Source organism: Streptomyces glomeratus (genome assembly GCF_021462825.1).
Taxonomy (GTDB): Bacteria; Actinomycetota; Actinomycetes; order Streptomycetales; family Streptomycetaceae; genus Streptomyces; species Streptomyces glomeratus.
The window spans coordinates 57,672-114,404 of record NZ_JAKEEB010000017.1; the positions used below are offsets into that span (position 1 = coordinate 57,672).

Here is a 56,733-nt window from a genome sequence, read left to right on the forward strand (position 1 = left end):
ACTCCTCCCGCTTCCGTCTCCGTGGACCCGTCGTCACCGAGGGAGCCCGGCACGGCGACTCCATCGCCGTCAACGGCGTCTGTCTCACCGTCGTGGAGCACGAGGGCGACGAATTCACCGCCGACGTCATGGCGGAGACCCTCGAGCGCTCCAGCCTCGGCGCCCTCACGGTCGGCTCCCGGGTCAACCTCGAACGGCCCACCGCCGTCGGCGCCCGCCTGGGCGGCCACATCGTGCAGGGCCACGTGGACGGCACCGGAACGGTGCTGGAGCGCAAGCCCTCCGAGAACTGGGAGATCGTCAAGGTCTCACTGCCCGAGGACCTTTCGCGCTACGTCGTGGAGAAGGGCTCCATCACCGTCGACGGCATCAGCCTCACGGTCGTCGAGGCGGGCCCGGACTACTTCACCGTCAGCCTCATCCCCACCACTCTCGCCCTGACCACGCTCGGCCTCAAGCAGCCCGGCGACCCGGTCAACCTCGAGGTCGACGTCGTCGCCAAGTACGTCGAGCGGCTGCTGGCGAACCAGGGGGCCACCCGGTGAACTGGCTCAACTCCGAGGCGTTCGTCGTCTTCGGCCAGCACATCAAGTGGTCGGACATGATCGGCAATGTCATCGGCCTGGTCGCCCTGGCGTTCGGCTGGCGGCGCTCCATATGGAGTTGGCCCACCCAGTTCCTGTCCGGACTCATCCTCTTCGCGGCCTTCGCCACCGCCCATCTGTCCGGCAGCGCCGGCAAGCAGATCGTGGTCATGGTCGTCGCCGTCTACGGCTGGTGGCAGTGGAACCGCGGCAAGGGCCAGGCGGAGGACGGCCACATCGCCGTGCGGTTCGCCACCTGGCGCGAGCGCGGCGTGCTGGCCGGCGCCGCGGCCGCGGGCACGCTCGCCGTGGCGGGCCTGTTCACCGCCTTCCCGTCGCTGTCCTGGGACCCCTGGCCCGACGCCTACATCTTCGTCGGCACCATCGTCGCCATGTACGCCCAGGCGCGCGGCATGGTCGAGTTCTGGATCGCCTGGCTGCTGGTGGACGCCGTCGGCGTCCCGCTCAACTTCGCCAACGGATTCGCCTTCTCCGGATTCGTCTACGTCATCTACGGCGCGCTCGTCCTGTGGGGCATGCGCGACTGGTGGCTGCGCTCCCGCAGGGCCGCGCGGCCCGTACTGGAAGGAGCCCACGCATGACCACCGCGCCGGTCCTGTACAGCATGGACGACGTCGAGGACTTCGCGCTCGACCCGGTCGAGCAGGCCATCGCCGACATCGCGGCCGGCCGCCCGGTCGTGGTCGTCGACGACGAGGACCGCGAGAACGAGGGCGATCTCGTCATCGCCGCCGAGAAGGCCACCCCCGAGATCGTCGCCTTCATGATGAGCGAGTGCCGCGGCCTGATCTGCGCCCCCATGGAGGGCGCGGAACTCGACCGCCTCCAGCTCCCCCAGATGGTCGACCACAACACCGAGTCGATGCGCACCGCGTTCACCGTGTCCGTCGACGCGAGCGGCGCCCACGGCGTGACCACCGGTATCTCCGCCTCCGACCGTGCCACCACCCTGCGGCTGCTCGCCGGCGGCGAGGCGGGCCCCGGCGACTTCGTCCGCCCCGGCCATGTCTTCCCGCTGCGCGCCAAGCCCGGCGGCGTCCTCGTCCGCAACGGCCACACCGAGGCCGCCGTCGACCTCGCACGGCTCGCGGGGCTGCGCCCGGCCGGCGCGATCGTGGAGATCGCCGGCGAGGACGGCCACATGCTGCGCCTGCCGGAACTGATCCCGTTCGCCCGCAGGCACGGCCTGACGATCATCTCGATCGAGGACCTGATCGCCTACCGCCGTACCTCCGAGCCCACCGTCCGCCGCGAGGCCCAGGTCCACCTGCCGACGGCCTTCGGCACCTTCACGGCGTACGGCTACCGGTCGACCGTCGACGGCGTCGAGCACGTCGCCCTCGTCCACGGTGAGATCGGCGACGGCGAGGACGTCCTGGTCCGTATGCACTCGGAGTGCCTCACCGGCGATGTCTTCCACTCCCTGCGCTGCGACTGCGGCCCCCAGCTGGAGGCATCCCTGGAGCGCATCCAGGCCGAGGGCCGGGGCGTGGTGGTCTATCTGCGCGGCCACGAGGGACGCGGCATCGGGCTGCTGTCCAAGCTGCGCGCCTACGAACTCCAGGAACGCGGCCGCGACACCCTGGACGCCAACCTGGAGCTGGGCCTGCCCGCCGACGCCCGTGACTACGCCGCCGGCGCCCAGATCCTGGAGGACCTCGGCGTCCGCAGCCTGCGTCTGATGACCAACAACCCCGACAAGACCGAGGCGTTGGTCCGCCACGGCCTCAAGGTCACCGAGCGGGAGCCGATGCCCGTACAGGCGGGCGAACACAACCTCCGTTACCTGCGCACCAAGCGGGACCGGATGGGGCACGACCTGCCGGGGCTGGACACGACCGCCGTGTCCGCCTGCGGCAACCAGTAAGAGAGCACGGAGGAGAGACGTGAGCGGCAAGGGTGCACCGGAGCTGTCCGTACGCAACGCGAGCGACCTGCGGGTCGCCGTCATCGCGGCACAGTGGCACGACAAGGTGATGGACGGTCTGGTCGAGGGCGCCCTGCGCGCCCTGCGAGAGCTGGGGATCGACGAGCCGACACTGCTGCGGGTTCCCGGGAGCTTCGAGCTGCCGGTGGCCGCCAAGGTGCTCGCGGGCCGCGGCTACGACGCCATCGTCGCCCTCGGGGTCGTCATCCGAGGCGGAACCCCTCACTTCGACTATGTGTGCCAGGGCGTCACCCAGGGCCTCACCCAGGTGTCGGTCGAGACCGGCGTACCCGTCGGCTTCGGCGTGCTGACCTGTGACACCGAGGAACAGGCGCTGGACCGCGCCGGCCTGGAGGGCTCCAGCGAGGACAAGGGCCACGAAGCCGTCACGGCGGCGGTGGCGACCGCGGCGACGCTGCGCTCGGTATCCGAGCCCTGGCACTGAGGCAGCGCCCGGAGCGCTAGGGTTAGCACCACCATGTCCAAGAAGACGTTCGAGGAGCTCTTCACCGAGCTCCAGCACAAGGCCGCCCACGGCGATCCCGCCACCTCCCGCACCGCCGAACTGGTGGGCAAGGGGGTCCATGCCATCGGCAAGAAGATCGTCGAGGAGGCCGCCGAGGTCTGGATGGCCGCCGAGTACGAGGGCAAGGAGGCGGCCGCCGAGGAGATCTCGCAGTTGCTGTACCACGTCCAGGTGATGATGGTGGCGCGGGGAGTCTCCCTGAACGACGTCTACGCCCACCTCTGAGCCAGCCCCCACACAGTTCCGTACGAACGAGCAAAGGAAGCCGACCTCATGCTGCGCATCGCCGTCCCCAACAAGGGTTCACTGTCCGGCCCTGCGGCGGAGATGCTGCATGAGGCCGGCTACCAGCAGCGGCGGGAGTCCAAGGAGCTCAGGATCGTCGACCCGGAGAACGAGGTCGAGTTCTTCTACCTCCGCCCCCGCGACATCGCGATCTACGTCTCCTCCGGCCGCCTCGACATCGGCATCACCGGGCGGGACCTGCTCATCGACTCCGGCGCCAACGCCGAGGAGATCCTTCCGCTCGGCTTCGCCCGCTCGACCTTCCGCTTCGCCACCAAGCCCGGCACCGCGAGGAGCGTCGAGGACCTCACGGGCATGACGGTCGCCACCTCCTACGAGGGCATCGTCGCCAAGCACCTCGCGGACAAGGGCATCGACGCCTCCGTCGTGCACCTGGACGGCGCCGTCGAGACCGCCATCGAACTCGGTGTCGCCGAGGTCATCGCGGACGTCGTCGAGACCGGCACCTCGCTGCGCAACGCGGGCCTGGAGGTCATCGGCGAGCCCATCATGAAGTCCGAGGCGATCGTCGTCCGCCGCACCGGCGCCGACGCCGGGGAGCCCAAGGTCCAGCAGTTCCTGCGCCGCCTCCAGGGCGTACTGGTGGCCCGGACGTACGTGATGATGGACTACGACTGCCGTGTCGAGCAGCTCGAGAAGGCCGTCGCCCTCACCCCGGGCCTGGAGTCCCCCACCGTCTCCCCGCTGCACAACGAGGGCTGGGTCGCCGTCCGCGCCATGGTCCCGGCCAAGGAGGCCCAGCGGATCATGGACGACCTGTATGCCATCGGCGCCCGGGCCATCCTGACCACGGCGATCCACGCCTGCCGTCTGTGAGGGATCGCACACCGATGCCGGACCTGCCCGCCCTCCCCGTGACCTTCAGGCCCGCCCGCACCCGAGTGGTGCTGGTCACCGCGGGGATCGCCATATTCGCCGTGATCACCACGGTCGGCCTGCTGCTGGAGCCGCTCACCGCCGGCGAACGGCTCAGCTTCATCGTCACGGCGACCCTTCTGTGCGGAGTGCTGCTGCTGCTCTCCCGGCCCAAGGTCGTCGCCGACGAGTCCGGGGTCACCGTCGTCAATATTGCCAGCTCACGCCGCCTCGAGTGGGCGGAGATCCTGCGGGTCAACCTGCGTCCGGGTGATCCCTGGGTGTTCCTCGATCTGAGCGACGGCACCAGCCTGCCCGCCCTCGGCATCCAGCCGGGCATCGCCAGACAGCGGGCGATCCAGGACGCGCGCACGCTGCGCGCGCTCGCCGAGGCCCGCTCCACGGCCGATCCCGAGCGACATCGGGGCTGACTTCGGGGCGCCCGCCCTGACGCGCAAGACGGAATCTTGATTAATCTGGTGTGCAGAGGCGTTTCCGTTGCGCCTTCGCCCCTGAGGTTCCGCCCGGTGCTCAGGGGTTCCTGCTACCCGAGGAGTGACTCCCTCCGGCGATGGACGGATCGTCCTGTAGTACCTGCGCCGCCCCCTGCCGACATAGCGCGGACCGTACCCCCGAGGTCCGCGCCGACGCGGAGGCGGCGGCATCATGACCATCACCCTGCTGCTCCTCGGAGCGGCCTTCCTGCTCATCCTGGCCAACGGATTCTTCGTCGCGGCCGAATTCGGACTGGTCACGGTCGAACGGCCCGACGCCGAGAAGGCCGCGGCCGACGGCGACCGACGGGCCGGTACGGTCGTCGAGTCGCTCAAGGAGCTGTCCTTCCAGCTCTCCGGAACCCAGCTCGGTATCACCATCACCTCGCTCGTCGTGGGCATGCTCGCCGAACCGGCGCTCAGCCGGGTGCTGCGCGGCCCCGTCGGCCTGACCGGCATCCCCGAGGGCGCGGCGGACGGCATCGCCGTCGTCGTCGCCATGCTGCTGGCGTCCGCCGCCCAGATGGTGATCGGCGAGCTCGTACCCAAGAACTGGGCGGTCTCCCGGCCGCTCCAGGTCGCACGCTTCGTCGCGGGCCCGCAGCACCTGTTCTCCCGGCTGTTCCGGCCCGTCATCGCGGCCCTCAACGCGGTCGCCAACCGGCTGGTGCGCGCGCTCGGTGTCGAGCCCGCCGAGGAGCTGGCCTCCGCGCGCACACCCGGGGAGCTGGTGTCCCTGGCCCGGCACTCGGCGCGGGCCGGGGCGCTGGAACAGGACACGGCCGATCTGTTCGTCCGCACGCTCTCGCTGGGCGAGCTGACCGCGCAGCACGTGATGACCCCGCGGGTCAAGGTCAGCGCACTGCAGTCGTCCGCCACGGCGGAGGATGTGGTCAATCTGACCCGGGCCACCGGCCTGTCCCGCTTCCCCGTCTACCGAGAGAAGATCGACGAGGTCGTCGGCATGGCGCACCTCAAGGACGCGCTCGCGGTGCCGGTACACGAACGGCTGCGCACACCCGTGGTCCGCATCGCCCAGACGCCGCTGCTCGTGCCCGAGACACTGCCCGTGCAGCCCCTCCTGGAGCTGCTGCGCAGCCAGCAGCCCATCGCGGTCGTCGTCGACGAGTACGGCGGCACTGCGGGTGTCGTCACCCTCGAGGACATCGTCGAGGAACTCGTCGGCGAGGTACGCGACGAGCACGACCAACACGACCTGCCCGAACTGGCCGTCGCGCCGCCCGAGGACGGGCGCCCCGCCTGGGAGGCCGACGGCAGCTGCCGGGTGGACACCCTCAAGCGGATAGGACTGGAAGTCCCCGAGGGGCCGTACGAGACGGTCGCGGGACTCGTCGCCGATCTGCTCGGGCGGATCCCGGCGCCCGGGGACCGGGCCGAACTGCCCGGATGGCGGCTCACGGTGCGCCAGGTGGGGCACTACCGCGCCGAGCGGGTCAGACTGGTCAGGCTCGCGGACGTCCCCGCGCCGGCCGCGGAGGCGGTGCGATGAGCCTGCTCCAACTCGTGTTCGCGGCGCTGCTGGTGCTGGCGAACGGGTTCTTCGTCGGCGCCGAGTTCGCGCTCGTGTCGGTGCGGCGCAGCCAGATCGAGCCGCTCGGGACCGCACGGGCCCGGCAGGTGCTCTACGGCCTCGAGCGGCTTCCGCAGATGATGGCCGCGGCCCAGTTCGGCATCACCGTCTGCTCACTGACGCTGGGCGCGGTCGCCGAGCCGACGATGGCACATCTGCTTGAACCGGTGTTCGAGGCGGCACATCTCCCGGACGGGATGGTCCATCCGCTCGGGTATGTGATCGCGCTCGCCGCCGTCGTCTTCTTCCACCTGGTGATCGGCGAGATGGTGCCGAAGAACCTGGCGATGGCGGCGCCGGAGAAGGCCGCGCTGTGGCTGAGCCCGGGGCTGGTGGCGTTCGCGCGCCTGTGCCGGCCGGTGACGGTCGCGCTGAGCGCCTGCGCCCGGGTGATCCTCACGCTTTTCCGGGTGGAGCCGAAGGACGAGGTCGAGGCCGTCTTCACCAGCGAGCAGCTCAACCAGCTGGTGGAGGACTCCGGCCAGGCGGGACTGCTCGACCCCGAGGAGCAGGAGCGCCTGGAGGATGCGCTGGAGCTGGGCTCACGCCCGGTGACCGATGTGCTCCTCGATCCGGCCCTGCTGGTCACCGTGGAGCCCACGGTGACCCCCGGACAGGTGGTGGCGCTCACCGCGCGCACCGGGTACTCCCGTTTCCCGGTGGTCGCACAGAACGGCGGCTTCATGGGGTACCTCCACGTCAAGGACGTCCTCGACCTGGAGGACTCCGAGCGGGCGGTGCCGCAGCGGCTCTGGCGCCCGATGACCACGCTCGCCGCGGAGCTGCCGCTCGACGACGCCCTCACGGTGATGCGCCGGGCCGCCACCCACCTTGCCCAGGTGGCCGACGGATCCGGCCGGGTGCTCGGCCTGGTCGCCCTGGAGGATGTGCTGGAACTGCTGGTGGGCGAGGTCAGGGACCCGGCCCACCGCGAGGTCCCGCCCCAGCCGCGCATGCCGGAGGAGAGGGAAGCGGTGCCGAGCTGACCGAAGAGGGGTTCCACCCGCGCCCCCGCGGGCGCGGGTGGAACGCCCGATCAAGGTCAGAGGCCCGAGGGATCCTGAGGCCCCCGGCCCGACAGGACCTCGCCGTAAGCCTGCATCAGGTCCGGCAGCCGCAAAGTCGACAAATCGTCTCGGTTCGGTGTCCCCGGATACCCGATCAGCCGCAGATCCCGGTACGCACAGCTCTTCTCGTACAGCGTCCGCAGGAACCGCCCGTTGCCGAGCTCGTCGATCCACCCCTGGTCCACCACATGACCGGCGATGGAGCGCAGCTCCTCGAGTGCCTCCTCGTCCCAGACGTCGCCGTTCTCGGCGGCCAGGACCTCGCCGATCGCCGTCAGCTCCAGGGGGCGGTACGAGGGGAAGTCGACCCGTGTCGTGAAGCGGGAGGACAGGCCGGGATTGGCGGCCAGGAGGCGGTCCATGCCCTCGGGGTAGCCGGCGAGGATCACCACCAGGTGATCGCGGTTGTCCTCGGCGCGCTTCAGCAGCACCTGCAGGGCCTCGTCGCCGTACGCGTCGCCCTTGCCGTAGCCCGAGTTGGACAGCGAGTACGCCTCGTCCACGAACAGTACGCCGCCGATCGCCGAGTCGATCAGTTCATTGGCCTTCACCGCGGTCTGGCCCAGGTACTCGCCGACCAGGTCCGCCCGCTGGGCCTCCACGAGGTGGTCGCCGCCGAGCAGGCCGAGCGCGTAGAAGACCCGGCCCAGGATGCGCGCCACCGTGGTCTTGCCGGTGCCCGACGGACCCGAGAAGACGAAGTGGCGTTTGGGGGGCTGCACGGGTAAGCCCTGGCCGGCCCGTAGCCGCGCCATGTTCAACTGCGCCGACAGGGCCTTGACCTGGCGCTTGACCGGCTCCAGGCCGACCATCCGCTCCAGCTCGGCCAGTGCCTCCTCCAGCAGCGCCGGATCGGTCGGGCCCGTCGGCAGCGGCGGCGCGGGGACCGTGGCCTTCTCCCGTACGAGATCGCTCTGCGCCGGCAGCGGGCCCGTGGGCGGGAGGTCCGGTTCGGACAGCTTCACTTCCCGGCTCTCGGTGCCGAAGAGCGGATCGAGACCGTCCGGCCCATCCAGCAGGTCGCCGCCCCCGCCGAGGGCCACCGCGGTGAGGTCGGCCGACTCGTCGTAGCCGTCGCCCTCGGCGATCGCGGCGAGCCGCGCGGAGGTGTCCATGAACGCGGGGTCGATCCGGTGGACCGCCCGGTACAGGGGCAGGGCGGCCGCCGAACGCCCCGTGCCCTCGTGGGCCCGGGCCAGCCAGTACCGCAGCTCCTTGCGCTGCGGCTGCTCGCTGCGGCAGCGCATCAGCGCGGCGGACAGCAGCGGCTCGGCCTGTCCGTACATCTCCAGGCGGACCCGGGCCATCCCGCCGAACAGTCCGGCCTCGATGCCCAGCATGGGGTCGTCGATCAGCGGATCGGTGTGCCGGACGAGCTGCTCCCAGTCCTTGACGAGGTAGGCACGACAGGCGTGCAGAAAGCGGACCTGGGGGTCGGTGTCGACGGGCGGCAGCCCCGCGAGCGCCCGGTCCAGCTCGGGGACGTGGCGGCCGTCCAGCCAGTGCGAGGCGTGCGCGAGCAGCAGGTCTCGCGGGCTCTCCAGCACCGGCTGCACCCACCAGCCCAGCCAGTACCAGGAGTTCAGGGTCCGCCGATGCCGTGCGCGCTGCTCCCCGAAGCGGTCGCGGTGGCGGAACATCCGCAGCAGCGCGGTCGTGGTGTCGACGCGCAGCGCGTGCAGCCCGAGCCAGCCGTCGGCCATTCCGGGGTCCATCCGGACCGCCGCGCGGAACTCCTCCTCCGCCTGCGGATAGGCGCCCATGGTGTAGGCGTCGACGCCTCGCAGCCAGGCGAGGTCGGCCGGGGCCTCGGGGCCCCGCGTGCCGAAATCCATCACGTCCCCCACATACCGTGCCCCCGTGGTTCACCGCCGGGCCCGTGCCCGCCGGCCGCCTTGCTGGAACTGCTGTGCCGCGGACCGGAGTTGGACCGCCGCGCGAGGCAGCGGTCCGAAGGTCGCACCGAGAGGCATCGTACCTGCGGGGGAGTGGCGCACCGAAGGGTGCCGCACGAGCCGTTCGACGAGGTGGGGCGGACGGGGCGCCACGCGCATGGTGACCGAGCGTGAACGGATCACGCCTCGCGACGGCGGAGAGAGGGGGTTCGAGGCAGAACGAAGCCCCCGATCACGGGGGAACAACCGGGGGCCTCGCGTTTCTGGGGGCGGCTTCGAAACCGCACATTGAGAACGTAAGTCCTGTCCCGCCCCCGGGTCAAGCCGACGTGGTGCAGTCAAAGAAGTTCGCCCGCAAGGGTCTTCACAAGTTCAGCACAACGACGCGGTTCCGTCACTGAGGGTGATCTACTGGTCCGGATCAGGGGACACGGCGGGCCCTCGCAGCACCTGATAACCCATCGGCCCCTGTTGCACCAGGAGATCGGCGAACGGTCGCGAGGGGTCCTCGGCGAAATGCCGCCGCTCCGCCGGGACCCATCCCGCCCAGAACGCACTCTGCCCCTCGCCGTCCCGGGACCGCCCGCGCTCCCAGGCCTCCTCGCGCGGTGTCTCCATCCACAGCAGCCCTGCCAGGTGGGGGCGCAGTGCGCGGCGTCCGGCGCCGACCCCCTCGACGAGGACCACCTCGGCGGGCGGCAGCGAGCGGGTGGAGCCGAAGCTCCGCGTGTGCCACTCGTAGGGCCGGTAGCGGGCGGTCTCGCCCCGGCCCAGTGGCGTGATCACCTCGCGCAGCAGCCGGTCCGTCCAGGTGAACAGCTCCTCGTGGGTGGCGATGTCGTCGAGGTGCAGCACCGGCGCGCCACCGAGCGCGGCCGCCAACTGTCCGGTGAACGTGGACTTCCCGGAGCCGGCGTGCCCGTCGACACCGATGAGGCGGACGGGGCCGCAGGACGGCGGCAGCCGCAGCAGACGGGAGGCGAGCGTGTGAATGGCGATTCCTGGACGTGAAGGGGTGCGGGCTTTTTCCGGATGAGCATTTTACGTGAGCGCACAGGGGGCGGGTCCGGAATGTGGTGCCACATTGAACTGTTCACGGCTCAATCATCAGTGCTGTCCAGGAGGCGGGAAGCGGCATTCCGGTTGTGCCGCATGGTGAGTAAGGTGCTGGTGCGCAACCGCCGGTGTCGTACGGGGACGGACAGGGGAGCATGGCCGCGGGGTTATTCGCAGGGCAGTATGTGTGGCATCCGGCGGCCGACGACCGTGAACTGGCGAGCGTATGCGTGGAAGTGCGGGCCGGCCGCTATCTGGGCGCCCACGAACTGCTCGCCGAGACCCGCGACGACCTCGGGCTGCGCGCCCACCGCTCCCTGGTCCTCGCCTCGGAGGCCGCCGACTCCGACCTGGCCGAGCGCTGGCTCGCCGAGGAGCCCGGCCCCGAGGCCTCGCTGCTGTGGGCGCGCGTCGCCGTCCTGCGGGCGCTGCGCGCCGCGGACGCCCGCGACGAGCGGGCCCGCCCCCTGGAGCGCATCGCGCTGAATGCGTGCGCCCGTGCCACCGTCATGGCGCCGCGCGACCCCACTCCCTGGGTGGCCAGGCTGGCGCTCACGCGTCTGCACGAGATCCGCGAACCCGCACCGCAGGGGCTGCTCACCGCGCCGCCGGGTCCCTGGCAGCTGTTCTCGCACATCCTGCGGCTCGACCCCTTCCACCGCGAGGGCCACCACCGATTCCTCGCCTACTTCTTCAGCCGTCACCGCGGCTCGGCGAACGCCGCCTGGGACGTCGCCGCCTTTCTCAGCCAGCGGGCACCCGTCACCTCGCCCCTGCGGCTGCTGCCGCTGGTCGCGCTCGTGGAGAGCTACAACCCGGCGCAGTCGCTCGCCGACCGCGTCTGGGAACAACCCCAGTGGCGCTCCGCCGCGCTCGCGATCTACCAGAACTGGCTGCCGGAGGTCTCCGGTTACCGCTTCACGCCGGTGCTTGACCTCGCCTACCTCGCGCACGCGCTGGTCATGGCCCAGTGTGCGTTCGAGGCGCGCGCCGTCCTGGTGGCCATGGGGCCCTATGCCTCCCGTATGCCGTGGAGCGTGTTCGGCGACCCCGAGGAACAGCTCTCGAGAGCCCGCCGCGCCTGCGGACTGCCCGTGCCGGGAGCTGCCTGACCCCGTCTCTCCACCCGACCCTCAACCCCCACACAGAAAGGTCCGGTTGTGTCAGAACGGATGTCGATGCCCCGTACGAGACGGCGTGCCGGCCGGGACCCCGTCGCGATCGACGACGACGCCACCCTGCACGCGATGGGATATCCGCGGAAACTCACCCGGAGGTTTCAGGCCTTCGACAATTTCGCCATATCCTTCACCATCATCAACATTATCTCCGGAATTTTCTCGTCGTTCGGCTTCGGAATGAACGCGGGTGGCCCGCGTGTTCTCGTCTTCGGCTGGATCGGCGTCTCCGTCATGGTGCTTTTCGTCGGTGCCGCGATGGCGGAGGTCGCTTCCGCCTATCCGACGAGCGGAGCCCTGTATTTCTCCGCGGGAAAGCTCGCCCGACGGCATAAGGGCGCCTGGTCCTGGTTCACCGGCTGGCTCAACTTCGTGGGCCAGGTGGGCGGCACCGCGGCCACCGGATACGCGGCCGCCACGTTCGTCCAGGCGTTCCTCGCCCTGCAGTGGACCTCCTACCGGCCGACCGCGCACCAGACCGTGCTGATCACCGCGCTGATCATCGTGCTCCAGGGGCTGGCCAACACCTACACCGTGCGTCTCGTCGCCGTCCTCAACCGGATCTCCGTGTGGTGGCTGCTGATCGGGCTCGTGGTGATCGTGGGCGCACTGGTCGTCGGCCCGGACGAGCACCGGTCGGCGTCCTTCGTGACGCATTTCGTGAACAACACCGGTTTCACCAGCGGGCTCTACGGAGGCATGCTCGGCCTGCTCGTCACCAGCTGGACCTTCACCGGCTTCGACGGCAGCTTCCACATGTCCGAGGAAACGGTCCGGGCGACGGTGAACGCGCCCCGGGGTATCACCCGCGCCATCGCCTGGTCGGCGGCCACCGGACTCGTTCTCATGCTGGCCCTGGTGTACAGCATCGGCGACTACACCAAGGTGGCCGGCTCCGCGGCGCCGCCCGTGCAGATCCTCATCGACGGGCTGGGCACGGGTGGGGCGAAGGCACTGCTGCTGATCGTCATCGGCGCCATGCTGTTCTGTGGCCTGGCCAACCTGACCAGCAACACGCGGCAGATCTTCGCCTTCTCCCGGGACGGCGCGATGCCGGGTTCCCGCTGGTGGCACTCGGTCTCGCCGCGCACCCGTACGCCGGTCAAGGCGGTATGGCTCGCGGTCGTCTGCTCGCTCGCCCTGGTGCTGCCCGGCTGGTGGTCCCACACCGCCTTCACCGCGATCGTCAGCGTCAACGTAGTGGGCCTCTTCCTCGCCTACGCCGTGCCGATCTTCCTGCGGCTCCGGCTCGGCGCCGACTTCAGCCCCGGTCCCTGGCACCTCGGACGCTGGAGCCGGCCCATCGGGGTGGTCGCCGTCATCTGGGTCCTGCTCAGCAGCGCGCTGTTCATGCTGCCCCAGGCGTCGCCGATCACCGTCGACTCCTTCAACTACGCACCGATCGCCCTGGCCGTGGTGCTGGTCGTGGCCACGGTGTGGTGGTTCGCCACCGCGCGCCGCCGCTTCCAGGGGCCGGTCAGCTACGGCCGCCCGGACGAGGTGGCGGCGATGGACCTCGTCTGAGGGGCCACCGTGCCCGCCGCCGCGTCCTCGCCGGGCGCGGCGGCCCCCGGGTCCTGCCAGTGGTCGGGACCAATAGTGGTGGACACGCCGACGGCCCAAGCGGTGGCGGACTCCCCGGACGACCGCCATAGTTGGCGCAGACCGTGCGTCCGAACACCGCTTCAGGGACATCTGGGGGTCACCCACCGATGAGCAGAGCTTCCGAGCCGTCCCGCAGAACCGTCCTGGCCGCGGCGGTCGCCGCGGCCACGGCGACCGGGGCGGTCGCGGGCCCGGCGGCCGCGGCCACCCCGGCCGCCGGACCGGCGCAGGAATCCCCGCGTACCGTGGACTACCGCGCCTGGACCTCGTACTCCGACTGGCTCGGCGGCAGCGGCCAGGGTGTCCGGGCCCTCGCCGGCGCACGCCCCGCAGTGGCCATCGGCACCCCGGCCGGCCGTACCGACTACACCGACCCGCACACCGGGAAGACCGCGAGCTGGGAGTACGCCACCTGGACCTCCCCCGTGCACCGGCTGTCCGTCCCGTCCACCGAGGCCATCGCCTCCTGGAACGCGCACACCCCGGCGGGCACCTGGCTGCAGGTCGAGCTGCAGGGCACCTACTCCGACGGCACGGACACCCCCTGGTACGTGATGGGCCGCTGGGCGGCCGGAGACCGGGACATCCGGCGGACCTCCGTCGACGGCCAGACCGACGGCAAGAGCACTGTCTCGACCGACACCTGCGCCCTCGCCGACGCCGCCTCGGGCCTGCGCCTGGTGTCGTACCGGCTGCGCCTGACCCTCTACCGCACTCCTGGCAGCCGGCTCACCCCGACCGTGTGGCGGCTGGGCGCCATGGGCTCCGACATCCCGGACCGCTTCACCGTCCCCGCCTCCGCCCCGGGACTCGTCCGGGAGCTGACCGTCCCGCGCTACTCGCAGGAGATCCACAAGGGCCAGTACCCCGAGTACGACAACGGCGGCGAGGCGTGGTGCAGCCCCACCTCCTCGCAGATGATCATCGAGTACTGGGGGCGGCGGCTCACCCCCGGGCAGCTGTCCTGGGTCGACCCCTCGTACGCCGATCCCCAGGTCTGCCACGCGGCCCGCTCCACCTACGACTACCAGTACCAGGGCTGCGGCAACTGGCCCTTCAACGCGGCCTACGCGGCCACGTTCGAGGACCTCCAGGGCGTCGTCACCCGGCTCTCCTCGCTCACCGACCTGGAGCGGCTGATCGCGGCGGGGATCCCCGCCATCACGTCCCAGTCGTTCCTCGAGAAGGAGCTGACCGGGGCCGGGTACGGCACCTCCGGCCATCTGATGACCGTGATCGGTTTCACCGCCGGGGGCGACGTGATCGCCAACGACCCGGCCTCGCCCGACGACGATGCGGTGCGGCGGGTCTACAAGCGGCGGGAATTCGAGAACATCTGGCTCAGGACCAAGCGGTACAACGCGTCCGGCAAGGTCGTCTCCGGCAGCGGAGGGGTGTGCTACCTGTACTTCCCGGCGCACCCGACGGCCCCGCAGCGTACGGCGCTCGCGGCGGTGGGTGTGCGCTGACCGGTCTCGCGGTGATCTCGGGCCCCGGGAGGCCGGGGGCCTCGCCGTGTGACCAAGCTCTCCGCCGCGCCGGCGCCTGCGGGTGGCAAGGTGGACACATCGGGGGGAGTCCACCGCACGGCCCAAGACCAGCGAGCTGCCATGACCTCCGCATCCGCCACCGCCGCCCGACTCCGCGCCCGCACGGGCGGCCCCAGAGACGACGGCCCGAAGATCGTCGAGCACATAGCGGGCTGGGTCCTCGTGGTGGTTCTCGCGATGCTCGTCACGCAGCTCGGTCTGCTGTGACGCGGGCACTCCGTTATTCCTGAACCGGAGCGCGCTTTCCGAACGGCCTTCCACGAGGTCGATCAGGCTCGAACGTGCCACGCGAGTCGTTCTGCAATACTGCGGATGTCCCCGCTGGCAGTTGGAGGCTTGGGTCGAAATTGAATAACAGTCAACAGCGAGGGGCCGCGCGCCCTCGGGCGCGCGGCACCGATCGCTCTCTGGCGCGCCGCGCCGAACTGATCGCCATCGGGCGGAAGTTATTCTCCGACACCTCGTACGACGCGTTGTCCATGGACGACATCGCACGCCATGCCCATGTGGCCAAAGGGCTGATCTATTACTACTTCAAATCGAAGCGCGGCTATTACCTGGCCATTGTCGAGGATTCGGTGGCCCATCTGGTGACCCTGGCGGCCGGCGGCCTGGAACTGCCCCCGGTGGAGCGGGTGCACCGCACCGTCGACAGCTATCTGCGGTATGCCGAGAACAACCAGGCGGCCTATCGCACCATCGTGAGCGGCGGGGTGGGCTTCGACGCCCAGGTGCACGCCATCCGGGACGGGGTGCGCGAGGCAATCGTCACCACCATCGCCGAAGGGGCGTACGGCCGACGTGAGATCGCCCCGCTGGTGCGCATGGGCCTGCTCGGCTGGGTGTGCAGCGTGGAGGCCGCGACCCTCGACTGGATCGACCGGCCCGAGCTGTCCCGCGACACCATGCGCGAACTGCTCGTGAAGACCCTCGGTGGCACCCTGCGCGCCATCGAGGAGCTGGAACCCGCCTACGCGGCCCCGCCGCCCGCTCGCCGGGACATCTGACGGCACACCGGGGCGGGAGCCGCCGCGACTCCCGCCCGGTGCCCTGCCCACGTGGCCGGCGACATGTTGCGTCAGCTGATCGCCTTGATCAGCTCTCCGCTCGCGGTGTCGCCGCTCAGCTCCCAGAAGAAGGTGCCGCCCAGACCCTGCCGGTTCTTGTAGGCCATCTTGGCCGTGATGGTCGACGGGGTGTCGTAACTCCACCAGTTGCTGCCGCACTTGGCGTACGCGGTGCCGCCCACCGTGCCGGTCGCCGGGCATGTGGTCTTGAGCACCTTGTAGTCGTCGATGCCCTGCTCGTACGTGCCCGCCGCCGGCCCGGTGGCCGTTCCGCCGGGCGCCGCCTGGGTGACACCGGTCCAGCCGCGCCCGTAGAAACCGATGCCGAGCAGCAGCTTCGAGGCCGGGATGCCGAGCCCCTTGAGCTTGGCGATGGTGGCGGACGTGTGGAAGCCGGCCTTCGGGATGCCGGGATAGGAGGTCAGCGGCGAGTGCGGGGCCGTGGGGCCGGCCGAGTCCCAGGCGCCGAAGTAGTCGTACGTCATGGGGTCGTACCAGTCGACGTACGGCGCCGCTCCCGCGTAGTCCGCCGCGTCGATCTTGCCGCCGTTCGTGGCGTCGGCGGTGATAGCCGCCGTGACCAGCGAGCCGGAGCCGAACTTCGACCGCAGCGCCGCCATCAGGTTTCTGAACGCCGCCCGGCCGCTGGTGTCGCAGGTGTTGCCGCAGGCGTTCGGGTACTCCCAGTCGATGTCGATGCCGTCGAAGACGTGCGCCCATTTGGAGTTCTTCACCAGGTCGTAGCAGGACTGGGCGAACGCCGCGGGGTTCTTCGCGGCCTCGCCGAAGCCGCTGGACCAGGTCCAGCCGCCGAACGACCAGAGGATCTTGAGGTTCGGGTGCTTCTTCTTCAGCTTCAGCAACTGGTTGAAGTTGCCCCGCAACGGCTGGTCCCAGGTGTCGGCGACGCCGTCCACCGACTCGGCCGCGGTGTAGGCGCGGTCGGTGGCGGCGTAGGAGTCGCCCATGGCGCACCTGCCGCCGGTGACGTTGCCGAAGGCGTAGTCGAGGTGAGTGAGCTTCGCCGCCGACCCGGAGGTCTCGATGTTCCTGACGAAGTACTTGCGGTCGTAGGTGCCCCATTCGGTGAAGTAGCCGACGACCTTGGAGCCGGCCGTGACGGCCGCGGTCTGCTGGGCGGGCCGCGCCTCGGTGGCGGTCGCGGTGCCCGCGTCCGCGAGCAGTCCGGCCGCGAGGACGGCGCTGCACGCGGCGGACAGGAGCGCCCGCAGGGGGAGGGCGCGGGAGCGGTGCGAGGTGAGCATCGTGTCTCCTCCGTGGGGGAGAGGGGAACGCGCGCTGACTGAACGCGTGCCGATTGGCATGAACGCGGTGAAGCGATCGGTCCGACACGGTAGGAGGACTAGACCAGTGAGTCAATGGTTCGGACCAATTCCGGACCGCGGATTTTCTCTGGAGCAAACGCTCGTTAACTGGTGACTACATGCCTCCGATCGGGCATACTCCAAGCGCCACAACCGCTGGTCAGCCGCCCTCCGCAACCCGGAGCGGCGAGCATCGGCCAGGCCCAGTGAGACCCGGCGGAGCTGCCCCACCCAAGGCGCGCATCCGTCGATGTTCCCGAAAAGGGAGGAGAGCGTCGCCATGCCCGACCGCGCCCCGCAGCCGGTGGACCGTCAACTGCCCACGGACGAGGCCCGGGATCTGATCTCGCTCGTCCGTGACATCGCGCAGCGTGAGATCGCACCGAAGGCGGCGGAGGAGGAGTACGCCGGACACTTCCCGCGCGAGGTCTTCCGCCTGCTCTCCGCATCCGGACTTCTCGGGCTGCCCTACGCCTCCGAGTACGGCGGCGGTGACCAGCCGTACGAGGTCTACCTCCAGGTCCTCGAGGAGCTGGCCGCGGCCCGCCTCACCGTGGGTCTCGGCGTCAGCGTCCACACCCTCGCCTGCCACGCCCTCGCGCACTACGGCACCAAGGAGCAGCAGGCCGAGCATCTGCCGGGCATGCTCGGCGGCGGTCTGCTGGGCGCCTACTGCCTCTCCGAGGCGTCCTCCGGATCGGATGCGGCCTCATTGCGCACGAGGGCCCGCCGTGACGGCGACGACTGGGTGATCAGCGGCACCAAGGCGTGGATCACGCACGGCGGGATCGCCGACTTCTACACCGTGATGGCGCGCACCGGCGTGGAGGGGCCGCGCGGTATCACCGCCTTCCTCGTCCGCGGCGACGCCGACGGGCTGAGCGGTGTGACGCCCGAGAAGAAGATGGGCATGACGGGATCGCCCACCGCCCAGGTCCACTTCGACGGGGTGCGGGTGCCCGACGAGCGGCGCCTCGGCGAGGAGGGCCAGGGCTTCTCGATCGCGCTGTCCGCGCTCGACTCCGGACGGCTCGGCATCGCCGCCTGCGCGATCGGCCTGGCCCAGGCGGCCCTCGACGAGGCCGTCGGATACGCGACCGAGCGTCTGCAGTTCGGGCGGCCGATCTCGGACTTCGAGGGCTTGCGTTTCATGCTCGCCGACATGGCGACGCAGATCGAGGCGGGCCGGGCGCTGTACCTGGCGGCGGCGCGGCTGCGTGACGCCGGCCTGCCCTTCGCGAAGCAGGCGGCCATGGCGAAGCTGCACTGCACCGACACCGCGATGAAGGTGACCACCGACGCCGTCCAGGTGCTCGGCGGGTACGGCTACACCGCCGACTTCCCGGTCGAGCGCTATATGCGCGAGGCCAAGGCGCTGCAGATCGTCGAGGGGACCAACCAGATCCAGCGGATGGTCATCGCCCGTCACCTCGTGGGTCCCGAGACCCGCTGAACGGGTCCTGGCCCGCCGCGCGCCGGCCCGGACCGGCCGGGGGCGCGGCGAGCCGCACCCATTCCGGGTCGTGGCGCCCCGGCAGCGTGCGCCCGCGGTCGGCCCAGGTCCGCATGAGCGCCCGGTAGATGGGCGGATCCGGGGGCTGGGGAGGCGGCGGGAGCAGTGCCCCCGACGCCGGTACGAACACCGGTCGCCGACGGCCGGTCGCCGATTGTGTGGCGGTCATGCATGGGGAACGCCAGGGCCTGTGCGCGGGTCACCGGCCCCGGTAATCGAGCGTGAGTTCCCGGGGGGCCCGGACGGGGGTACGGTGTGCGCCTTCACCTGATGCCGCGTCCGTTCACGCGGTGTTCCGGCCGTGTCGGTTGCGACCGGCCGGAGCTGATCTGCGGTCAGCCGGCTGACGAGGTGGGGATCAGGCCGCCTGACGAGGCATCAACGGCATGCGCATCGGGCGCGAGGCCGGGCCGCCGACATGCGAGAACGGCTGCATCCGCCAGTCGAGCCCCTGAGGGAGCGTCAACAGCAGGGCGGCGTCCTGCTCCTGGGGCTCCACGGACTCGTCCGCGGGCCGGGCTTCGGCCGCCGCGCGGCCCGTACCGGCACAGACCGTGAGCCCGAACGGGTTCCATGGCGAGGCGCACAGCGCGTGCTCGGGCAGGATCTCCTCGTCCGCGAGGAGCGCGATGGGCTGCGCGCAGTCCGGGCAGATCACCCGGTACATCTCGAAGGTGTCGTAGGCGTCGAACTCGTCGTCGACGGGTTCGACGCCCTCCGGCTCGGGCTCGACGACCGGCTGCTGCCGCTTGGACGTGCTGCGGCCAGGGCGCTTCAGACTCTGCATGGGAACTCCCCCTCGGGCTGGGCCGGCAAGGCACCGCGGCCTCGACCACAGCAAGCACTTCCCGCCCCGTCTCGGCGGTAATCGCGAGGACATCACGAAGCCGGTCGGGGCGCTGTGGCGTTCGTCACATGCCGTCCGCAGGTGCCGTGTGCGGCGGCCGTCTGCCGCGGACGGTTCCCCGGGAGCCTTCGCCAACATCACGAACCGGGTGTGACCTGCGCCGCCGAGGTATCCGCGGAGATTGACCGCACGGTAGGTTCTAGCGGCATGGAGGAGCTGGACCGACAGATCGTGCAGCTGCTCGTCAAGGACGGGCGGATGAGCTACACCGACCTGGGCAAGGCCACGGGCCTGTCCACGTCGGCCGTGCACCAGCGGGTGCGCCGGCTGGAGCAGCGCGGCGTCATCCGCGGGTACGCCGCGGTCGTCGACCCGGAGGCCGTCGGTCTGCCGATGACCGCCTTCATCTCGGTGAAGCCGTTCGACCCCAGCGCCCCCGACGACATCGCGGACCGCCTGGCGGGCGTCCCGGAGATCGAGGCCTGCCACAGCGTCGCGGGCGACGAGAACTACATCCTCAAGGTCCGCGTGGCCACCCCCCACGAGCTGGAGGAGCTGCTCGCGCGGCTGCGGACGCTCGCGGGCGTGTCGACGCGCACGACGGTGGTCCTCTCCACCCCGTACGAGGCACGGCCGCCCCGGATCTGACGCATCCGGACCCCTCCGCCCGTCGTGTCCGGCCTGACCTGCGTGCCGGGCGGCTCGGGCGAGGCGCGAGACTGTTCCCATGAATGAGCGCACCGCCCCGCAGCGGACCGTCCTGCTGCGCCGAGGAGAAGTCCACAGCCCCGCCGACCCCTTCGCGACGGCCATGGTCGTCGAGCGCGGAAAGATCGCCTGGGTCGGCTCCGAAGGCGCGGCCGACGCCTTCGCGGACGGCGTGGACGAGGTCGTGGACCTGGACGGCGCGCTCGTCACCCCGGCCTTCACCGACGCCCATGTGCACACCACCTCCACCGGCCTCGCGCTCACCGGCCTGGACCTGTCCGGCACGCCCTCCCTGGCAGCCGCACTCGCCCTCGTCCGCGACTTCGCAGCCGCCCGCCCGGGCGACCGTGTGCTGATCGGTCACGGCTGGGACGCCGCCCGCTGGCCCGAGCGGCGGGCCCCGCGCCGGGACGAACTCGACGAGGCAACCGGCGGCCGTCCGCTCTACCTCACCCGCATCGACGTCCACTCCGCCGTCGTCACCACCGCCCTGCTGGACCTGACGCCCGGCGTACGCGACCGGGACGGCTTCAGGGACGGGGAACCGCTCACCCGGGACGCCCACCACGCCGTGCGCGCCGCGGCGTTCGCGGCGGTGACCCCCGCCCAGCGCACCGAGGCCCAGCGGGCCGCCCTCGCGCACGCCGCCTCCCTCGGCATCGGATCGGTCCACGAGTGCGCGGGCCCTGAGATCTCCTCCGAGGAGGACCTCACCGGACTGCTGCGCCTGGCCTCCGGGGAACCCGGACCCCGGGTCGTCGGCTACTGGGCCGAGCAGGACGTGGAGAAGGCGCGTGAGCTGGGTGCGCTCGGTGCCGCCGGCGATCTGTTCGTCGACGGATCCATCGGTTCGCACACGGCGTGCCTGCACGAGCCGTACGCCGACGCGGGGCACACCGGCACCGCCTACCTGGACGCCTCCGCCGTCGCCGCGCACGTCGTCGCCTGTACCGAGACCGGGCTGCAGGCGGGCTTCCACGCCATCGGCGACGCCGCCGTCACCACGGTGGTCGAGGGGGTGCGCGCCGCCGCAGAGAAGGTCGGCCTCGCCCGCGTCCGTGCCGCCCGCCACCGGATCGAGCACGCGGAGATGCTCACCCCCGAGACCGTCGCCGCCTTCGCCGAGCTCGGTCTCACCGCCTCCGTGCAGCCCGCCTTCGACGCGCTGTGGGGCGGCGCGGACGGCATGTACGCGCAGCGCCTCGGTGCCGAGCGGGCGCGGTCGCTGAACCCGTTCGCGACGCTGCTGCGCACCGGCGTCCCCCTGGCCTTCGGCTCCGACAGCCCCGTCACCCCCCTGGACCCCTGGGGCACGGTGCGGGCGGCCGCCTTCCACCGCACCCCCGAGCACCGGATCTCCGTACGCGCCGCGTTCACCGCGCACACGCGCGGCGGCTGGCGGGCGATCGGTCGCGACGACGCCGGGGTGCTGGTCCCGGGCGCGCCCGCGGACTACGCCGTATGGCGCACCGACGCACTGGTCGTGCAGGCTCCCGACGACCGGGTGGCCCGCTGGTCCACCGACCCCCGCTCCGGCACTCCGGGGCTGCCCGATCTGACCCCCGGCACCGACCTCCCCGTCTGCCTGCGCACCGTGGTGGGCGGCCGGACGGTGTTCGTACGGCCGGGCGAGTGATCTGCCGGGGTGGCGTGCTTCCGACCGCCCCCCCGAACCCCGTCGCGCGACCTGCGCATCCTCCCGCCTGACCAGGCGCCGGGCGGAGAAACCGCAGGTCGGGCGGCTGTTGACAGCGAGGCGCAGGGGGCCGGTAGGTTCGGCGGCGTCCACCGACGGACGTCCGACCGGGGAACCTCCGCGCAGTCGCCGGAGCGCCGCTGGGTCAGGGATGGTGTGCCGCACCGGCGCACCACCACTGGGAGCCAGGCTCAGCGCCCGCGCCACGGCACGGGAACGTTCCGGCCGGTCGGCAGGGTGCGACCCGGGTGGGGCCCGGACGTCCAGTAGACAACGGCTCTCGGTCGACCCGCAGCCAGCGGGTCCCAGGTCGGCCCGAAGGGCGCCGGGCCCCCATCCGCAGTTCGCCCCCCGAGTGAACCTGCCGGGTGCGCAAACCGGCACTCTTACCCGACTCTTGTGGAATCGACACCCCCGTAGGAACGTGCAGTCACGTCGGTACAGACGAGGGACACTATGGTGGTCCCCTGCGTACGGACATGAAGGGGCAGCAGTGAACGACGGCGACGGGACCCTCGCGGCAGAAGCCCGGGGGAGGCAGTTCGGTCCGCTCGGCACCGCCTTGGTGATCATCCCGACCTACAACGAGGCGGAGAACATCAAGACGATCGTCGGCCGGGTGCGGTCGGCCGTGCCCGAGGCGCACGTCCTCGTGGCCGATGACAACAGCCCCGACGGGACGGGCAAGCTCGCCGACGAACTGGCGGCCGAGGACGACCAGGTCCACGTCCTGCACCGCAAGGGCAAGGAGGGGCTGGGCGCCGCGTACCTCGCCGGTTTCCGCTGGGGTCTGGAGCGTGACTTCGGCGTCCTGGTCGAGATGGACGCCGACGGCTCCCACCAGCCGGAGGAACTGCCGCGCCTGCTGACCGCGCTCAAGGGCGCCGACCTCGTGCTCGGTTCCCGCTGGGTGCCGGGCGGCCGGGTCGTGAACTGGCCCAAGAGCCGGGAGTTCATCTCCCGCGGCGGCAGCCTCTACTCGCGCCTCGCCCTCGATCTGCCGCTGCGCGACATCACCGGTGGCTATCGCGCTTTCCGCCGCGAGACGCTTCAGGGCCTGGGCCTCGACGAGGTCGCCTCGCAGGGGTACTGCTTCCAGGTCGACCTGGCGCGCCGCGCCGTCAAGGCCGGCTATCACGTGGTCGAGGTGCCCATCACCTTCGTCGAGCGTGAGCTGGGCGACTCCAAGATGAGCCGGGACATCCTCATCGAGGCGCTGTGGCGCGTCACCGCGTGGGGTGTCGGGGACCGCATGGCCAAGGTCAAGGGCCGCGGCAAAACCTCCTGAGCCGGGGCCGCGGGCCGTACGGGCAGCGCGCCGCCCGCCTGGAGCAGGGCCCAGCCCAGATGGTGGGAGCACCAGGCGGTGGCGTGGCGTCGCGTCAACGGGGAGCCGCCTTCGGTGTTCGCCCGTACGGGTGCACAAGCACGGCTCGGGGTCCGCGCCGGGGCGGCCGACCGTCGCCCTGTAACCGCTTATCCCGCGTTGAGCCTGCTCCAGGCACACTGGGAGCATGACGACTGGCGCACCGACTTCCCCGTACCAGGCCCGGCCCCGGCGTTCCCGGCCGCGCAGGTTCCTGCCGCTGGGCATCGCCGCCTGGCTGGTGCTGGAGATCTGGCTGCTCACGCTGGTGGCGGGCGCGGCCGGTGGGTTCACGGTGTTCCTGCTGCTGGTCGCCGGCTTCGTACTCGGCTCCGTGGTGGTCAAGCGGGCCGGGCGCCGCGCCTTCCGCAATCTCGGTGAGACGCTGCAGGCCCGGTCCCCGGAGGCCGGGCCGACGAGCGGTGGCAACGGCCTGACGATGCTGGGCGGCCTGCTCCTGATGCTGCCGGGTCTGATCTCCGACGCGGTGGGCCTGCTGCTCCTGCTTCCGCCGGTGCAGAGGACGGTGGGCCGGCGTGCGGAGCGCACCCTGGACCGCAAGCTCCGCGAGACCCCGTACGGCAGCCTCGGCGACGCCTTCCGGCAGGCTCGCATTCACCGTCCCGACGGAAAGGTCGTCCAGGGTGAGGTCATCAGGGATGAGCCCGGAGACGCTCCGAGTGAGCCGCGGCCGCCGCTGACCCGCTGAGGCCGGGGATCCCCGATGGTCCGCCGAGCCTCCGGGGGCGGGAACAGCCCGCGGCCCCCCGCTCATGACCGTCCGCACTCGCACACACGGCAGCGGGCGCCGTACGTCATACCGACGTACGGCGCCCGCTGAGCCGTCGTGCGCTGTTGTGCCGCCCAGTCCCCGTAGGGGCTAGGCGGACTTGCGGCTGTCCCGGGGATGAACCGCGATGTTCATCGCACCGGAACGGAGAACCGCCAGGCGCTCCTCGAGGACCTCTTCGAGCTCCTCACGGGTGCGCCGCTCCATCAGCATGTCCCAGTGCGTACGCGCGGGCTTGGCCTTCTTCTCTTCCGGGCCGTCGCCGTCCACGAGGAGTGCCGGGGCCCCGCAGACCTTGCACTCCCACTCCGGCGGGATCTCCGCCTCGACCGAGAAGGGCATCTCGAACCGGTGCCCCTTCTCGCATGCGTACTCCACGGCCTGGCGCGGAGCCAGGTCGATGCCGCGGTCCGTCTCGTAGCTGGTCACCACGAGGCGCGTGCCGCGAAGAGCTCGCTCACTCATGAATCGTGCCTCCCGGGCTTGTCGCCCACAGGACAGGTGTCGCTGTCGTCGTCATCCGGTCAACGTCCGGTCGGCGGTAAAGATTCCCGTTCCGAGTCCCGTTCCGGGTCATGCGTCGCCGTCGTAGCCGCCCCTTGTTGTACCCACCGGCGCCCGGTTTGTCACATCTGCTAGCAGATGTCACCCAGCGTTTCGGCTCCTTTGACGCGCAGTAACGGTACGCCTGGCAGGCCAAACGCGTACACTACCGCCCTTTGCCGTCAAGTGCTAAATCCTTTCGGGTACCGGATTCCCCGCGTCGCGCACCGCCTGCCGCACCGGAACCCGGGCGAGCAGGACGAAGCCGAGGGCGAAGAAGACCACCAGCGAGATGATCGCGTCCCGGTAGCTTCCGGTGACCTGGTAGGTGAGGCCGAACAGCAGCGGGCCCAGCCAGCTCATGCCGCGGTCGCTCATCTCGTACGCCGAGAAGTACTCGGCCTCCTTGCCGGGCGGTACGAGATGGGAGAACAGGGAGCGGGAGAGCGCCTGGCTGCCTCCCAGCACCAGCCCGATGCAGGCGGCGAGGAGGTAGAAGCCCACCGGAGCGCCCGCGGGCAGGAAGTAGCCGGCACCGAGCGTCAGCGTCCAGGCGACGAGCGAGCCGAGGATGGTCCGCTTGGCGCCGTGGGTCCGCGCCAGCCGCCCCATGCCCAGGGCCCCGCCCACCGCCAGCACCTGCACGAGCAGGACGGCGGTGATCAGCGTGGACTGGCTCAGGCCCAGCTCCTCGGAGCCGTACACCGACGCCTGGGAGATCACCGTCTGGATGCCGTCGTTGTAGATGAGGTAGGCGAGCAGGAAGGCGAGGGTGAGCGGTTTGCCGCGCATGTCCCGGACTGTGGCGGCCAGTTGCCGCCAGCCGTGCACCGCGGGGGCCGTGGACGTCGTACGGCGGTCGCGCAGCCGCCCGAGCGGTACCAGCGTGAAGGCGCCCCACCACAGGCCCGCCGAGGCCAGGCAGATACGCACCGCCGTGGACTCCGTCAGGCCGAAGGAGTCGTGTGCGGTGAAGAGGACGAGATTCGCGATCAGGACCAGGGAGCCGGCCGCGTAGCCGAAGGCCCAGCCGCGCGAGGAGACCGCGTCGCGCTCCTCGGGCGGGGCGATCTGCGGGAGATAGGAGTTGTAGACGACCATCGAGACGGCCATCGACGCGTTCGCGACGACGAGCAGGAGACCGCCGAGCAGATAGCGGTCGCCGTCCAGGAAGAACAGGCCCGTGGTGGCCGAGGCGCCCAGGTATGCGCAGAGGGCGAGCAGGGGCTTCTTGCGGCCGGTGCGGTCGGCCGCCGCTCCTGCCAGCGGCATCACCAGGATCGCCACGACGACGGAGGCGGAGACCGAGTACGCGAAGAACGAGCCCGCCCGCACCGGGATGCCCAGCGGGTGCACATAACCGTCCGCGTCCGCCGCCGACTTGGCCACCGCGGTGAGGTAGGGCCCGAGGAACACGGTGAGCACGCTCGTCGAGTAGACCGAGCACGCCCAGTCGTAGAAGTACCAGCCATGCTGTTCACGCCGCCGCCCGGCGGCCTCGTCGGCCTCCGCAGGCGACGCCGGCGCACCCGGTTCCAGGGGAACCCCCGCCCGTTCGGTGTCGGTGCCCACCCGTGCCTCGCTTCCCCGCTGTACGTGATCGTGCGCGGGCGTCAGACCCAGGTGCCCCGGTCCTCGAGGACCTCGCGCAGTGTGTCGATGTGATCGGTCATGATGCCATCGACTCCCAGGTCCAGGAGCCGGTGCATCTGCCCGGGTTCATTGATCGTCCACACGTGCACCTGGAGTCCGAGCGCATGGGCGGTGCGCACGAAGCGGTGGTCGACGACGGGCACGCCCGACTGGGCCACGGGAACCTGGGCGGCGACCGCCGAGCGGCGCACCTTCGCGGGTACGCCCCAGGAGCGCAGCCGCAGGCCCAGCACCCCGCGGGTGCCGTACGACGTCGCCAGACGCGGCCCGGCCAGGCGCTGGGCGCGCGACACGCGTGCCTCGGAGAACGATCCGACACAGACGCGGTCCCAGGCGTCCGTCCGGCCGATCAGGTCGAGCAGGGGGAGCAGGGCGGGCTCCGCCTTGACGTCCACGTTCCAGCGCACCTCGGGGAACTCCTCCAGGAGGTCCTCGAACAGGGGGACCGGTTCGGTGCCCGCCACGCGGGCCTGCCGCACGTCGTCCCAGGGAAGGTCGGCGATCCGGCCCGCCCCGTCGGTCACCCGGTCCAGGGTCGCGTCGTGGAACGCGACCAGCTTCCCGTCGGCCGTGGCGTGCACGTCCGTCTCGATGTACCGGTAGCCCGCCGCGACCGCGCGCCGGAACTGGGCCGCGGTGTTCTCCAGGCCCTCCGCCGCCCCGCCCCGGTGGGCGAAGGCGATCGGGCCGGGATGATCGAGATAGGGATGACGTATGAGGGTGGTCACCGAGGCAGTATCGCCGGTTCCGGTTGCCCGGTGGCAACGACCGTACTGCGCCCCGATGCCCGGGGGACGGCGAAAACGCGCAGGAAGAACTGGGCGAGCGGGCCGATGGACAGCGCGTACAGGACGGTTCCCACCCCCACCGTGCCGCCGAGGGCGAAGCCGGTCGTGACGACGGCGACCTCGACGGCCGTGCGGATCAGCCGGATCGAGCGGCCCGTGCGCCGGTGCAGTCCGGTCATCAGCCCGTCGCGGGGTCCGGGCCCGAAGTCCGCGCTGATGTACAGGCCGGTAGCCACGCCGTTCAGCACGATGCCCGCGAGGAGAACGGGCACTCGTACGGCCAGGGAGCGGACCTCGGGGAGCACGGCGAGGGTGGCGTCCATGGCGAAGCCGATGACCAGAACGTTGGAGACGGTGCCGAGACCGGGTCGCTGGCGCAGCGGGATCCACAGCAGCAGCACGATCGCGCCGACGATGGTGAGCACCACGCCCATGCTGAGGCCGGTCAGTTCCGCGAGCCCCTGGTGGAGGACGTTCCAGGGCTCCAGGCCGAGTCCCGCCTGCACCAGGAGTGCGGAGCTCGCCCCGTACAGCGCCAGGCCCGCGTACAGCTGGAACACCCGGCGTATCGGCCGCCGCGTCATGGACGTGTCAATGGACGGATCAGTGGACGGATCGGTGGACGGGTCCCCGGACAAAACGTGCCCCCCTGTGGTGGTGGTGGCCTGACGCATGTCACTCTGTGGCTTGGGAAGAGAAGCCATCCATGGCCAATTCGGGGAAGGTGGACCGGGAATCATGGCGCAGTGGACCTCAGCGGTGGGTGCGGCACAACTCGCCCGGCTGCTCACCTCTCAGCAGGACCGTCCCGCGGGCCCCGGCACCCGCCGTCCGCCCGCCTACCGAGCGCTCGCCGACGGCATCCGGCTGCTCGTCCTGGAGGGCCGCGTGCCCGTCGCGGCCCGGCTGCCGGCCGAGCGCGAGCTGGCGCTCGCCCTGTCCGTGAGCCGGACCACGGTCGCCGCCGCGTACGAGGCGCTGCGCACCGAGGGATTCCTGGAGTCCCGCCGCGGGGCGGGCAGCTGGACCGCGGTGCCGGCCGGGAACCCGCTGCCGGCACGCGGCCTCGAGCCCCTCCCGCCGGAGGCGCTGGGCTCCATGATCGACCTGGGCTGCGCCGCGCTGCCCGCGCCCGAACCCTGGCTCACCCGCGCCGTGCAGGGCGCCCTGGAGGAGCTGCCGCCCTACGCGCACACCCACGGGGACTACCCGGCGGGACTGCCAGCGCTGCGCGCCATGATCGCCGACCGCTATACGGCACGCGGCATCCCCACCATGCCCGAGCAGATCATGGTGACCACGGGTGCCATGGGCGCGATGGACGCGATCTGCCACCTCTTCGCCGGGCGCGGCGAACGCATCGCCGTCGAGTCGCCGTCGTACGCCAACATCCTTCAGCTGATGCGGGAGGCCGGCGCCCGGCTGGTGCCGGTGGCCATGGCCGAGGGACTCGGCGGCTGGGACCTGGACCGCTGGCGCCAGGTGCTGCGGGAGGCCGCGCCGCGGCTGGCCTATGTCGTGGCGGACTTCCACAATCCGACGGGCGCGCTGGCCGACGAGGACCAGCGCCGCCGCCTGGTGGAGGCGGCCCGGTCCGCCGGGACGGTCCTGGTCGTCGACGAGACCATGAGCGAGCTGTACCTGGAGGACGGCCTCGAGATGCCGCGGCCGGTGAGCGGCTTCGACCCGGCGGGCTCGACGGTCATCACCGTGGGCTCGGCGAGCAAGGCGTTCTGGGCGGGCATGCGCATCGGCTGGGTGCGGGCCGCCCCCGATGTGATCCGCAGCCTGGTGGCGGCCCGCGCCTACGCGGACCTGGGCACGCCGGTGCTGGAGCAGCTGGCCGTGAACTGGCTGCTCGGCTCGGGCGGCTGGGAGCAGGCGGTGAGCCTGCGGCGCGAACAGGCCAGGGAGAACCGGGACGCGCTGGTCGCCGCGGTGCGCAGGGAGTTGCCGTCGTGGGAGTTCTCGGTGCCGCAGGGCGGTCTGACGCTCTGGGTGCGCACCGGGGGCCTGTCGGGTTCCCGTCTGGCGGAGGCCGGGGAGCGGGTGGGCGTCCGGGTTCCGTCCGGGCCCCGCTTCGGCGTGGACGGTGCCTTCGAGGGGTACGTCCGGCTGCCGTTCACGGTGGGCGGCGCCGTCGCGGAGGAGGCGGCGGTGCGTCTGGCCGCCGCGGCGCGTCTGGTCGAGACCGGTGCGTCGGGCCCGGCGGAGGCGCCGCGTACCTTCGTCGCCTGACCCGGGGCCGGCACGGCTGCGACCGGCCGGGGGACCCGGCGGTCGCCGGTGGTGCTCCGGTCGCGAGAGACCGGCCGGTCACCCTCCGGGGGAGACCGGCCGGTGGCGGCCGGTTCAGCTCTCCGCGGCCAGCGCCTCGACTCCCGCATCGACTCCCGCCGGCGTGACCGGCGCATTGTGGCGCGGCAGCAGTCCCAGGACCGCCTGCCGGTGGCTCTCGCTGGTCGCGTCGTCGTACGGGTCCGGGGTGGCCGGCACCTGGAGGCGGTGGACCGGACCCGAACCCAGGCGGGCGTAGCCCCGGCCCGGTGGGACGTCCTGGACGGGTGTGGTGTGCGGGGGCGCGCCGAGCACGGTCTCGAGTTCGTCCGGGGCCGCGGGGCCGAGCACCACCCGTGCGCGGGTGTACTGCCGTACCGCGTCGGACAGGCCGTCCAGAGCGTCGAACTGTTCGGCCACCACGACCGTGACGTTCGCCGCGCGCCCGTGCCGCAGGGGCACCTGGAGCAGCGTCTGGGGGTCCGGGCGGCCGTCGGCGGCGGCCAGGTGACCGAGAGCGCCGGGCCGGTCCAGCAGGATCCACAGCGGACGCCTGATGTCGTCCGGCGGCGGGTGCCCGGCCTGCCGTGCGCGGTTCGCCGCGATCAGCCGCCGCTCCGTCTCATGGGTCGCCCACTCCAGGCTCGTCACCGCGCCGACGAGGCCCGACTCGACGGCCAGCACTCCGTCCCGGCCCGTCAGACACGCGTACTCGCCCGTGTCCCCGCCCTCGACGATCAGGACGTCGCCGTGCTGGAGCGCCTGAAGGGCGATGGAACGCACCAGCGTCGTCGTACCGCTGCCGGGCGCGCCGGCGATCAGCAGGTGCGGCTCGGTGGAGCGTGCGCCCGTGCGCCACACCACCGGCGGCACATCGCGCTGCTCGTCGCCATGGGTGAGCGGGAGCGTGCGCTGGACGCCGGTGGGGTCGGTGAAGCCGAGGACCGTCTCGCCCGGGGCGGTCACGAAGCGCTGTGCGGCGATGTCGGTGGGCAGCGGCGCCAGCACGGTCACCGTGAGCTCGTTGGCCTCCTCGTCCCAGGAGAAGTGGTACTCGCGGCCACGGCCCGACTTGGCGTGCAGGAGCTGTTCGATCCGGGCCCGTGACGTGGCCTCGCCGTCGGTGAAGTAGGCGGGGTAGCGGATGCGGAGCCGGGAGATCCGGGCGCTCTCGTCGAAGTCGTACGAGGGGAAGGCCCGGGCCCAGTCCCCACCGTGCGCATAGAGCGGATCGGGGTCCTGAGCCGCCGAGAAGTAGGGCACCAGTGCCTCGTACAGCGTCCGCAGGCGCTTGGTCTGCGCGTCGTCCGGACCCGAGGGCCGTGGCTGTCCGCGATCGCGGCCCTTCCAGGCCGCCACCGCCATGATCGAGAGCCCGCCGAGCAGCGGCCCGTAGGGCACCAGGGCGACGACCAGGATCACCGAGGCGACCAGGAAGAGCAGCGGGCCCCTCCGGTCCTTGGGTGTCTCCACCCATCTGCGCCGCCCGGCCGCGGCCAGCCGACGCAGCCCGCGCGTGAGGACGGACAGCGGCTGGAGGACGTCGCCCGCTCCGCCGGCCGCCGTCCGGGCCAGCTGCCGTCCGCGGGCCATCCGGGCGCTGCCGTTGCGCAGGATGCGGGGGAGTGGGCGCCGGGCCACGTCGTTCTCCTGAGGGTGTGTGCGGGGGCGGCGGGGTCAGAAATTGATCCCGCCGAGCAGGCTCGCCAGGCTCTGGCCGCCGGCCTTGATCCCCGGGGCGATGCCGGTACTGGCGAGGTAGAAGCCGAAAAGGGAGCAGATTGTGGCGTGCGAGCCCTTGAGGCCGTCTTTCCGGAAGAAGAGGAAGACGCAGGTGCCGAGCAGCAGCACACCGGAGATGTTGAGGACCATGTGCTCTCCTGAACGCGGGGATTGTCACCATGAGTACTTCCAGGCTCACAGCATGTATCCATACGATAAAAGGTGCAAATGGGTGAAATGGTCAGAATTTCCCCCGGCGGGCCGAGCTGTCGTACGCCGAGGGGCCGCCGTACGTGGCTCGACGCCCTCTGGCGTGATCTTTGCCTGGCACAGCGCCGGTGATGTGCCGTGGAAGCCAGTACGCTGGCGATTCACCCGTACGGAGGCACCGCTCGCCGCCGTACGCGCCGTGCGCGACGGCACCGCTCGCTGTCGTACGCTCCCGCAGTCCCCAGCAGTCGTAGTGAGAGGCGGTCCGGCCGATGAGTGAAGCCCCCGACCCCGAGGTCGTGGAGCTGGCGACCAAGATCTTCGATCTGGCGCGCCGAGGCGAGACCGAGGCGCTCGTGGCGTACGTCGACGCGGGCGTTCCGGCCAACCTCACCAACGACCGCGGCGACTCCCTGGTGATGCTCGCCGCCTACCACGGCCACGCGGACGCCGTCCGGGCCCTGCTCGAGCGGGGTGCGGAGGCCGACCGGATCAACGACCGAGGCCAGACCCCGCTCGCCGGCGCGGTCTTCAAGGGCGAGGTGGAGGTCATCCGGGCGCTCCTGGACGGCGGGGCCGATCCCGCCGCCGGTACGCCCTCGGCCGTCGACACCGCCCGTATGTTCGGCAAGAACGATCTGCTCGAACTGTTCGGCGCACACTGATGCGAATACTCTGACCAGCGAAAACAACGAAAACGGGGGAGGCGGTACGGGGCCGCCCGAAATAAGGTCGCGGCAGCGCAAGACGCCGGGTCATCATGACGTCGTGATTCACGGACGCGATGGCTGGGCAGGTGTTGCCGCACCGCGCGGACCGTGATGCGGTCCGTACGGGCCACGACGAGAGGCAGAGGAAGATGGTCTACAGCAAGCAAGAGACGGCGGGCGCCCCGACGTGTTGTCACGCGGCCAGGTAGTGCGTGTTCCCCGGTTGCGTCGACGCTTGATGTGAGGCTGTTTCCCATGTTCGAACCGGTCATAGCGCCCAGCGGTACGCTGCTCGGCCTCCTTCAGAGGGGCCGCGGCGACGGCACGCTGCATGCGCTCACCGCACCGCGCGCCGAGGCGCTCGCGGCGCTCAACCACTGTGTGCTGCGCGATCCCCGCCACGACTGGCAGGTGGAGAACCGCTCCCTGTACTACGCCCGGCTCTACCTCGATCTGAACGGCGAGCTGGACGAGATCGAGGCGCATCTCTTCGGCGCCGAGGACGTCCTCGACACCGAGGAGTGCCGCACCGGGCTCGCCCTCGCGGTCCTTGGGCACCTCGCCTCGTACGGCAGGCGGGACGCACTCGAACTGCTGCGCAGGTACGCCGCCTCGGGCACCAACTGGGCCTGGGCCCTGGACGAGCTGGCGCTGCGCGACGACGACGCGGGGCTGCGCGCCCTCGCCGCTCCCGTCCTGGCCCGCTTCCCGGCCGACCCCGAGGGCGAGGCCGAACTCGCCGCCGCCGTCCGTGACGCCTTCGAACCCCGGCCCTGGCGGCTGTGGGCCGACGACCCCCGCTCCTCGATCGCCACGCGCGTGCGTGCCGCGCAGGAGGCCGGCTGCTTCGACCGGTGGCAGCGGCAGCTGCGGTCCCAGGGCCCCCGGCCGGGCTGGAGCGTCCAGGCGGTCTTCGACTGGGCCCAGCAGGGCATCGAGCGCGGTGCTCTGCTCCATGTGCCCGCCGCCCGCTGCCTGACCGCCGTCGCAGGTCCCGAGGACCGCTCCGAGATCGTCCAGGCCGCCCGCTCCGGCGGCGACGGCGCCCGCTGCACCGCGCTGCGCTACCTCGCCGACGGCAACGACCCCGAGGCGCTCGACCTGATCGAGGACGCCCTGGCCACGGGTTCCGCGCTCGTGGTGGACGCGGCCGTGGACGCCTTCGAACGCATGCGCAGTGTGGCCGCCGTGGACCGGGCGCGCGGCTGGGCCCGCCGGCCCGACGCGCTGGGGGCCGCCGCCGGCCGCGTGCTCGCCTGCCGGGGCGGTACCCAGGACCGCGACCTGGTCCTCGCGGCGCTGCGCGAGGCGGTGCGAGGCGAAGGCCCCGACGCACCGACCCTGTGGACCCTCGTCGACGGCGCCGGACGGCTCGACATCGCCTGCGCCGCACCGGTTCTGCGTCATATCTACCGCGAGACGGCCTCGTCGCATCTCCGCGGCCGCGCCGCCCGCGCGCTGGCCGCCACCGACCCGTCCTTCGCCGCCGGACTCGCCGTCGAGTGCCTCTGGGACTGTGAGGAGTCCACCCGCGAGATCGCCGCGCGGCACGCCGAGACCGGGGACGTTCGCGTCGTCGAGCGGTTGCGCCGACTCGCCGCGGATCCGGCCGAGGAAGCCGAGGTCCAGACCGCCGTACGCAGCCGGATCGGGCCCGACATGCCCACCGTATGAACGTTCGGTGACCCCGGAGCCAGGAGCGTATGGACAGGGGCTGGCCTGCTCGGCTGTGCAGCCCAACGCTCATGGGACGTTCCCCGGCCGGAAAGATCGACGTTGACGCGGCCACGTCCGGCACGGCGAGAACACGGGTATGCGTGTCGTCATCGTGACCGAATCCTTTCCCCCCGATGTGAACGGCGTGGCCCACTGCGCGCTCCAGACCGCCCGGCACCTCGTCGATCGCGGTCACGCTCCCCTCGTCGTCGCTCCCACGACCTCCCCCAAGTTCTCGGCTTCGCTGGAACAGGGAGGTGCCCCTCTCGGCACCGTTACCGGGGCCGACGCTCTCGCGCCGTGCCCCGTGGTGCGCGTCCCCTCCCTTCCACTCCCCGGCTATCCCCAGGTGCGCGTGGCACTCCCCAGCCGACGCGTCGCCGCGGCGATCACCGCTCACCGCGCCGACATCGTGCACCTGGCCAGCCCCTTCGTCCTCGGCGTCCGCGGCATGGCCGCCGCCGCCCGGCTCGGCATCCCCGCCGTGGCCATCTACCAGACCGACCTGGCCGGATACGCCCGCACCTACATGGGCGCCGGCGAGGCCGCGGCCTGGCGGCGCATCCGCTCCGTGCACGCCGCCGCCGACCGCACCCTCGCGCCCTCCAGCGCGGCTCAGAACGACCTGGAGGCGCACGGCGTGCCGCGGGTGCGGCTGTGGCCGCGTGGCGTCGACACCGTCCGTTTCCGGCCGGACCTGCGCACGGAGACGATCCGGCGGGAGCTGGCTCCCAACGGCGAGCTGATCGTCGGCTACGTCGGCCGGCTCGCCCCCGAGAAGCACATCGAGCTCCTCTCCGGTGTCTGCGGTCTGGACGGGGTCCGTGTCGTCGTGGTGGGCGACGGGCCGAGCGAGACGAGCCTGCGGGGCGCCCTGCCCGGCGCCGCCTTCCTGGGCCGCCGCACCGGCGACGAGCTGGCCCGGATCTTCGCCTCCCTGGACGTGTTCGTGCATACCGGACCGTTCGAGACGTTCTGCCAGACCGTGCAGGAGGCCATGGCGAGCGGTGTGCCGGTCGTCGCCCCCGCCGCGGGCGGACCGCTCGACCTGGTGGCCCACGGGCGCACCGGGTTCCTCGTCCCGCCCGATGACGCGGCGGCCGTACGGGACGCCGTGGCGGCCCTGGCGGCCGATCCCGCGCTGCGGACCGCGTACGGGGCCGCCGCACGGGCCACCGTCGAGGGCCGCACCTGGGCGGCCGTCGGCGACCAGCTCATCGGGCACTACGAGGACGTGCTCGCCGCCCGCAGGACGGTGGTGGCGGCATGAGCTTCGCCACCGAGCGCTTCGGCGACGGTCTGCGGATCGTCCGGCTCGCCAACTTCGTCGCGCCCGCCTCCGGCGGACTGCGCACCGCCCTGCGGGAACTGGGCAAGGGCTTCAAAGAGGCCGGACACGAGCCCGTGCTCATCGTGCCCGGGGAACACCACACCGACCGCATGACCGAGCAGGGCCGGGTCATCACCCTGCCCGGGCCGCTGCTGCCCGGCACCGGCGGCTACCGGGTGCTCACGGACAAGCGGCGTGTCGCCTCCCTCCTGGAGGACCTGGTCCCCGACCGACTCGAGGTCTCCGACCGCACCACACTGCGCTGGACCGGCAAGTGGGCGCGGCGGGCCCGGATCCCCGCCGTGATGGTCTCCCACGAGACCGCCGACGGCGTCCTGCGCACCTGGGGCCTGTCCGAGAACCTCTCCCGGCGAGCCGCCGACGCCCTCAACACCCGCACCGCCCACACCTACGCGCGCGTGGTGTGCACCACCGAGTTCGCAGAGCGGGAGTTCGTGCGGATCGGTGCCCGCAACGTCGTACGGGCCCCGCTGGGCGTCGACCTGGAGCAGCGCCACCCCGCGCTGCGGGACCCGGGGCTGCGCGACCGGTACGCGCGCGGAGACGAGACGCTCCTCGTCATGTGCTCCCGCCTCTCCGTGGAGAAGCGGCCCGGCACGGCCCTGGACGCGCTGGAGGCGCTGCTGCGGCGCGGACGGCGCGTGGTGCTGGTGGTCGCCGGGGACGGGCCGCTGCGCGCCCGGCTGGAACAGCGGGCGCAAGAGCGGCGGTTGCCGGTGACCTTCCTGGGTCATGTCCGCGACCGGGACCTGCTCGGGGCACTGCAGGCCACCGCCGACGTGTGCCTGGCCCCGGGGCCCGCCGAGACCTTCGGGCTCGCCGCCCTGGAGGCGATGGCCTGCGGCACGCCCGTGGTGGCCAGCGCCTTCTCCGCGCTGCCCGAGGTGATCGGGTCCGCCGGGGCCACCGCCGTGAACAGCGGGGACGCCTTCGCGGACGCGGTCGACCTGCTCATGGGGCGGTCCGAGGCCGAGCGCCGGGAGGCGGCACGCGCGCGTGCCGAGTGCTTCGGCTGGAAGACCGCGGTGGACGCGTTCCTCGCCGCGCACGACGCGCAGCCGTACGAGGCGCAGGTGCACGACGCCCAGGCGCACGACGCGCGGCCGAGCGTCACGCCGGCGACGGCCGAGCCCCGGGTGCGGGGCGCCGCTCGGGAGGGCGTCGTATGAGACCCCTGCGGTTCGTGGCACTCGGCGACTCGCTGACCGAGGGCGTGGGCGACCCCGTCGGGGACACCTGGAGGGGGTGGGCCTCCCTGCTCGCCGACGGGCTCGCCCCCGCGGAGGCGGCCGCGGAGTTCACCAACCTGGCCGTCAGCGGTGCCCAGACGAGGGACGTCCTGGAACGGCAGACGCCGCAGGGGCTGGCCCTGCGCCCCGACGTCGTCTCGGTCGTCATCGGCGTCAACGACACGCTGCGCTGCACCTTCGACATCCACGCCGTCGCCGCCCGGCTCGACAAGGTCTACGCGGCCTTCCGGGCCGAGGGCGCCGTGCTGCTCACGGCCTGTCTGCCCGACCCGGGTTCGATGCTGCGGCTGCCCGGGGCGCTGGCGCGTCCGCTCGCCAGGCGGCAGCGGGCCGTCAACGCGGTCGTGCACGCGCTGTCCGAGCGGTACGGGGCCGTCCATCTGCACGCCGCGGAAGGGGGCTGGATCACCGACCGTGCGATGTGGAGCGCGGACCGGCTGCACCCGGGGGAGCGCGGGCACCGGCAGCTCGCCCTCCACTTCCACGCCCTGCTGGCCGAGGCGGGCGTCGCGACCGGTACCATGCCTTCGCCCGAACCCGACTTCGCCGCACCCACCCGTACGGCCAACCTGTGGTGGCTCGCCACCGCCGGGACGGCCTGGGTGGCCCGGCGGTGCACCGACCTGCTGCCCCAACTGCTCACCCTCGCGGCCGCGGAGGTGCGCCACAAGGCCAGGGGGACCAGCGCCCGGCTGGATCTGAGCGCCTCGCACGCGGTGGCGTCCGCGCTGGCCGCGCTCTCGGTGACCGAGCAGCAGCCGGACGCGGCCTGAGCGGGCGGCCTAACGACGGCTCACGACCGTGAACCGCACGGGGGTGCCCGGAGCCGCCTGTGCCGCCGCAGCGAGGTCGGCGGCGCGCACGACCGCGATGACCGGGTACCCGCCCGTGGTCGGATGGTCGGCCAGGAACACGACGGGCCTGCCGTCGGGCGGTACCTGGACCGCCCCCAGCACCATGCCCTCACTGGGCAGTTCACCCGCCCGGACCCGCGCCAGGGCGGGACCTTCCGTACGCAGGCCGATGCGGTTGCTCGCGGCGGACACCCGGTACGCGCGCGTGACGAGGGTGCGGAACGCGTCCGTGGAGAACCAGTCGTCGCGCGGGCCCGGCGTCACCCGCAGCACCAGTTCGGCCGGGGGGCCCGGCTGGGGAACGGTGTCCACGTGCGCGTGCGGGCCGGCCGGCCTCCCGAGCGGGAGCACGGCCCCGTCCGCGAGCGGCGGCGGGCCGAGCCCGGAGAGCAGGTCCGTGGAGCGGCTGCCGAGCACCGGCTCCACGGCGATCCCGCCCGCGACAGCGAGGTAGCTGCGTACCCCGGACCGGGCCGGGCCGAGCTCGAGCAGCGCGCCGCCCGGGACGCGCACCGGTGCCCCCCAGGGCGCCGGACGGCCGTCCACGGTGACCGCGCACGGAGCGCCGCCGACCGCCACGGTGACCGCCGAACGCGGCCGCACGGCACAGCCGTTGAGCGTCGTCTCCAGCACCGCCGCCTCCGGCGGATTGCCGACCAGCCGGTTCACGAGTGCCGCCGCGGGCGCGTCCAGCGCCCCGGAACGCGGCACACCGAGGTGCGCGTGGCCGGGCCGTCCCCGGTCCTGCACGGTGGTCAGCGCCCCGGCCCGGACGACCGCGAGCGCACGGTCCGTCATCCGGCCCCCACCGGTACGAAGCGGACCCGGGCACCCGGGGCCAGCAGCGCGGCCGGCACGCGCGCGGGGTCCCACAGGACCGTGTCGGTCGAGCCGATGAGCTGCCAGCCACCCGGTGACGAGCGCGGATACACGCCCGTGTACGGGCCCGCGAGCGCCACCGAACCCGCCGGGACGGCCGTACGCGGGGTGGGCCGGCGCGGCACGTGGCAGCGGTCCGGCAGGCCGGTCAGATAGCCGAAGCCGGGCGCGAACCCGCAGAAGGCGACGCGGAACTCGGCCGCCGCGTGGATCCGCCCCACCTCCTTCGGCGGCACGTCCCACAGGGCCGCCACCTCCGGAAGATCGGGGCCGTCGTATCGCACGGGAATCTCGATCGGCTCCTGATCACGCGGCAGGACCCGCGGGATCGGGAGGCCAGCCAGCCGGGCCGCGGTCCGGGAGGGCTCGGGCACCCCGTCGAGGAGGACGGTGCGGGCCGCGGGAACGATCTCGGCCGCCGTCAGCTCCCCGGCGGCCCGGCGGCGCAGCAACTCGGCGTGCAGGGCCTGGGCCTCCTCCCCGGAGGACACCTCGACCAGCAGGGCCGAGTCGCCGACGGGCAGCACTCTCATGCGAAGGCCTCCACGCGCACGCCCGACGCCTCCAGCCCGGCGCGCACCCGTCGGGCCAGGTCGACCGCTCCGGGCGTGTCCCCGTGCAGGCACAGGGAGCGCGCCCGTACGGGGATCTCCCGCCCGGAGCGGGCGGTGACGGTTCCGAGGCGGGCCAGGTCCACCGAGCGCCCGACGACCGTGTCCGGTTCGCTGATCACCGCGCCGTCCTCCCCGCGCGGCACGAGCGTGCCCTCGTCCGTGTAAGCGCGGTCCGCGAACGCCTCGGTGACGGCCGGGAGCCCGGCCTTCTCGGCGACCTTCAGCAGGCGCGACCCGGGCAGCCCCAGCACGGGGAGCGTCGCGTCGGCGAGCAGCACGCCGTCCACGACCGCCTCGGCCTGCCGCTCGTCGTGGACCACCCGGTTGTAGAGCGCGCCGTGCGGCTTCACATACGACACGCGGGAGCCCGCCGCGCGGGCGAATACCTCCAACGCGCCGATCTGGTAAGCCACTTCGGCCGCGAGCTCGGCGGGCGGCACATCCATCGCGCGCCGCCCGAAACCGGCCAGGTCGCGGTAGGAGACCTGAGCGCCGATCCGTACGCCGCGCTCGGCCGCCAGCCGGCACACCCGTTGCATGGTGGCCGCGTCGCCGGCGTGGAAGCCGCAGGCCACATTGGCGCTCGTGACGACCGACAGCAGTCGCTCGTCGTCGGTGAGCCGCCAGCGGCCGAAGCCCTCGCCGAGGTCGGCGTTCAGATCGATCATGACCCCTCCTGGTCGTCCGACGTCAGCCGACGCGGTACTGGTCGTCGCGGGCGTCGGTGATGAGCATCTGGCCCGGTGCGTGGGTGATGGCGAAGGGCGGCCGAGAGGCCGTGACCGCCGCCTGCGGGGTCACTCCGCAGGCCCAGAACACCGGGATGTCGTCCGGTTCGGCGTCCACCGGGTCGCCGAAGTCCGGCCGGCCGAGGTCCCCGATGCCGAGGCCCGACGGATCGCCGCAGTGGACGGGGCCGCCGTGCACCGCGGGAAGCAGACTGCTCTCCCGGATCGCGGCGGCCAGGTGCTGCGGCGGAACCGGGCGCATGGACACCACCATGGGGCCGTGCAGCCGTCCGGCCGGTCGGCAGTCGCGGGCGGTCACGTACATCGGGACGTTGCGGCCCTGCTCGATGTGACGCAGCGGCACACCCGCCTCGGCCAGCGCCCACTCGAAGGTGAAGCTGCACCCTATGAGGAAGGACACCAGGTCGTCGCGCCAGTGGTCCAGCACCTCGGTGGGTTCGTCCACCAGTTCGCCGTCCCGCCACACCCGGTAGCGCGGCAGATCGGTGCGCAGATCGGCGCCGTCCGCGAGAACCGTGGCGAAGGAGCCGGCGTCGGTGACGTCCAGGACCGGGCAGGGCTGCGGGTTGCGCTGGCAGAACAGCAGCATGTCGTAGGCCCAGTCGGCCGGGACGGAGATCAGGTTGACCTGGGTGTGGCCCGCGGCGGCCCCGGCCGTGGGGCCGGTCAGCCCCTCGCGGAAGCGGGCCCGGGCCTCCCTCGGGCTCCACGCGTGCGCGTACTCGTCGACGACGGTCACGGAGCGGTCCTCTCCACGGTTCACCGCAGCTCCTTCCCGCGGGTCTCCGGCAGCCCGAGCAGCGCCAGCGCCGCGAGACCGTACCCGACCGCGCCGAAGACCAGCGCACCGCCCACGCCCCAGCTGTCGGCGAGGAAGCCCACAAGGGTCGGGAAGACGGCGCCCACGGCGCGACCGGTGTTGTACGTGAAGCCCTGGCCCGTGCCCCGCACGGCCGTCGGGTACAGCTCGCTCAGATAGGACCCGAAGCCGCTGAAGATCGCCGACATGCAGAACCCGAGCGGGAAGCCGAGCACCAGCAGCAGGGTGTCGGCGCCGCTCGGGATGTTCGCGTACACCAGCACACAGAGCGCCGAGAGCAGGGCGAAGAGCCAGATGGTGCGCCTGCGGCCGAGCTGGTCGGTGAGGTGGCCGCCGGTCAGGTAGCCGATGAAGGCTCCGGAGATCAGGAACGTCAGATAGGAGCCGGTGCCGACGACGGACAGGCCCCGCTCCGTCTTCAGATAGGTCGGCACCCAGGTCGCCAGGGTGTAGTAGCCGCCCTGGACGCCCGTGGAGAGCAGGCCCGCGAAGACCGTCGTGCGCAGCAGGCCCGGCGCCCCGTCCCTGCCCGGCCGGAAGATCGCCGCGAAGGAGCCCTTCCGCTCGCTGGCCTCGCGCCGGGCCCGCGCCTGCGGGGCGTCGTGGACCCGACGGCGCATCCAGATCACCAGCAGCGCGGGCAGGGCGCCGGTCCAGAACATCACGCGCCAGGCCAGGCCGTCGTCCACGAACGAGAAGACCAGGGTGTAGACGGCTGCGGCCAGCGCCCAGCCGACGGCCCAGGAGCTCTGGATCGCGCCGAGCGTACGGCCCCGGTGCCGGGTGCTCGCGTACTCGGCGACCAGGATCGCGCCGACCGCCCACTCGCCGCCGAAGCCGAGCCCCTGCAGGGCCCGGAAGACCAGCAGCGTCTCGTAGGTGGGCGCGAAGCCGCACGCGACGGTGAAGACCGCGTAGGTGACGACGGTGATCATCAGGGCCTTGACCCGTCCGACGCGGTCGGCGACCACGCCCGCGACGGCGCCGCCGACCGCGGAGACGATCAGGGTGACCGTGGTGAACAGGCCGGTCTGTCCGCTGTCCAGACCGAAGTACGCGGCCAGCGCGACCATGCTCAGCGGCAGGGTGAAGTAGTCGTACGCGTCCAGCGCATAGCCGCCGAAGGCCCCCGCGAAGGCACGCCGGCCGTGCGGGCCCAGGGCCCGCAGCCAGCCCGGCGCGCTCCCGTCGGAGAGGGGTTCGGCGGTGTCCGGCCGGGCGTCGGAGGTCAGGGCGTCGGATGGAGGGTTCGAGCTCATGGGCACCTCGCAGTTGAGGGACGGAGGGTGCTGGAAATCGAGCCATGCCATGGGAAAGCCGCGGCGCCGCGGTGAGGAGCGGGCGGCGCCGTGCGCAGCAAGGTAGAGGATCGTTGAACGATCCTTCAATACCCGTGTTGTTTCGTCCTCGTCTCTGCGATTCAATTCCGGGCATGGCAGAGCAGCTGACGGGACTGGCCGACGACCGCGCTCTCCTCGGGCGCACCAGCACCGCCGAGCGGGTCTCGGACATCCTCAGAAGCCGGATCGCCGAGGGCTACTTCCCGCCCGGCACCCGGCTGTCGGAGGACAGCATCGGCGGCGCGCTCGGCGTCTCCCGCAACACGCTGCGCGAGGCGTTTCGGCTGCTCACGCATGAGCGGCTGCTGGTCCACGAATTGAACCGCGGGGTCTTCGTACGGGTGCTGGCCGTCGACGACGTCGAGGACATCTACCGCGTCCGGACACTGGTGGAGTGCGCCGTGGTACGCGGCCTCGGGAAGCCGCCGTACGCCCTGGAGGGGCTCGCCGAAGCGGTCGCCGAGGGGCAGCGCGCCGCACGCGAAGGTGACTGGAAAGGGGTGTCCACGGCGAACATCCACTTCCACCGGGACCTGGTGGCCCTCGCGGGCAGCGAACGCACGGACGAGCTGATGCGCAGCATCTTCGCCGAACTGCGGCTGGCCTTCCACGTGGTGGACGACCCGCGCCGGCTGCACGAGCCGTACCTGGCGCGCAATCTCCGTATCCTCGAGACCCTGCGGGCGGGGAACCGCGAACAGGCCGAGGTACTGCTCGCGGACTACCTCGACGACTCGCGAGCGGGCCTCGTCGAGATCTACGGGCGCCGGGTGGCGGACGCGGTCTGAGTGCCGTCGTTTGGGTCGTTGTCAGACCGAGGACCTAATCTGTGCACCGTGACTTCGCCTGTATCGACGGACCGTGTTCCGCCCCAGCTCGGCGCGGGGCCGCGCCCCGCTGCGGGCCCGGCCGCCGACGAAGGGCTGGCGCGGCGGCTGCGCGCACTCGCCTGCACCGCGCCGCTGCACGACCTCGACGCACGCAAGGCCAACCTCGCGGGTGAGTACTCGGTGTACGGGATGGCGGAGATCGCCCTCGCCGCCATCGACCTGGTCACCCTGAACATGGACTTCGACACGGGCGCCGACCACGACCAGATCGTGGCCCGGCTCATCCCGCGCATCGCCGCCCAGGCCCCGCGGCGCCCGGTCGCCGAGCACGAGCGCGTGGCCCGCTGGGTGCTGGAGAACCTGATCAACGTCGGCAGCGTCGACCGCGGCTTCCGTGCCGTGTACGGCACATTCGACCCGGACGGCACCTACACCCGCCGTGACTACGACTTCAAACTGATCGAAGAGGTGCCCGGATACGGCGGGAGCGTCTACCTCCGGACGACGGACGAGGCGGTCAACGTCCTCGTCGGCGCACTCGACACGGACGTCACCAGCGCCCAGATCGCCGCCGAGGTCAAGCTCGAGGTGCTGATCAGCCGAGGACGCCTCGCCGACGCCCAGCTCGCCGCCGAACAGGCGCGCTACCGCACGGTGCAGTACTCCGAGTCCCTGCGCAGGGCTCTCGAGGCCACCCGGCGCAATGTCCGCGCGGTCGACTGGCTCAACGCGGTGCCGGACATGATCGCCGAGGCCCTCGACCACGTCGCCGACCGCTACCGCCACGAGAACGCCATCCTCACCAACATCCGCAAGGCCCGCGACGAGTCCGAGGACCCCGAGCAGAAGCGACGCGCCGCCGAACTCGTCGACATCGTCAAGGACTGCATCCGCAGACACACCCAGCTTCAGTCCCGGCTCCTGGAGGCGGGCCCGCTGTTCCGCGCCGAACAGGACCGTCAGGCGTTCGCCACGCCGATGACGACGTCCGGCACGGACCTCTACGGGCATCTCCTCGCGCCGGTGCTGCCGCTCCCGCTGGAGCAGGCGATCCGCGTCACCGACGCCTTCTTCGCGCACGGCACGGGATTGCGCACGCCCGGTTCCGTGCGGGTCGGGGACCTCGTCGACCTGCTGCTGACGCCCCCGGTGGAGCGCGAGCACCTCGGGGCGGAGATGCCCGAGCCGGACCTCGTCGCGACACCGGACGACAGCCGGTTCAGCGAGGAGCAGCTGGCCGCCGCGACCGAGTTGCTCGACCTGCCGGCGGACGCGCCGCGGCGGTTGTCCGGGCTGCTCGCGGAGGCGCGCCGGACGGGAGATCCCGGCCTGGCGTACCTGGTGGCCCTGCTGGCCGTGCATGCGGCCAGCCCGCCCGTGGGGACGGCCTACCGGCAGGGCGAACAGAAGCTGCTCTTCGCCGTCGACGACGGAACGGAGCTGGACGACCCCGAGTTCGGCGGTGCGGATCTGATCGTGGGAACGGCTCTGCTCGACGCGGCCGGAATGGCGGCGGACCGGACGGAGGCGGCATGACCGGCAACCAGTACCAGCGCGACAAGGAGTCCCGACCGTGACCGAGCACGCCGAGTGGAGCGAGCCGGAGACCGCCGCCGCACCGGCGAGCGCCGCCGTCACCCCCGCCGACGCCGCCGACGCGGCGCGGCTCGTCGCCTTCGGGCTGCAACCCAAGCTGGGCCCCGCGCGCGACCAGGAGTACGCGGACCTGCTGCGCCGATACCGCGAGGACCCGCCGTTCGGGCGCCTCGCCGACGCCGTCGCCACCGGACTCGGCCTGATCGTCCTGGAGGTGTCCCCGCGTGCCGGCATGGCCGTGACCGCCGCCGAGGACTCCGTGTTCGCCGTCCGCATGGGCGACTACGCGCGTCGTACGTCGGCCGACTCCGGCGACCGCTTCCTGCACGGACTGGCCCATCTCGCCGTCGCCGCCCTCGCCTTCCCGCGCCCCGAGGACCTGGCGGACGACGGCTACATCGGCCGGGTCACGGTCAACGGCGTCGACGCCTTCGTGCGCCAGGCCTGCCGCCGTCTGGAGGAGCGGGCCGAGGAACAGGGGGAGAACACCGACCCGGCGACGGACACGCCCGGCCTGGAGGCGGCCTGGCGCATCTGGGCCAGGCGCAGTGCGACCGGGGCCACCAAGGACGCCCGCAGACTGGCGGGCTCGACCACCGGCATCGTGGCCAAGGCCGTCGCGTTCCTCACCGACTCGGGCTTCCTGCAGCGTACGGGCGACGAGAGCGGGGGCACCTACCGCACGACGGCCCGCTACCAGCTCCAGGTGCGCGACATGGCGGGCAGCGCGGCCATGGCCGAGCTCCTCGAACTGGGCGTCGTCCCGGTGACCGACGGCACGGCCACCCTGCTGCCCGCCGAGGACACCGAAGACCTGGAGCTGGTGGCCGACGCCGGACTGCCGTTCCACTCCTGAGGCTCCCGGCGCAAGCCCTGGGCGCCGCAGGGCCGTCAGCCCCGCGGCACTACAGCCCTTCGCAGTTCCCGAAGCCTCCCGGACCTCCTCACTCCTTCCGAACACCCAGCACGACCGACGACGAGAGCCCCCCATGTACGAGCTGTCCCGGGTCCGCCTCTACTCCATCGGGCCGGCCGGTGCGCGCTATGCGGACACCGTGCTGGACCTGCGGGGCGTGGGCGATCTGGTGCCCGACCCCGCGCCCACCCAGGCGGAGTTCTTCGAGGAGGAGCCCGCCGGGCCGCCGCGCCGCCCCGCGCCCGCGGGCGTGCTCTTCCTGGAGAACGGCGGCGGCAAGTCCGTCCTGCTGAAGCTGATCTTCTCGGTGATGCTGCCGGGTCACCGCAACACCCTCGGCGGCGCCAGCTCGGGCGTGCTGCGCAAGTTCCTGCTCGCCGACGACTGCGGACACGTGGCGCTGGAGTGGCAGCACACGCTGACCGGCGAGTGCGTCGTGGTCGGCAAGGTGAGCGAGTGGCGCGGCCGCCAGGTCTCCAACGACCCCAGGAAGTTCGCGGAGGCCTGGTACTCCTTCCGGCCGGGGCCCGGCCTCAGCCTCGACAACCTGCCGGTCGCCGAGTCCACCGCCGTACGGCCGCCCGTCGAGGGCGCGTCCGGCGCACAGGGGCGGCGCCGCACCATGAAGGGCTTCCGGGACGCCCTCGTGGAGGCGGGCAAGGCCTACCCGCACCTGGAAGTGCACTGGGAGGAGATCCACGACCGCTGGAACGAGCATCTGACGGACCTCGGTCTCGACCCCGAACTCTTCCGATACCAGCGGGAGATGAACGCCGACGAGGGCGAGGCCGCAGGACTCTTCGCGGTCAAGAAGGACTCCGACTTCACGGACCTGCTGCTGCGCGCCGTCACCGACACCCGGGACACCGACGGACTCGCCGACCTGGTCAGCGGGTTCGGCAACAAGCTGGGACGGCGATCCGAGCTGATCGCCGAGCGGGACTTCACCGCAGGGTCGGTGGACCTGCTCGGACGGATCGTCGACGCCACCGGGGCCCGGTCACGGGCACGGGACATCCACGCGGGTGCCGAGCGCCGCACCCGCACCCTGGCCCGGCGGCTGTCCGCGCGGGGGGTGCGGGAGCGGGTCCAAGCGGCCGATCTGGCCCAGCGGGTGACCGCCGCCGCGTACGCCGTCACCCACGCCGAGAGTGCCAGGCAGCGCAGTGCCCTGGTCGCGGCCGAACTGGCCTACCGGCACGCGTCCTTGGCGCTCGCCGGCGCCGAGAAGGCCGCCGCCGCCCAGAAGCGCGAACTGGCCGACGCACGTCAGCTGTACTCCGCGTGGCAGGCCGCAGAGGCCGTACTGCGGCACCGCGCCGCCGCCGACCGCTCCGCACGCGTGGCCGCCGCGATCCGCGAGGCCGAGCGGGACGCCGCCCCGGCACTCGCCGCCCGCGCCAGGGCCGCCGTCGATCTCGTACGGGCGCTGCACGCGGCGGCCGAGAGAGCCGAGCTGCAGGCCAACGAGGAGGAGGAGCGGTCCGCCGCCCTCCAGGAGGCCGGCGAGTCCGCCCACCGGGACTCCACCACCGCAGCCACACAGGCGCAGCGTGCCCGTAGCGAGGCGGAGCATCTGCGCCAGCGGCTCGCCGAGGTGGAGCAGGAGACCGCGCAGGCCGTGCGGGCCGGCTGGCTCGACGACAGCGCACCCGACGCCGATCCGGCGCGGGCCGCGCTGGCCGCGAGCGACGCCGAGAAGACGGCCGTCGCGGCCTGGGACACCGCCCGCGAGGCCTCCCGCCGCGCGTCCGAGCTCGCCCGCGAGGCCGCCTCCGCCGAGTCCCGGGCGGAACTGACGGCGGCCCGCGCGGCGGACGCCGCCACGGCCGCCGAGCGGACGTACCAGGCCGAGCGCCGGACCGCCGAGGCGCTGGCCGCGGAGGAGCGCCTGGCGGAACTGCTGAGCCTGTCGGGCACGGATGCACGGAAACGGGTCCCCGGGCCGCGGCGCGACACGGACACTCACGCGGCGGGTGCTCCGGCGACCCCTGAGGGCCCCCTCACCCCCGAGGAGCTGGACGGCTTCGCCGACGAGCTGCGCGCCCTGCTGGAGGACTCCGTCGCCTCCGCCGAACGGCAGCTCTTCGACCTGCGCACCGCGGCGGCCGACGACGCGCGCATCCTCGGAGCGCTCGGTGACGGCGGGCTGCTCCCGCCGGGCCCCGATGTGCTGGCGACCGTCGAGTTCCTCGGCGAGCACGGCATCCCCGCCCTGCCAGGCTGGCGCTATCTCGCGCAGGCCGTCGACCCCGCCGACCACGCGCGTGTGCTGGCCGCCCGCCCCGAACTCGTCGACGGCGTGATCATCACCGATCCGGACTCGCACGCCCGGGCCCGGCAGGCGCTGGGCGACGCCGCGCTGCTGCCCCGCTCCGCCGTCGCCGTGGGCACCGCCGCCGCGCTGCTCGCCCCGGCCCCGGCCCTCGACGAGCGCGAGAGCGGCGCCGCCGCCGTGTTCCTCGTACCGCCGAACCCGGCCATGCACGACGAGCACGCCGCCGACCAGGAGCGGCAGGCGCTGCGCGCACGGGCCACCGCCCGGGACGAGGAGATCCGGGTGCTCGCGGCCCGCCTCGGCAAGGACCGGGAGCTCGCGGCCCGGCTGGCCTCCTGGCGCACCGGGTGCCCGGCCGGACGGCTCACCGAACTCGCCACGGCCGCCCGGGACGCCCGCGCGTTCACCGAGGAGGCGGAGGCCGAGCTGGCCGAGGCGCGCACCGTCCGCGCCGAGGCCGAGGAGTCCGCGGCCGAGGCCGCCCAGCTGCGGGACGAGCGGCAGGAGGCCGCCCAGAAGGCCCGCCGCGCCGCCGACGCCCTCGCCGGGCTCGCCTTCCGGCTGCGCGAGCGCGCGGGCTGGCAGGTCAAGCTGCGTGAGCTCGCCGACGAGGCGGTCGAGTCGGAGGCCCGCGCCCAGTCGTGGCTGGAGCGCGCCCGCGCCGCCGACGAGGACCGCCGCGCCGCCCAGCGGGCCGCCGACGACGCCCGCCGCACGGCGCGTGCGCTGCGCGCCGAGCGCGCGGAGATCGCGGGCGCCCCCGACGACGTACCGGAGGACGACGCGGAGGCGCCCACGGGGTCCCTGCCCGCCCTCCGCGAGGCCTACCGGGCCGCCTCCCAGGTGTACGAGAAGGTCGGCGTCGGTGCCGATCTGCGGGCCGAACAGGCGCGGGCCGAAAGCGACGAGTCCGCGGCGCTCGCCGAACTGGACCGGCTCAGCAACAAGGTACGCGCGCGTGCCGAGCAGCTCCTCGAGTCCCCGGACGGCTCGGACGGCCCGTCGCGGCAGGCCGCGGCCGCGCGCGCCGAGGAGCTGGTGCAGCTGCTGGAGACACGTATGTCCACGGCCAGCGAGCAGCTCGGACGGCTGCGCGGTGAGGCCGAGCGGCACGCGCCCGAGAACGGCGAGGCCCACACCGAGCTGCCGGAGGAGCTCGTGCCCCGGGACGCCGAGCACGCGCAGGCCCTGCTGCGCACCGCGACGGCCGAGCTCGCCTCGCGTGCCGAGGCGCTCGGCCTGGCCCGCGAGGCCCACGCCGAACTCCTCGAGGCCCACCGGGCCGCCGAGGACGCGGCAAGCGGCTTCGACGAGGTCGCGGCCATGCTCCGCGACCTGCTGCGCGAGCACGCCGCGGAGGAGGACCAGGAGGAGCCGGAGCCCTATCCGGGCACCCTCGAGGAGGCCCGCCGGGCCGCCGCCGAGACCCGCAGGTCGCTGCGCGGCTGTGCCGCCGATCTCTCCGCCGCCGAAGCCGCCGTGCGCGAGGCCTGCGACGTGCTGGTCCGGCACGCCAACTCCACGCGGTACGAGCAGGTCCGCACCCCCGCCCGGCAGCAGATCCGTGAACTGCCCGCGTCCGCGCTGCCGGAGCACGCGCAGCGGTGGGCGGATGCCTTCGCGCCGCGACTGCGGGTGCTGACCGACGAACTGGCGCAGCTGGAGCGCAACCGGGACTCGATCGTCGACCGTTTGCGGGGCCTGGTGGAGTCGGCGCTGACGACCCTGCGGTCAGCACAGCGGCTGTCCCGGCTCCCCGAGGGCCTCGGGGAGTGGTCCGGGCAGGAGTTCCTGCGGATCCGCTTCGAGGAGCCCGACCCGGCCACGCTGATCGAACGCCTGGGTGAGGTCATCGACGACGCGACGCGTGCGGCCGTCAGGAAGAACTCCGACCTGCGGCGCGACGGCATGTCGCTGCTGCTGAGGGGTGTCGCGGCGGCGCTCCAGCCCAAGGGCGTCGCGGTCGAGATCCTCAAGCCGGACGCCGTGCTGCGCGCCGAGCGCGTCCCGGTCGGGCAGATGGGAGACGTGTTCTCCGGCGGCCAGCTGCTCACCGCCGCCATCGCCCTGTACTGCACGATGGCCGCGCTGCGCTCCAACGACCGGGGCCGCGACAAGCACCGCCACGCGGGCACGCTGTTCCTTGACAACCCCATCGGACGCGCCAACGCCACATATCTGCTGGAACTCCAGCGGGCCGTGTCGGATGCGCTCGGTGTGCAGCTCCTGTACACCACCGGACTGTTCGACACCACCGCGCTCGCCGAGTTCCCGCTGGTCATCCGGTTGCGCAACGACGCCGACCTGCGGGCGGGGCTGAAGTACATCCGGGTGGAGGAACACCTCCGGCCGGGGCTGCCGCAGCAGCCCCAGGCGGGGGAGGCGGTGCACAGCGAGATCACCGCGACACGGATGTTCAAACGGCCCGCGTGACCTACGCGTCGGCAGTGCACACCCTGCGCACCATCGACGACGCACGTGCCCTGCGCGCCGAACTCACCAGGGGCGCGCCGGGTCACCGTCGTCGGCGGCGGCCTCATCGGGGCCAGGACCGCCCCTTCCTGCGTCGGTCTCGGACAGGACGTCACGGTCGTCGAAGCCGCACCACTGCCCCTCGTCCCGCAACTCGGCCCCGAGATGGCGGCCTTGTGCGCAGCACTGCACCACCGCGGACGTGTCGCCCCGATCACCGGCACCGGGGTCGCCCGGCTGCACGGCGCACCGGCCAAGGCCACCGGCACCACCGGGACACCCGGCACGGCCACCCCGCCGGGGCGTGCCGTCATCGTCGTGGAGCCGTCCGACGACCGTGCCCTGCCCGCCGACACGGTGCTCGTCGGTACCGGCGCCACCCCCGGCAACGACCGGCTCGCCGGTTCGGAACTCGCCCTGCGCGACGGCGTGCTCCGCGACGGAGTGCTGTGCGAGGACGGCTGCGCCACCGCCCTTCCCCAGGTCGTCGCCGTCGGCGACGTCGCCCGGGTCGGCGGTCACCGCGCCGGGCACTGGACGTCCGCCATGGAGCAACTCCGTGTCCCCGTACGCAATCTGCTGGCCGGGCACACGGCAAAGACGGTGCGGTCGCTGCCGTACTTCCGGTAGGGCCAGTACGGTGTGCGCCTCCAGTTCGCGGGAGGCCGGCACCCGACCGACACCGTGCGCTGCGCCGAGGGTGCCCTCGAGGACGGCGCGCCCGCCGAAGGCGGTCTCCCCGCCGTCTACGGGCGCGAGGGGGCGGACCACGGCGGTCCTCTCCGTCGACCGCCCTCGCCCGTTCATGCGGACCGGGCGTGAACTCGCGCGCGCCGCCGAACCGGTGGGGCCGGCGGCACCGTGACCCTCGATGGTGGGGGGCCTGCCGGCGGCAGCACGGAGGACACCCGGACTCACCACCATGGTCAGGGATGCGACAGCTGGCCGGCCCCGCGCTGCCTGCGTATATGCCGGCGGGTCCGCTCCGCGGCCCGCGCCTGCCGGCGGGCCGTGCGGCGCTCGCGGCGCAGCTCACGGGCCGTGCTGCTGGGGGCCGAGACCACCCCATGGCGCTGATACCAGACCTGACGCGTCACCCAGACGTCGAGCACGCCCCAGGTCGCCACCACCGTACTGGCGACGCTCGACAGGACCATCGGGAACGCCAGCCAGGAGCCGGCCATCGTGCACAGAAAGGCGACGACCGCCTGGATCAGCGTCACCGCGATGAGGAGCACCGCCCGCACCGCCGCCGTACGCACCGGGTCCGGGAGCCGCCGCCTGCGCGCGGGCTCCTCCAGCCACAACGGCCGGTAGTACGGCGCCTCGTGAAACTCCTCGTCCGCCCGCCTCCTCCCGCCGTGATCCGCCCCCTGCACGTCTCCCCGCGCCGCCTTGGGTGCCGCACCACCCGACCCGGTTGTCCCGCTCCGCTCCGCCGTCCCCATCAACGTGTCACTCCCCACCGCCCGCAGACCGTTCGTCCCGGTGTCATCCGACCCCGGCTCCCCAGTGGCTGCCCGGCTTGCGCTGTTTTACGCCGCCTGAGTGCGGCATGCGGCGCCTGTGGCCGAATCCGCCCCCGATTTCCCGTACAGAAGGACGCCCGATGTTCCGGGAAGATTCCCGACGAACGAAAATTTCCGGTCAACCGCCCCGGATGACCGATCCGGTGTCCTCCTGCGCCGCATGCCGGTTCCGGGGAGCAAATGCCCCCCAATGGCGGGACAACTCCCCATGTCCTGTTCGCTGTCCATGGAGTGGTGCGGCGGGTCGGCCCTTCGAGATACCCGTGTGTCGGTAGTAGGCTCACGCCGTTTGTTGACGGATGTGTGTACCCCCGGCCGGAGGGGGGCGAGCTGGGGGAGGCCATGCGCTTTCGCGGGAAGTCCATCCGCCGGAAGATCGTGGCGCTCCTTCTCGTGCCGCTCCTGTCCCTGACCGCCATCTGGGCCTTCGCGACCGTGCTCACCGGCCGTGCCGCCCAGTCCCTGTTCCACGCCTCGCACGTCGTCGAAAAGGTCGGCTACCCCACCGAGGACACGGTCCGCGTTCTGCAGGCGGAACGCCGCCAGACCCTCGTCTACCTCGCGGACCCGCGCGCCTCCGATTCCCTCGCCGCGCTCCGCCGCAGCCGCGCCGCCACCGACCAGGTGGTCGCGAAGCTCCGTCGCAACAGCAAGGACGAGGATCTGCGGGAGGACATGGGGACGGGCACCGCCCAGCGTCTGACCTCGGTCCTGGAAGCCCTGGACGGCATGCAGTCGCTGCGCCGCAGTGTCGAGGAAGGCACCGTCGACCGCACCCAGGCCCTGGACCTCTACGACCGTCTGGTCGACCCCTGCTTCACGCTCCTGACCAACCTGCGGATCCTCGACGACGTGGACATGGACAGGCAGAGCCGTGCACTCGCCGGTGTCTTCCGCGCCCGGGAACTGCTCTCCCGCGAGGACGCCCTCCTCGGCTCCGCGCTCGTCGCCGGACGGGTCACCCGCGATGACATCCGCGCCGTCTCCGGCCTCGTCGCGCAGCGCGGCGTGATGTACGACGTCAGCCTGCCCCTGCTGCCGGGCTCGGAGAGCGGACGCTTCCAGCGCTACTGGAAGAACGCCGACACCGCGCCCCTGCGCATGGCCGAGCGGTCCGTCGTCGACGCCGCCCCCGGCACACCGCACGGGGTCACCGCCAAGAGCTGGGACGAGGCCGCGGGGCAGGTCCTCGACCGGCTCGACCGGATGAGCAGCCAGGCCGGTGACCGCTACCAGGACCGCGTCCGTCCCCTCGCCGTCGACGTGATCCTGAAGGCGGCCGTCGCCGGTGTCCTGGGCCTCGTCGCCCTGCTGATCTCCCTGATCATGTCCGTACGCATCGGCCGCGGCCTCGTCCGCGATCTGCGCCGGCTGCGCCTGGACGCCCACGAGGCGTCCGGGGTGCGGCTGCCCGGCCTGATGCGCCGTCTGTCGGCGGGCGAACAGGTCGACATCGAGACCGAGGTGCCGCGCCTGGAGTACGGCCAGAACGAGATCGGTGAGGTCGGCCAGGCCCTCAACACCCTCCAGCGCGCCGCCGTGGAGGCCGCCGTCAAACAGGCCGAACTACGCGCCGGGGTGTCCGAGGTCTTCGTCAACCTCGCCCGCCGCAGCCAGGTCCTGCTCCACAAGCAGCTGACCCTCCTCGACACCATGGAACGCAGGACCGAGGACACCGAGGAACTCGCCGACCTCTTCCGGCTCGACCACCTCACCACCCGTATGCGCCGCCACGCCGAAGGCCTGGTCATCCTCTCGGGAGCCGCCCCCTCCCGGCAGTGGCGCAAACCGGTCCAGCTCATGGACGTGGTGCGCGCCGCCGTCGCCGAGGTCGAGGACTACGAGCGCATCGAGGTACGACGGCTGCCGCGCGTCGCCGTCACCGGTGCCGCGGTCGCCGACCTCACCCACCTGGTGGCAGAACTCCTGGAGAACGCCACGGTGTTCTCGCCGCCGCACACCGCCGTCCAGGTCATCGGCGAACGCGTCGCCAACGGCTTCACCCTGGAGATCCACGATCGCGGCCTCGGCATGTCGGCCGAAGCGCTGCTCGACGCCAACCTCAGACTCGCCGAAACCCCCGAGTTCGAGCTGTCCGACACCGACCGGCTCGGTCTCTTCGTGGTCAGCAGACTCGCCCGGCGCCAGAACGTCCGCGTCTCCCTCCAGCCGTCACCCTACGGCGGCACCACGGCCGTCGTCCTCATCCCCGACGCGCTGCTGACCGACGACGTCCCGGACACCAACGGGATCGGCTTCCGCCTCGACCGCCCGATGCCCGACAAGACGGAGGGGGAGGCCGGGGGGCGCACATCGGCGCTCTCCCACGTGCCCGTCCAGCTCCCGGGCATCCCGGCGTCCATCCTGGACGGCCCGGTGGAACTGGAGGCCCCTGTCGACCTGGACGCGCTCGACGACTTCCCCGGCGCGCTCGGCGAGGAGGACAGCGAACGCGGGGATCTCTTCCGTCCCCGGCGTTCACTCGCCGACCCCCCGGGCGCACAGCGCGGGCCGGCCGGGGACACGCGCCGGGAAGCGGCCCGGCCCGCCGAATCCCACCACCCGGGCGCCCCGGTCCCGCTGCCGCGTCGCGGCGCCCCCAAGCTCGTCAGCTCCCACGGCCGTCCGGTGACGGGACCGGGGTCGCGGCGCGGAGGGGCCGACACGGAGGCGGAGCCCCTGGAGCGGCGGGTGACGGATCTCCAGGAGGCCAGACGACCCTCCGGCCGCCAGACGGAACCCGGTGGAGCCGTCCCGCGTTCACCCGGTGACCGGTCCGAGGCCCCTGCCCTGCCCAAGCGGCGTCGCACCCGGCCCCCGGCGGGCCCGGACGCGACCACCCCGCCACGGGACGCGGAGGACGGACCGGCAGAATCGGGCGCGGGCGCGCTGCCCCGCCGTGTCCGGCAGGCCAGCCTGGCACCGCAGTTGAAGGAAGGCCCCGATCGGCGCGTGGCACCGGACCGGTCCCGCGCCGCGAACGGGGCAGGTCCGGCCGAGCGCGACGCCGACGAGGTCCGCAGCCGGTTCGCCTCGCTCCAGCGGGGCTGGCGGCGCGGCCGGGAGGAGAACGCCGCGGGCGACGAGGCCCGGGACGGCTCAGCACGAGGAACGACAGAGGGGGACGGTCGATGACCGCACCGAAGGCCGCAGGGCCCACCGCGACGAACAAGGCATCGGGAGAGCTGAACTGGCTCCTCGACGACCTGGTGGAGCGCGTAGCCAGCATCCGCAAGGCGCTCGTGCTCTCCGGCGACGGCCTGCCGACAGGGATCTCCAGGGAGCTGAACCGGGAGGACAGCGAGCACCTCGCCGCCGTCGCCTCCGGATTCCACAGCCTTGCCAAGGGGGTCGGGCGGCACTTCGACGCCGGTGGTGTCCGGCAGACCATCGTGGAACTCGACGAGGCGTTCCTGTTCGTCACGGCCGCCGGTGACGGAAGCTGCCTGGCCGTTCTGTCGGACGCGGACTCCGACGTCGGTCAGGTGGCCTACGAGATGACCCTCCTGGTCAAGCGTGTCGGCGCACATCTCGCCTCCGCTCCGCGCACCGATCTGCCCTCGGGCGGGTAGTGAGATGGTATGAGCGGAGAAGGTCAGGGAAGCAGCCACTGGTTCGACGACGAGGCCGGGCCCGTGGTCCGTCCGTACGCCATGACGCGCGGCCGCACCAACCACGGTGCCCAGCACCGCCTCGACCTGATCGCCGTGGTCGTCACGGAACCGCACGGGGACGATCCCGAGGGGGACCCGTCGCTGTCCCCGGAACACGTGGACATCGTCGAGCTGTGCCGTGAGGCACCCCAGTCGGTCGCCGAACTCGCCGCCGAACTCGATCTGCCCGTCGGCGTGGTCCGTGTCCTCGTGGGAGACCTCGTGGACGAGGAACTGGTCCATGTATCGCGTCCCGTGCCTCCCGCCGAGCTCGTGGACGAGAGCATTCTGCGCGATGTGATCAACGGCCTGCGGGCCTTGTGAACCAGGGATGTCCGCGCCGCCCTTCCGGCCTGGGCGCGGGCATCCGGAGGCCGGCGCCGGCCGGGCATGGGAAAGCCGGGGAGAGGACCCCTGAACAGGGGCGGGTCTCGGCGCGGGCCCGCGCGCGTGGACCGGCGTGGGCAGGGGCCGCCCGTTATGATCTGACCGATCGTCGACCACCGGCCGCGACGGGCCGATCACCCGCCCGGGGACACGGTGCCCGGCAGCACGATCGGAGAGACGGACGTGACCACGGGCTGGCAGTTCTGGGTCGACCGCGGCGGCACCTTCACCGACATCGTGGCGCGCCGCCCGGACGGCCGCCTGCTCACCCACAAGCTGCTGTCGGACAACCCTCACCACTACGCGGACGCGGCCGTCGCGGGCGTGCGAGAACTCCTCGGCCCGGACGAACCGATCGACGGTGTCCGGATGGGCACGACCGTCGCCACGAACGCCCTCCTGGAACGCAAGGGCGAACGCACTCTCCTCGTCGTCACCCGAGGATTCCGCGACGCCCTGCGCATCGCCTACCAGAACCGCCCGAGCATCTTCTCCCGCGCGATCGATCTCCCGGAGCCGCTGTACGAGCGGGTCGTCGAGGTCGACGAACGCATCGCCGCCGACGGCACCGTCCTGCGCGCCCCCGATCTCGAGGCTCTCGCCGGACCGCTGCGGGAAGCGCACGACGACGGGATCCGCGCGGTGGCCGTGGTCTGCATGCACAGCCATCTGCACCCCGTCCACGAGCAGGCCATCGGCGAGCTGGCCGCCCGGACGGGCTTTGCGCAGATCTCGCTCTCCAGCGAGGTCAGCCCCCTGATGAAACTGGTCCCGCGTGGCGACACGGCCGTCGTGGACGCCTACCTCTCGCCCGTTCTGCGCCGATACATCCGGCACGTGGCGGACGAGCTCGAAGGGGTCAGGCTGATGTTCATGCAGTCCAACGGAGGACTCGCCGAGGCCGGACAGTTCCGCGGCAAGGACGCCATCCTCTCCGGGCCCGCGGGCGGCATCGTCGGCATGGCCCGGATGTCGCAGCTCGCCGGCTTCGACCGCGTCATCGGTTTCGACATGGGCGGCACGTCCACCGACGTATCCCACTTCGCCGGTGAGTACGAACGCGTCTTCACCACTCTGATCGCGGGCGTCCGGCTGCGCGCACCGATGCTCGACATCCACACGGTCGCGGCCGGCGGCGGCTCGGTCCTCCACTTCGACGGCTCCCGCTACCGCGTAGGGCCGGACTCGGCGGGTGCGACTCCGGGGCCGGCCTGCTACCGGGGCGGCGGCCCGCTCACGGTCACGGACGCCAACGTCATGCTCGGCCGCATCCAGCCCGCCCACTTCCCCGAGGTGTTCGGCCCGGACGGCGACCAGCCCTTGGACGACGTCCTGGTCCGCGACCGCTTCGCCGCCCTCGCACACGAGATCGGCGAGCGGACCGGCGACGACCGCACCCCCGAGCAGGTCGCCGAGGGCTATCTGCAGATCGCGGTCGCCAACATCGCCAACGCCGTCAAGCGGATCTCGGTCCAGAAGGGCCACGACGTCACCCGCTACGCGCTCACCACCTTCGGCGGTGCGGGCGGGCAGCACGCGTGCATGGTCGCCGACTCCCTGGGCATCCGCACCATCCTCGTGCCGCCCATGGCCGGCGTGCTCTCCGCACTCGGCATCGGCCTCGCCGAC

51 protein-coding genes (2 of these 51 running past the window's edge) are annotated in these 56,733 nt (G+C 72.4%); 34 read left to right on the forward strand and 17 right to left on the reverse strand.

All coding sequences use genetic code 11. From position 1 onward, the window contains the following. From LZ604_RS20725 to LZ604_RS20765, 9 genes are all read left to right on the forward strand, one after another. Positions 1-545, forward strand: the 3' portion of a protein-coding gene (locus LZ604_RS20725; protein ID WP_234516907.1) for a riboflavin synthase. 58 nt of this gene lie to the left of the window's left edge; 545 of the gene's 603 nt are visible here — the last part of the coding sequence; its start codon lies off the left edge, out of view; it ends in the stop codon at positions 543-545. Further along, positions 542-1,186, forward strand: coding sequence for a nicotinamide mononucleotide transporter family protein (locus LZ604_RS20730; RefSeq protein ID WP_234516908.1), 645 nt, complete (start codon positions 542-544; stop codon positions 1,184-1,186). The genes LZ604_RS20725 and LZ604_RS20730 overlap by 4 nt, the downstream gene beginning before the upstream one ends. Beyond that, positions 1,183-2,472: a bifunctional 3,4-dihydroxy-2-butanone-4-phosphate synthase/GTP cyclohydrolase II gene (locus LZ604_RS20735; protein WP_234516909.1), complete on the forward strand. Its 1,290-nt coding sequence runs from the start codon at positions 1,183-1,185 to the stop codon at positions 2,470-2,472. The genes LZ604_RS20730 and LZ604_RS20735 overlap by 4 nt, the downstream gene beginning before the upstream one ends. Before the next feature lie 19 nt (positions 2,473-2,491). After that, entirely contained in the window at positions 2,492-2,977 is a 486-nt protein-coding gene (gene ribH / locus LZ604_RS20740; protein WP_234516910.1) for a 6,7-dimethyl-8-ribityllumazine synthase, read from the forward strand. Between the two features lie 33 nt (positions 2,978-3,010). Continuing rightward, a complete protein-coding gene (locus LZ604_RS20745; RefSeq protein ID WP_234516911.1) occupies positions 3,011-3,283 on the forward strand; it encodes a phosphoribosyl-ATP diphosphatase in 273 nt (90 codons plus the stop codon). Between the two features lie 48 nt (positions 3,284-3,331). Further along, on the forward strand, positions 3,332-4,180 hold the full coding sequence (gene hisG / locus LZ604_RS20750) for an ATP phosphoribosyltransferase (protein ID WP_234516912.1): 849 nt from the start codon (positions 3,332-3,334) through the stop codon (positions 4,178-4,180). Positions 4,181-4,194: 14 nt separating this feature from the next. After that, on the forward strand, positions 4,195-4,650 hold the full coding sequence (locus tag LZ604_RS20755; RefSeq protein WP_234516913.1) for a PH domain-containing protein: 456 nt from the start codon (positions 4,195-4,197) through the stop codon (positions 4,648-4,650). Between the two features lie 235 nt (positions 4,651-4,885). Next, complete coding sequence (locus LZ604_RS20760) at positions 4,886-6,223, forward strand: hemolysin family protein (protein ID WP_234516914.1); 1,338 nt, start codon at positions 4,886-4,888, stop codon at positions 6,221-6,223. Next, on the forward strand, positions 6,220-7,290 hold the full coding sequence (locus tag LZ604_RS20765) for a hemolysin family protein (RefSeq protein WP_234516915.1): 1,071 nt from the start codon (positions 6,220-6,222) through the stop codon (positions 7,288-7,290). The genes LZ604_RS20760 and LZ604_RS20765 overlap by 4 nt, the downstream gene beginning before the upstream one ends. A 56-nt stretch (positions 7,291-7,346) precedes the next feature. Here LZ604_RS20765 and LZ604_RS20770 read toward each other — a convergent pair whose 3' ends face one another. Then, positions 7,347-9,206 (reverse strand): AAA family ATPase, encoded by a 1,860-nt coding sequence (locus tag LZ604_RS20770; protein ID WP_234516916.1) that lies wholly within the window; start codon positions 9,204-9,206, stop codon positions 7,347-7,349. Between the two features lie 468 nt (positions 9,207-9,674). Next, positions 9,675-10,265 (reverse strand): uridine kinase family protein, encoded by a 591-nt coding sequence (locus tag LZ604_RS20775; RefSeq protein WP_372482171.1) that lies wholly within the window; start codon positions 10,263-10,265, stop codon positions 9,675-9,677. Between the two features lie 212 nt (positions 10,266-10,477). Here LZ604_RS20775 and LZ604_RS20780 point away from each other — a divergent pair, with 212 nt between their 5' ends. From LZ604_RS20780 to LZ604_RS20800, 5 genes are all read left to right on the forward strand, one after another. Continuing rightward, positions 10,478-11,434, forward strand: a complete 957-nt coding sequence (locus LZ604_RS20780; RefSeq protein WP_234516917.1) for a hypothetical protein — start codon at positions 10,478-10,480, stop codon at positions 11,432-11,434. A 66-nt stretch (positions 11,435-11,500) separates the two neighbouring features. Next, positions 11,501-13,024 (forward strand): amino acid permease, encoded by a 1,524-nt coding sequence (locus LZ604_RS20785; protein WP_234516918.1) that lies wholly within the window; start codon positions 11,501-11,503, stop codon positions 13,022-13,024. A gap of 188 nt (positions 13,025-13,212) precedes the next feature. After that, entirely contained in the window at positions 13,213-14,574 is a 1,362-nt protein-coding gene (locus tag LZ604_RS20790) for a C39 family peptidase (RefSeq protein WP_234516919.1), read from the forward strand. 141 nt (positions 14,575-14,715) lie between these two features. Further along, the gene (locus LZ604_RS20795) at positions 14,716-14,862 is read left to right on the forward strand and encodes an SCO1431 family membrane protein (protein WP_234516920.1); all 147 of its coding nucleotides are present in this window, start codon (positions 14,716-14,718) and stop codon (positions 14,860-14,862) included. 140 nt (positions 14,863-15,002) lie between these two features. Further along, on the forward strand, positions 15,003-15,662 hold the full coding sequence (locus LZ604_RS20800; RefSeq protein ID WP_234516921.1) for a TetR/AcrR family transcriptional regulator: 660 nt from the start codon (positions 15,003-15,005) through the stop codon (positions 15,660-15,662). Between the two features lie 71 nt (positions 15,663-15,733). Here LZ604_RS20800 and LZ604_RS20805 read toward each other — a convergent pair whose 3' ends face one another. After that, positions 15,734-16,987: a glycoside hydrolase family 18 protein gene (locus tag LZ604_RS20805; RefSeq protein ID WP_234516922.1), complete on the reverse strand. Its 1,254-nt coding sequence runs from the start codon at positions 16,985-16,987 to the stop codon at positions 15,734-15,736. A gap of 340 nt (positions 16,988-17,327) precedes the next feature. Between LZ604_RS20805 and LZ604_RS20810 the strand changes: the two genes are divergently transcribed. Continuing rightward, positions 17,328-18,500, forward strand: a complete 1,173-nt coding sequence (locus LZ604_RS20810; RefSeq protein ID WP_234516923.1) for an acyl-CoA dehydrogenase family protein — start codon at positions 17,328-17,330, stop codon at positions 18,498-18,500. On the opposite strand, the gene LZ604_RS36295 is transcribed toward LZ604_RS20810, so the two are convergent. Next, positions 18,463-18,729, reverse strand: coding sequence for a hypothetical protein (locus LZ604_RS36295; RefSeq protein WP_372482168.1), 267 nt, complete (start codon positions 18,727-18,729; stop codon positions 18,463-18,465). The two genes, LZ604_RS20810 and LZ604_RS36295, sit on opposite strands and share 38 nt — an antisense overlap. A gap of 189 nt (positions 18,730-18,918) precedes the next feature. Beyond that, complete coding sequence (locus LZ604_RS20815; RefSeq protein ID WP_234516924.1) at positions 18,919-19,347, reverse strand: hypothetical protein; 429 nt, start codon at positions 19,345-19,347, stop codon at positions 18,919-18,921. Positions 19,348-19,614: 267 nt separating this feature from the next. Here LZ604_RS20815 and LZ604_RS20820 point away from each other — a divergent pair, with 267 nt between their 5' ends. The 4 genes from LZ604_RS20820 to fxsA all read left to right on the forward strand — a co-directional run bounded on the left by LZ604_RS20820 (position 19,615) and on the right by fxsA (position 23,886). Beyond that, entirely contained in the window at positions 19,615-20,055 is a 441-nt protein-coding gene (locus LZ604_RS20820; RefSeq protein WP_121888443.1) for an Lrp/AsnC family transcriptional regulator, read from the forward strand. A gap of 79 nt (positions 20,056-20,134) precedes the next feature. Next, on the forward strand, positions 20,135-21,751 hold the full coding sequence (locus LZ604_RS20825) for an amidohydrolase (RefSeq protein WP_234516925.1): 1,617 nt from the start codon (positions 20,135-20,137) through the stop codon (positions 21,749-21,751). 553 nt (positions 21,752-22,304) lie between these two features. Continuing rightward, on the forward strand, positions 22,305-23,099 hold the full coding sequence (locus tag LZ604_RS20830; RefSeq protein WP_234516926.1) for a polyprenol monophosphomannose synthase: 795 nt from the start codon (positions 22,305-22,307) through the stop codon (positions 23,097-23,099). A 226-nt stretch (positions 23,100-23,325) separates the two neighbouring features. Beyond that, entirely contained in the window at positions 23,326-23,886 is a 561-nt protein-coding gene (gene fxsA, locus LZ604_RS20835; protein WP_234516927.1) for an FxsA family membrane protein, read from the forward strand. A gap of 171 nt (positions 23,887-24,057) precedes the next feature. On the opposite strand, the gene LZ604_RS20840 is transcribed toward fxsA, so the two are convergent. From LZ604_RS20840 to yczE, 4 genes are all read right to left on the reverse strand, one after another. Further along, positions 24,058-24,432: an RNA polymerase-binding protein RbpA gene (locus tag LZ604_RS20840; protein ID WP_009187548.1), complete on the reverse strand. Its 375-nt coding sequence runs from the start codon at positions 24,430-24,432 to the stop codon at positions 24,058-24,060. A 267-nt stretch (positions 24,433-24,699) separates the two neighbouring features. After that, complete coding sequence (locus LZ604_RS20845) at positions 24,700-26,082, reverse strand: MFS transporter (protein ID WP_372482169.1); 1,383 nt, start codon at positions 26,080-26,082, stop codon at positions 24,700-24,702. 41 nt (positions 26,083-26,123) lie between these two features. Continuing rightward, complete coding sequence (locus tag LZ604_RS20850; RefSeq protein WP_234516928.1) at positions 26,124-26,891, reverse strand: glycerophosphodiester phosphodiesterase family protein; 768 nt, start codon at positions 26,889-26,891, stop codon at positions 26,124-26,126. Then, on the reverse strand, positions 26,888-27,535 hold the full coding sequence (gene yczE / locus LZ604_RS20855; RefSeq protein WP_234516929.1) for a membrane protein YczE: 648 nt from the start codon (positions 27,533-27,535) through the stop codon (positions 26,888-26,890). Before yczE ends, LZ604_RS20850 begins: the two co-directional genes overlap by 4 nt. A 154-nt stretch (positions 27,536-27,689) precedes the next feature. Here yczE and LZ604_RS20860 point away from each other — a divergent pair, with 154 nt between their 5' ends. Beyond that, a complete protein-coding gene (locus tag LZ604_RS20860; protein ID WP_234516930.1) occupies positions 27,690-29,189 on the forward strand; it encodes an SCO1417 family PLP biosynthesis transcription factor in 1,500 nt (499 codons plus the stop codon). 114 nt (positions 29,190-29,303) lie between these two features. On the opposite strand, the gene LZ604_RS20865 is transcribed toward LZ604_RS20860, so the two are convergent. Both LZ604_RS20865 and LZ604_RS20870 read right to left on the reverse strand, forming a co-directional pair. Beyond that, the gene (locus LZ604_RS20865) at positions 29,304-30,869 is read right to left on the reverse strand and encodes a P-loop NTPase family protein (RefSeq protein WP_234516931.1); all 1,566 of its coding nucleotides are present in this window, start codon (positions 30,867-30,869) and stop codon (positions 29,304-29,306) included. A gap of 36 nt (positions 30,870-30,905) precedes the next feature. Further along, positions 30,906-31,100 (reverse strand): hypothetical protein, encoded by a 195-nt coding sequence (locus tag LZ604_RS20870; RefSeq protein WP_234516932.1) that lies wholly within the window; start codon positions 31,098-31,100, stop codon positions 30,906-30,908. 332 nt (positions 31,101-31,432) lie between these two features. Between LZ604_RS20870 and LZ604_RS20875 the strand changes: the two genes are divergently transcribed. The 5 genes from LZ604_RS20875 (at position 31,433) to LZ604_RS20895 (ending at position 36,960) form a co-directional block, all read left to right on the forward strand. Beyond that, a complete protein-coding gene (locus LZ604_RS20875) occupies positions 31,433-31,825 on the forward strand; it encodes an ankyrin repeat domain-containing protein (protein ID WP_234516933.1) in 393 nt (130 codons plus the stop codon). 300 nt (positions 31,826-32,125) lie between these two features. Further along, the gene (locus LZ604_RS20880; protein ID WP_234516934.1) at positions 32,126-33,544 is read left to right on the forward strand and encodes a HEAT repeat domain-containing protein; all 1,419 of its coding nucleotides are present in this window, start codon (positions 32,126-32,128) and stop codon (positions 33,542-33,544) included. 139 nt (positions 33,545-33,683) lie between these two features. After that, positions 33,684-34,856 carry a glycosyltransferase family 4 protein gene (locus tag LZ604_RS20885; protein WP_234516935.1) on the forward strand — a complete coding sequence of 391 codons (1,173 nt, stop codon included), beginning with the start codon at positions 33,684-33,686 and terminating at the stop codon, positions 34,854-34,856. Further along, on the forward strand, positions 34,853-36,106 hold the full coding sequence (locus tag LZ604_RS20890) for a glycosyltransferase (RefSeq protein WP_234516936.1): 1,254 nt from the start codon (positions 34,853-34,855) through the stop codon (positions 36,104-36,106). The genes LZ604_RS20885 and LZ604_RS20890 overlap by 4 nt, the downstream gene beginning before the upstream one ends. Beyond that, on the forward strand, positions 36,103-36,960 hold the full coding sequence (locus tag LZ604_RS20895) for an SGNH/GDSL hydrolase family protein (RefSeq protein ID WP_234516937.1): 858 nt from the start codon (positions 36,103-36,105) through the stop codon (positions 36,958-36,960). The genes LZ604_RS20890 and LZ604_RS20895 overlap by 4 nt, the downstream gene beginning before the upstream one ends. A 9-nt stretch (positions 36,961-36,969) precedes the next feature. On the opposite strand, the gene LZ604_RS20900 is transcribed toward LZ604_RS20895, so the two are convergent. Genes LZ604_RS20900 through LZ604_RS20920 form a run of 5 tightly spaced genes read right to left on the reverse strand, consistent with a single transcriptional unit; the run spans position 36,970 to position 41,362 of the window. After that, positions 36,970-37,839, reverse strand: a complete 870-nt coding sequence (locus tag LZ604_RS20900; RefSeq protein ID WP_234516938.1) for a 5-oxoprolinase subunit C family protein — start codon at positions 37,837-37,839, stop codon at positions 36,970-36,972. Further along, positions 37,836-38,453 (reverse strand): 5-oxoprolinase subunit B family protein, encoded by a 618-nt coding sequence (locus LZ604_RS20905; RefSeq protein WP_234516939.1) that lies wholly within the window; start codon positions 38,451-38,453, stop codon positions 37,836-37,838. The genes LZ604_RS20900 and LZ604_RS20905 overlap by 4 nt, the downstream gene beginning before the upstream one ends. Further along, the gene (locus LZ604_RS20910; protein WP_234516940.1) at positions 38,450-39,202 is read right to left on the reverse strand and encodes a LamB/YcsF family protein; all 753 of its coding nucleotides are present in this window, start codon (positions 39,200-39,202) and stop codon (positions 38,450-38,452) included. Before LZ604_RS20910 ends, LZ604_RS20905 begins: the two co-directional genes overlap by 4 nt. A 22-nt stretch (positions 39,203-39,224) precedes the next feature. Next, positions 39,225-40,046, reverse strand: a complete 822-nt coding sequence (locus tag LZ604_RS20915; RefSeq protein WP_234516941.1) for a putative hydro-lyase — start codon at positions 40,044-40,046, stop codon at positions 39,225-39,227. Next, a complete protein-coding gene (locus LZ604_RS20920) occupies positions 40,043-41,362 on the reverse strand; it encodes an MFS transporter (protein ID WP_234516942.1) in 1,320 nt (439 codons plus the stop codon). The genes LZ604_RS20915 and LZ604_RS20920 overlap by 4 nt, the downstream gene beginning before the upstream one ends. Before the next feature lie 173 nt (positions 41,363-41,535). On the opposite strand from LZ604_RS20920, the gene LZ604_RS20925 reads away from it, so the two are divergent. The 5 genes from LZ604_RS20925 (at position 41,536) to LZ604_RS20945 (ending at position 50,165) form a co-directional block, all read left to right on the forward strand. After that, entirely contained in the window at positions 41,536-42,231 is a 696-nt protein-coding gene (locus tag LZ604_RS20925) for a GntR family transcriptional regulator (protein WP_234516943.1), read from the forward strand. 48 nt (positions 42,232-42,279) lie between these two features. Next, positions 42,280-43,809, forward strand: a complete 1,530-nt coding sequence (locus LZ604_RS20930) for a hypothetical protein (protein WP_234516944.1) — start codon at positions 42,280-42,282, stop codon at positions 43,807-43,809. Between the two features lie 37 nt (positions 43,810-43,846). Then, a complete protein-coding gene (locus LZ604_RS20935) occupies positions 43,847-44,725 on the forward strand; it encodes a hypothetical protein (RefSeq protein WP_234516945.1) in 879 nt (292 codons plus the stop codon). Between the two features lie 133 nt (positions 44,726-44,858). Continuing rightward, positions 44,859-49,496 (forward strand): hypothetical protein, encoded by a 4,638-nt coding sequence (locus LZ604_RS20940; protein ID WP_234516946.1) that lies wholly within the window; start codon positions 44,859-44,861, stop codon positions 49,494-49,496. Between the two features lie 45 nt (positions 49,497-49,541). Continuing rightward, positions 49,542-50,165, forward strand: a complete 624-nt coding sequence (locus tag LZ604_RS20945) for an FAD-dependent oxidoreductase (protein ID WP_308283613.1) — start codon at positions 49,542-49,544, stop codon at positions 50,163-50,165. A gap of 296 nt (positions 50,166-50,461) precedes the next feature. Here the strand turns inward: LZ604_RS20945 and LZ604_RS20950 are convergent, their stop codons facing one another. Next, positions 50,462-50,983: a hypothetical protein gene (locus LZ604_RS20950; protein WP_234516947.1), complete on the reverse strand. Its 522-nt coding sequence runs from the start codon at positions 50,981-50,983 to the stop codon at positions 50,462-50,464. A 423-nt stretch (positions 50,984-51,406) separates the two neighbouring features. Between LZ604_RS20950 and LZ604_RS20955 the strand changes: the two genes are divergently transcribed. The 4 genes from LZ604_RS20955 to LZ604_RS20970 form a co-directional block, all read left to right on the forward strand. Then, a complete protein-coding gene (locus LZ604_RS20955; protein ID WP_234516948.1) occupies positions 51,407-54,199 on the forward strand; it encodes a nitrate- and nitrite sensing domain-containing protein in 2,793 nt (930 codons plus the stop codon). Then, positions 54,196-54,636 carry a roadblock/LC7 domain-containing protein gene (locus LZ604_RS20960; RefSeq protein ID WP_234516949.1) on the forward strand — a complete coding sequence of 147 codons (441 nt, stop codon included), beginning with the start codon at positions 54,196-54,198 and terminating at the stop codon, positions 54,634-54,636. Before LZ604_RS20955 ends, LZ604_RS20960 begins: the two co-directional genes overlap by 4 nt. A 9-nt stretch (positions 54,637-54,645) precedes the next feature. Further along, positions 54,646-55,041, forward strand: coding sequence for a DUF742 domain-containing protein (locus tag LZ604_RS20965; RefSeq protein WP_234516950.1), 396 nt, complete (start codon positions 54,646-54,648; stop codon positions 55,039-55,041). A gap of 216 nt (positions 55,042-55,257) precedes the next feature. Then, positions 55,258-56,733: the 5' portion of a hydantoinase B/oxoprolinase family protein gene (locus LZ604_RS20970; protein WP_234516951.1), read on the forward strand. It continues 2,172 nt past the right edge of the window; 1,476 of the gene's 3,648 nt are visible here — the first part of the coding sequence; the start codon lies at positions 55,258-55,260; its stop codon lies off the right edge, out of view.

Bases quoted from the DNA above. Each gene is read 5' to 3' on its own strand.
- LZ604_RS20735 (WP_234516909.1), top strand. From the start codon at position 1,183: ATGACCACCGCGCCGGTCCTGTACAGCATGGACGACGTCGAGGACTTC.
- LZ604_RS20745 (WP_234516911.1), top strand. From the start codon at position 3,011: ATGTCCAAGAAGACGTTCGAGGAGCTCTTCACCGAGCTCCAGCACAAG.
- hisG (WP_234516912.1), top strand. From the start codon at position 3,332: ATGCTGCGCATCGCCGTCCCCAACAAGGGTTCACTGTCCGGCCCTGCG.
- LZ604_RS20755 (WP_234516913.1), top strand. From the start codon at position 4,195: ATGCCGGACCTGCCCGCCCTCCCCGTGACCTTCAGGCCCGCCCGCACC.
- LZ604_RS20760 (WP_234516914.1), top strand. From the start codon at position 4,886: ATGACCATCACCCTGCTGCTCCTCGGAGCGGCCTTCCTGCTCATCCTG.
- LZ604_RS20765 (WP_234516915.1), top strand. From the start codon at position 6,220: ATGAGCCTGCTCCAACTCGTGTTCGCGGCGCTGCTGGTGCTGGCGAAC.
- LZ604_RS20770 (WP_234516916.1), bottom strand. From the start codon at position 9,206: ATGGATTTCGGCACGCGGGGCCCCGAGGCCCCGGCCGACCTCGCCTGG.
- LZ604_RS20780 (WP_234516917.1), top strand. From the start codon at position 10,478: ATGGCCGCGGGGTTATTCGCAGGGCAGTATGTGTGGCATCCGGCGGCC.
- LZ604_RS20785 (WP_234516918.1), top strand. From the start codon at position 11,501: ATGCCCCGTACGAGACGGCGTGCCGGCCGGGACCCCGTCGCGATCGAC.
- LZ604_RS20790 (WP_234516919.1), top strand. From the start codon at position 13,213: ATGAGCAGAGCTTCCGAGCCGTCCCGCAGAACCGTCCTGGCCGCGGCG.
- LZ604_RS20795 (WP_234516920.1), top strand. From the start codon at position 14,716: ATGACCTCCGCATCCGCCACCGCCGCCCGACTCCGCGCCCGCACGGGC.
- LZ604_RS20805 (WP_234516922.1), bottom strand. From the start codon at position 16,987: ATGCTCACCTCGCACCGCTCCCGCGCCCTCCCCCTGCGGGCGCTCCTG.
- LZ604_RS20810 (WP_234516923.1), top strand. From the start codon at position 17,328: ATGCCCGACCGCGCCCCGCAGCCGGTGGACCGTCAACTGCCCACGGAC.
- LZ604_RS36295 (WP_372482168.1), bottom strand. From the start codon at position 18,729: ATGACCGCCACACAATCGGCGACCGGCCGTCGGCGACCGGTGTTCGTA.
- LZ604_RS20815 (WP_234516924.1), bottom strand. From the start codon at position 19,347: ATGCAGAGTCTGAAGCGCCCTGGCCGCAGCACGTCCAAGCGGCAGCAG.
- LZ604_RS20820 (WP_121888443.1), top strand. From the start codon at position 19,615: ATGGAGGAGCTGGACCGACAGATCGTGCAGCTGCTCGTCAAGGACGGG.
- LZ604_RS20825 (WP_234516925.1), top strand. From the start codon at position 20,135: ATGAATGAGCGCACCGCCCCGCAGCGGACCGTCCTGCTGCGCCGAGGA.
- fxsA (WP_234516927.1), top strand. From the start codon at position 23,326: ATGACGACTGGCGCACCGACTTCCCCGTACCAGGCCCGGCCCCGGCGT.
- LZ604_RS20840 (WP_009187548.1), bottom strand. From the start codon at position 24,432: ATGAGTGAGCGAGCTCTTCGCGGCACGCGCCTCGTGGTGACCAGCTAC.
- yczE (WP_234516929.1), bottom strand. From the start codon at position 27,535: ATGACGCGGCGGCCGATACGCCGGGTGTTCCAGCTGTACGCGGGCCTG.
- LZ604_RS20860 (WP_234516930.1), top strand. From the start codon at position 27,690: ATGGCGCAGTGGACCTCAGCGGTGGGTGCGGCACAACTCGCCCGGCTG.
- LZ604_RS20870 (WP_234516932.1), bottom strand. From the start codon at position 31,100: ATGGTCCTCAACATCTCCGGTGTGCTGCTGCTCGGCACCTGCGTCTTC.
- LZ604_RS20875 (WP_234516933.1), top strand. From the start codon at position 31,433: ATGAGTGAAGCCCCCGACCCCGAGGTCGTGGAGCTGGCGACCAAGATC.
- LZ604_RS20880 (WP_234516934.1), top strand. From the start codon at position 32,126: ATGTTCGAACCGGTCATAGCGCCCAGCGGTACGCTGCTCGGCCTCCTT.
- LZ604_RS20885 (WP_234516935.1), top strand. From the start codon at position 33,684: ATGCGTGTCGTCATCGTGACCGAATCCTTTCCCCCCGATGTGAACGGC.
- LZ604_RS20890 (WP_234516936.1), top strand. From the start codon at position 34,853: ATGAGCTTCGCCACCGAGCGCTTCGGCGACGGTCTGCGGATCGTCCGG.
- LZ604_RS20895 (WP_234516937.1), top strand. From the start codon at position 36,103: ATGAGACCCCTGCGGTTCGTGGCACTCGGCGACTCGCTGACCGAGGGC.
- LZ604_RS20900 (WP_234516938.1), bottom strand. From the start codon at position 37,839: ATGACGGACCGTGCGCTCGCGGTCGTCCGGGCCGGGGCGCTGACCACC.
- LZ604_RS20905 (WP_234516939.1), bottom strand. From the start codon at position 38,453: ATGAGAGTGCTGCCCGTCGGCGACTCGGCCCTGCTGGTCGAGGTGTCC.
- LZ604_RS20910 (WP_234516940.1), bottom strand. From the start codon at position 39,202: ATGATCGATCTGAACGCCGACCTCGGCGAGGGCTTCGGCCGCTGGCGG.
- LZ604_RS20920 (WP_234516942.1), bottom strand. From the start codon at position 41,362: ATGAGCTCGAACCCTCCATCCGACGCCCTGACCTCCGACGCCCGGCCG.
- LZ604_RS20925 (WP_234516943.1), top strand. From the start codon at position 41,536: ATGGCAGAGCAGCTGACGGGACTGGCCGACGACCGCGCTCTCCTCGGG.
- LZ604_RS20940 (WP_234516946.1), top strand. From the start codon at position 44,859: ATGTACGAGCTGTCCCGGGTCCGCCTCTACTCCATCGGGCCGGCCGGT.
- LZ604_RS20950 (WP_234516947.1), bottom strand. From the start codon at position 50,983: ATGGGGACGGCGGAGCGGAGCGGGACAACCGGGTCGGGTGGTGCGGCA.
- LZ604_RS20955 (WP_234516948.1), top strand. From the start codon at position 51,407: ATGCGCTTTCGCGGGAAGTCCATCCGCCGGAAGATCGTGGCGCTCCTT.
- LZ604_RS20960 (WP_234516949.1), top strand. From the start codon at position 54,196: ATGACCGCACCGAAGGCCGCAGGGCCCACCGCGACGAACAAGGCATCG.
- LZ604_RS20965 (WP_234516950.1), top strand. From the start codon at position 54,646: ATGAGCGGAGAAGGTCAGGGAAGCAGCCACTGGTTCGACGACGAGGCC.